A 48,861-nucleotide genomic window follows, 5' to 3' on the forward strand; every position below is an offset into this window, starting at 1 on the left:
CCCTTCCAAAATCAGAATGCAAAGAAAAATGGAAACAGAAGAAGCAGAAAAAATCTACAAATTAAGGTCAAAAACTGCCGAATTACCCTTTGCAAACATAAAAAAAATGAAACTTACATAATTCCGAACAACAGGACTAAAAGAAGTAAACACAGAATTCAAATTATATACAATCGGACACAATCTGAAGAATATACAATGAAATAAATAGAAAAAATACTTAAAATAAGAAAAATATATAAAAAATTAAAAATTTTAATTATTTTTTTTAATGTTGATAAAAATTTATAAAAAATTTTGCGTCCCACTCTCAATTATAAAAAAAAAAGTTAATAGATTAAAAAAATTAATCTATTGGAAATTGTTAGCTTTTTCATGGAAGAAAGCTTGTGGATGAGCACATACTGGACATTTTTCAGGTGCTTCTTCACCAACATATACATGTCCACAGTTAGAACAAACCCATACAATTTCTTTATCTTTCTTAAATATTTTACCTTCTTTTAAGTTTTTAAGTAATGTATTGTATCTTTCTTCATGTTCTTTTTCAATTTCTGCAACTTTTCTAAATAAGAATGCAATTTCATCAAAACCTTCTTCTTCTGCTTCTTCAGCAAAATTTTTATACATCTCAGTCCATTCTTCATGTTCACCAGCAGCAGCTGCAACGAGGTTTTCTTCGGTAGATTTAATATCTCCACCTTCTAAAATTTTAAACCAAATTTTAGCATGTTCTTTTTCATTAAATGCAGTTTCTTCAAAAATCTTAGATATTTGAACATAACCATCTTTTTTAGCTTTACTTGCGAAATATGTGTATTTATTTCTAGCTTGAGATTCACCAGCGAATGCATAAGCTAAATTTTTTTCAGTTTTACTACCTTTTAAATCAGCCATAATTACATCTCCTAAAAAATTATATAAAGTTAGTTTATAATTTCAACTATAAATATTTATATAAAAAATTTAAAAAGATTGAAAAAATAATAAAATCGTGGAAAATAAATATAAAGAAAACCTATGTATTTTAAATAATAAAGAAATATTCAAACCTCTTTAAAATAAAAATAAATATTAAAATTCATTAATCCAAAAATTATAATAAAAAATGAATTAATAAAAGAACAAGTATAAATAAAATTAGATATTTAAATCTATTTAAGTTTTATAAACTTTTAAATTAGTTTATAGAATTTAACTTTAATTATTAAATTAATAGACAACAATTATTGATTTACTAATTATGTCTATAAATTAATGAATTTTTTATCTAAATTAAAACTTTTATTAATCATTAATTTTATTAAAAATTTCATCTATATGTGAATGTGCTTGAAATGTTGCATCAGCAAATTGAATAATATAAACCGTTAAAACAAAAAAATTACCATAGTTTATTTCAAAATAAAAAGCAGTTAATGCTATAATAAATAGGATTAAATAAATTATGCCTTTATATTTTTTCCCCATATAAATTAAACCAGATCCTGGAATAATTAAACTAATTAATTCTACATTTCTTGTATAAAAGTTTGGATTACTTATAATTTTCTTTTCCTTTTCACTGAGAACATTATCCCTGCTTTTATGATTACCTTTCTTATCCTTTTTTGAAATATTAACACCTACTTAAATAGAATAATATTGGTTAATTTAATTTTTATATTTTTTCATTAGAATTTTTGCAGATTGTAAATTTAAGATTGAAATTGTTTTAAGGAAAATTTATCTTAAATTAGTTATATAATTAATGATTTATTTAAATAATATTTAATGAAAAAAATGATTTAACATTAAAAAAAAAATTATCTAAAAATTCTGACATTCCAACTGTTTATTAATACTCTTTAATATAGTTTTAAAAAAAGAAATAGACTTTTTATAAAGTATAATAAATATTAAAATACATTCTACAATTTTTAAAAAATAAAATTTTTAAACACAAAAATGAAAGCATAGTTTGAAAAAAAATTATTTACTGAAAATAATAACATGTAAAACTATCCCAAAGATAATCAGTAGAGTGTAAATATTTAGAAAGATAAAAAAAATAACAATAAATTAATAAGAATTATTAAGTTAAACTAAAATTAGATTAATTATAAACATTAATTTACTTAAAAAAAAATAAAATTTATAAACTAAAACAACATAATAAATTATTAGGGAAAGATGTTTTTTTCTATTAATGAAAAACACGGTTCTTAATCTACAATTTTAAGAAAATGTTTCATTAATTTTAAGGGCATGACAGAAGAACATAGCTATTACTTAATGTTATTAGCTTAAAATTAGAAACTAACGGTGTTATGTCCTTCACCCTAAAAAATACTATTTTTAAAGATTTTTATTCAATACTTATAAATTATTAAAAAATACAATTAAAAATTTAATTAAATATAAAGTCAAAATAGACTAGAAAATAAAAATTTTAATAAAAAACTTAGTTTATTTTAAAAAAAGTGTCTAAACCTTAAATAATAGAATTTTTTATTTTTCTAAAAGTATAAATAAAAATTAAAGGAACTGTGAGTATATACAATCATTTAACACTCATCTAAAATACTTTTATCTGCACCTGCAACATATACAAGATATTCAGCTTCAACTATATGTAATTTAGATGGAATGACAATTGAATGAAGAGGACTTCCAAAGTCATAGTCTATTAAATCACTGATTTTACCTGCCTTAACTATATTATCATTAGATCCTACACGTGCTATACCAATAGCCAAGGTATCTTCTGTAATTAATTGATATTCTTTATCCATACTGTTTTTAACATTAATTAAATATTCAAGTCCCTGATTTACTGTCATATATCTGTCATTATGTGCTTGTATGTCAAGAAGGACTAAAGTATGCATATCTTTAGTTAAGTTTTCTACAATAGCTTCATATGGGGATTTTGGAAAGAAATTATGATCTGGAAATGGAATAGTTGTAACTTTTCCAAACTTATATCCTTGAAGACCACTAATTGCCGGTGCTGAAGATAGAATTGAAGAACCATGTATAATTTTATATTCTATACATTTCTTCTTACATTGAACTATAAATTCTGAATGAGTTGTTGCAATTAAAGGATCACCACCTGTAATTAATGCAACATCTTTATCTTTAGCCTCCTCTATAAATGATGAATCTTCTTCAACTTCACTTCTATTTAAAATATTAATTTTAGAATTGATCCTATTTTCAATTGCCTCCAATGTAGAACCAATTAATTTTGAAGTGAAAAATTCTGCATAAATTACATCAACTTCCCTTAAAGCATTTAATGCTTTAATTGACATATCATCAATATCAAATAATCCAAGCCCAATTAAATAAAACATAATTTAACCTTTTTAACATGTAAAAATTAAAATTTGAAAAAATAATATTTATTAATCAATATTAATATTATATTTGAATAAATATATATTTTAAGAATTAGAATTAAATCTATTGAATAAGAGTTATTTTAAAAAAAATTAATATTATTATTTTATAACAATGGAAATTATAATTTGGATAAATATATTTTTAAAGAAAGAATTTTGTTAAGCTTGTAAAATATAAAGATATAATTTTTAAACTTATAAAATAAGATATATAATAAATTTATATAAAAAAATTAAAAAAGTATGGAAAAATACATGTAATTTAATTAATTATAGATATAATTATTTTAAATCCAAAAACTAAAAATCAATAATTTTAACTATAAAATCAATTCAATAAATGATACTATGGAATGTCTTAAAATTAGTTTGCCTGCTGTAGATGAAGTGCGAAAAATTATAATGGATATGGAAGTAATGGATATGGACCATAGAATAAAACCTGAAAAGGCCTATGGATATATTGGAATTTGCTCCCCTATCTCTGATGAGACTATTGAAGATATGAAAAAAGAAGTTCTAAAAGTAGAAAAAGTAGTTAAATTACTAGATGGAAAAGAACTTGAAATTGAAGTAGTGGAAAAAGACTTGGAATTAATACCAAGATATCCTCATAGTGTCCGTGAAATGTTAGAAGGTAAATTAACAGAAGAAGAATTTACAACTCTAAGAAACGCATTTGATATAATTGGCAGAGTTGTAATTGTTGAAATACCTGAAAAACTCTTAAAACATAAACAATTAATAGGCGAAACTACACTCGAATTTACTAAACGTGACTCTGTTTATATGAAAAAAAGTGCCATTAAAGGAGTAACCAGAGTTCGAGAAATAGAATTTTTATGTGGAAAAGACAATCCTATAACTATTCATAAAGAGCAGAAAATACGTCTTAAATTAGATGTTAGTAAAGTATACTTCTCACCAAGACTTACAAGTGAGCGAAAAAGAATAAGAGAAATATGTAATGATGGTGAAAATATATTAGATATGTTTTGTGGAGTAGGACCATTTCCAATAGTTATTGGAAGTAAAAATAAAGTAGACATTACAGCTGTAGACATTAATGAAATTGCAATAAAATACCTTAAAGAAAACATTAAACTAAATAAATTAGAATCAAAGATTAATCCCATATGTGGTGACATAAATAAAGTTGCAGATAATCAGTTAGCTGGAGAAAAATTTGATAGAATCATTATGAACCTTCCAGGAACCTCATATAATTTTTTAGATACTGCATTTAATCTTATTAAAGATAAAGGCATAATTCATTATTATGAATTTGCACATAGTTGTGATGAAGGTAAGGAAAAACTAGAGAAAAAAGCAGCATTTCACAATATGCATGTAAAAATAGAAGACTGTCGTAAAGTTCGTTCCACCAGCCCCGGAATGTGGCAAATAGCTTTTGATTGTAGAGTTTTCTATGATTAATACCCTACTTAATCGCATAATTAATATCCAATACTTAATCAATAAGTAATCTTATTAAAATATAATTTAATTAAAAAAAAATTAGATACAAATAAAAAAAAAGTTTGAAGAGATAACTATTAACTATAAAGGATCAATTACTCCTTTTTCTGTAATAATTGCTGTTATTAAATCATTTGGAACTATATCAAATGCTGGATTAATAACTTCAGTGCCTTCTGGACAAATCCTACAATTTCCATAATGAGTTACTTCTTCAGGGTCACGCTCTTCAATAAGAGTATCATTAATATCTATTTCCATATCAAAGGTAGAATAGGGAGCTGCTACATAAAATGGAAGATTAAATCTTTTAGCAGCAAGTGCAACCATAAATGAACCTATTTTATTAACAACACCCCCTTTAGCAACCCTATCTGCACCGATAACTACTTTATCCACCATACCCTGACTCATTAAATAACCGCTTGCAACATCACAAATAAGTTTTACAGGAATATTCTCTTGCTGCATCTCCCATACACTTAAACTTGCACCTTGCCCCCGTGGACGAGTCTCATCACAAATAACTTTAATATTTTTATTTTGTTCATTTGCCGCTCTTATTACACCAAGAGCAGTACCATAATCAACAGCACAAAGTGCACCTGCATTACAATGAGTTAAAATAGTATCTCCATCACTGATTAACTCTGCACCATATTTGCCTATGAGTCTGTTAATTTCCATATCCTCAGCATAGATTTTAAGAGCTTCATCAACAGGATTTTCACATTCAAATACTCTATCTACTGCCCAAAAAAGATTTTTAGCTGTTGGTCTTGATTTTTTAATTTCATCTGCTGCTTTTTTTAAATCAACACCTTCAAGATATGCAAGTGCCATTGCAAATCCTGCAGATACCAATAGCTGGTGCTCCCCTTACTGTCATATTTTTTATAGCAACAATTACATCCTTAAAATTATCACAATAAACATATTCCAGTTTATCCGGTAATTTTCTTTGATCAACTAATTTAAGTTTATTATTTTCCCATTCTAAAGTTTTCATAATATTAGTTAATAGTTAGAAATTTAAATAATTTTTGTTAAAATCCAAATAATTACACTTTAAGGAGAAATATTTTTTTACTGTTGTAAAAAATAAAAAAAAGTAAAGTAAAAAAATAATAATAAAATACTTATTAATTACTTTAAAGCCAAAATTTTTAATAAAACATAAAACAAAATATCAAATTTAGTAATGGCTTTGTGGTGTCATACCCATATTGTGGTCATGACTTTTTTTACCTGGAATTCCATATGCATCTGCTCTACATTGAGTACATGCCCTAAATACAGGAATATATTCTTCAACTTCTTCTCTAACCTTTTCAATTAACATACAATCTGGACGAGGATAATCTTTCATTTTATTTAAAGGTATAAGAGGAAGTACATTCATTAATGATGCTCCACGATTAGAAACTTCTTTTGCAATTTCAACAATGTGTTCATCATTTAATCCAGGGATTAAAACACTGTTAACTTTTACAACAATACCTAACTCATCTAATGCTTCAATACCTTCTAATTGATTTTTAATAAGTATTTTAGCTCCTTCTACACCCTTATAAACTTTATCATGATAATGAATAAAACCTACAATATCTTTTAATATTTCAGGATCAACTGCATTAACAGTTACAGTAACTGAATTAAGTTTACATTTTGCAATATTCTCTATTTTATCAGGTAGTAAAAGTCCATTAGTACTCATACATTTTATTATTTCCGGATGAGCTTCATCAATTTTTTTGAAAAATTCAAAAGTATTATCATTATCTAATGAATCACCAGGACCTGCTACTCCAACAACAGATATTGGTTCTTCCTCCATAATTTTATCTACATGTGCAATTGCTTCATCAGGACTTAAAATACATCCTGCAACACCTGGCCTCATATCCTCTTTATTATGTAGAGACCTATCACAGAAATTACAACCTATATTACAACTAGGTGCTATAGGTACATGTGCCCTTCCTACTTTATCGTGTAATTGTTCATTATAACAAGGATGAACTTTAGTAATGTGAGCAAATTTCTCTGCTCTTTTATTACACTTACATAATTTAGCATTAGGTCCAGTTTGATCATGTTTTCCTTCAAATCCACTCATATTATCTGCCTCAAAAAAAGTTTAAAAAAAACTTTAATTAATTTATAACTATTGTTATTGATAATATATAAAGTTTTTGACTTTTAAATAAAGAAATAGTAAAAAGGATAAATTTCTTTAAGAAAATACTGATTAAATTTAATATAAATAAAAAATTAAAAAAATAATTGGAAAATAAAAAAATATTTAATTAATTTTAAAAATTAATAAATAAAAGCTAAATAAATACTCATAAAAAAAATCATTTAATGGATATATAGAAAAAGAAAATTTAAACACAAATAAATAAAAATGAGGAAACTTAAAAATAATTAATTTTGAATAATAAAAAAATTAAAATAAAAATTAAAAAATGAGAAAAATTATAATCTTTAAAAATCAAAGAATAATAATTAAACTCCATTTAATTCATCAATATAATTCTCACACTTTTCAACCCAATCATCTTTAATCAATTCATCAGTTGCAACCACTGCTACAACACCATCACGGGATAAATCCTTAATGACTTTAAACCCTTCAGGAATGATTCTATAAATACCATCATATATTCTTTTTTGAAGATTGATTTGAGGATTATCAACAATGAAATCTGCAATATGCATTTGATTTCCTTCTAATACTATAGCATATCTATTAGGCTGATGAACATTTTCTCTGCCAAATTCTCTCCATAAAACCCTTAATATATTAGGAAGATAATTTTCATTACCTACAGCTACAATAGTTTGCTCATCATTTTTAGAATATTTGGTTTCTGAAACTTCGTGCATAAAAATATTAGAAGTAGTATCTTTCATTTTAACTGCAAATATAAACATTGCATTTTTAGGATCAACAAATGCTCTTAAATCAACAATAGAAGGGCCTAATTGCAAATCTTGAAAAATTTGCTTAATAATCATATCATATACTGCTGCCCCTTCTTCATCATAAGATTCAACATACATAAAAACCACTTAACTTAAGCTTTTTTATCTTCCTGTCTAGTACCAAGACCTGATACAAGTAATGCTGCACCAACTGCCCCAATATGTTGGGAATAATCAGGTACAATAACATCAATTCCTCCCAAAGTAGTACTTACTGCTTCAACAAGACCGGTAATAAGTGAAGTACCACCTACTTGGATTAATGGTTCTCTAATATCTATTTCTTGAAGTTGTTGTTCATAAACCTGTTGAGCTACAGAGTGACATGCCGCATCAGCAACATCCGCTTTAGACCCACCAGCTGCAAGAGTAGTAACTAAATCTTGAATACCGAATACAATACAATAACTGTTCAAAACAGCATTTCTATAATCTCCTGAAACTGCTAAAGGACCAAGTTCTGTAATATCAACATCTAAACGACGGGAAGTCATATCTAAAAATCTTCCTGATGCACCTGCACAAATACCTCCCATAGTAAAGTTATCTGGAATACCATTATTAACAGTAATAACCTTATTATCCATACCACCAATATCTAAAACAGTTGCCTCACCTCTTTGTTTATCTGCAAGATAAACAGCACCTTTTGCATTTACAGATAATTCCTCCTGAATAAGTTCTGCATTTAATTCTTTACCTATAGTTATACGACCATATCCAGTTGTACCAATTCCATCTAAATCATCCCAACCATAATCAGTTTCAGCAAAAGCCTGTTCTGTTCCTTTATAAACTGATTCCATAATATCTTTAGTAGGATTCCAACCAGTACCTATAACCTTATTGTTCTCCATTAAAATGACTTTTGTAGTTGTAGAACCAGAATCAATACCTAAAGTCAAACCTTCTTGTTTTTCACGTGCCAAAATACTTCTTCTTGCAACTGTAGTAACCAATGCTTCCATACGAATAAATAATTCATCTGCCTTTGTTTTTTCTGTAAATGAATATGTAACAACAGGAATACGTGAATTTTCCTGTAAGAATCTTCTAACCTCATTTCTTACAAGGGCTGCTTCAGCACATCTAAAACAACTAGCTACAAATACCGCATCTGCTTTACAACGACCTTCAACAATACTCATTGCACGAGCAATCATCAATTTTAAACTTGAACTTTGAGCTGAAAAACCAAATTTAGTATATGATTCTTCAATATAATCTAAATCAATTTCCGGAAGTATAATTTCTGCACCGAATGTTAAAGCTGCTTTTTCAATCTCTTTTTGAATACCACTATATTCTGTACCACAGGAAACTAAAGCTATCTTTACCATTTTAATTACCTCCCTCTCCATCAAGAGTATCTAAAAATTTATTAATTTTACCTACAAAATCAAATGTTTCATCCCTATTTGTAGGATATTCTAGTTCTAATTTAGGAATATCTTTTTTACGTAAACAGAACATAGTTAATTCATTTGTTCTTGCACAACCAATACATCCAAATCCAATTGGTGCATCATCAACAATAATTGCAGCTTCAGCTTCATCTATAAGAGGACCGATAACAGCCATCCTACCCCTTACACCTGAAGGAACTTCAATTGCCGCATATTTTAATCCTTTTAAAGGATCTTCTTCTGTGATATTCATAGGAGGAGAATCTATTTCAGGATCTCTAACTTTTTTAGACATTGCTTTTTGTAAAGCTAAAACTGTATGACCTTTTCTTTCAATCAAATCCCCTAATACTAATGAATTCGGAGGATAAATAGCTACCTTAACCATATTTTCACCTTTCAATTACCATATTATTTATATTTTCCCAATAACCAATAATCATAAAATTTTAAATTAGTTTAAATTAATCTATTTTTCAGCAGAATCCTCTTTTTCAATAGATTCATTAACAATCTCAACTAATTCATCAACATCAACAGGTTTAGGTTTTTCAATTAAAACATCTTTAGGATTTTTTAAAGCATCCCCAACATCAGCCAAAATCCTATATTCTGATTCCATTTGATGGAAACCTTCTCTTGGACCATACCTGTGACCTCTACAACGTCTTGGATCTCCTGGAGGAAATCCTCTAGATTTAGTGAAAATATTATAAGGGTCTAATTTTCTAATTTCTTTTATTGCCATCATAACATCTTCTTCATTACCACTAACCATTGCACCATAACAAGTCCATTTAACAGTAATAGGCAAATCCAAAAGATGCATTTGACTTACAATTTCATTTTCACTAACATTAGCCTTTGGACCTAATATAATCATTCTAGTTGTAAAATCAGGATCTAATTCTTCTTTTGATAATTCCGGACTAATCGCTAAGTTCGCGGACATATAAAATCTCTCCTTCTTTTAATTTACTAATTAATTCTAAATCAGTTATAACTTTTCCCACAATATTTGTAGCTTCAAATGGTTCTGCAGTAGGACCAAAATCATTATTTGCTTCAAATCTTACACCAATCAAACCAGTATTTTTCTTAGACATATTAGTTACACCAATAATTCCAGGATCAATTGTATCTACATTAGGAATATTTTCAGGAATAAGACCTTTAGCATCATTAGAATTACCCTCAAAAATAGACATATTCATTCCAGGGAATGCAAAATGAACTTTTAACTCCCCAATTGGTTTTTCAATTAAACCTGTAACCTTTTTAAAGTACCAAACAGTCCTTGGTGCTTTGTCTGTAATATCAATAACAGTAATATCTTTTGCAGGATATGCAGTTGTTGTAACTTTTCCTGCTTCAATAATCTCCACAGTAGTAGGAGGTTCTTGATGAACTATAATTGCATCATCATCACAAATACCTTCCCTTATATGTTCAATACCTTGAGAAGATAATAAATCTGCAGCTTCTTTTTGTGAGATAGCAAGAGTCATAATTCTTGGAGGATTAGACCTAACAGTAATTACATCTCCTTTAGATGCTGAATCAATTAATTCCATACCTTTTACAACGTTAGCTACAATAGTATGAGAATTAACTTCAACTCTATCTTCACGATAAATGAAAATATTACCTAAACCAGAACCATCATTTCTCATAGTAACAGTTCCTCTTTTTCTAGGACCAACTTCTTCTTTTTGTCTGGATATACCTTGAAGTTGATAGAAACCTAAAAGTGAATTTGCATCATAACTAACTTCAAATGTTCCATTTTCTATTAAAGAAAATAAATGTTCAACAGAATCTGGAGAATTAAAATTAGGTTCTAATTCTACATAAGTAAATAAATCATTACCTTCTTCTAAAACAGTATCCAAATTAGATACAGATGCACTGTCAACAGTAGTTGTTCTTTCAATAATTGGTTCAATATCTAAAATATTATCTTCTTCAGTTAAAAGAGATAAAGTTTTTTTACCACCAATTACATTAGCAAACACTCCCCTATTGTGTTCAGGGCAGCCATATATACTAAAATGTTTATCAATAGAAAATATTAAGTGTGTTGATTCATTACTAAAACCAGATAAACTTAAAACTACTTCCAAATCATTGTATTTATATTCATTACGAGAAGGTTCCAAATCAGTGACAATAGGACCTGCTGCAATTTCAGTAGATGAAGTCCATCTAATAGAACAACCTATAAATTCTTTATATTTTTCTTTCCAAACCTCGATTATAGGTTTAGCAGCCAACTCCTCAACCATCTCAAGAATAATACTGCCTTTAGGAGTTTTAATTTTAAATTTGTTAATATTCTTTTCAATTTCCTTTTCTCCTTTAATTAAGCACAAAATACTTCCAGGAGTATAAGGAGCATTTGAAATCTGGATAGCATCTTCGATAGTAGAACCATCAGCAATTTCTATTTCTTCTCCATTAATTGTTATTAACATAAAATCTCCCTAAATCATTATATTAATTAATTTTAATAATTAAATTTGAAAATTATTAAAAAACTATGACTATGAATTGTTTTTTTACAAAAATAATTACAATAAAAATATAATTAATTTTCAAATATTAAAACAGGATTTTCATCTTGCCTAAATACTTCTACTTTTTCATTTTCATTTTCTAAATAAAGTACTTTTTCATTTATTATTTCCCCAACAACTTTTGTTGTTAGAGAATATTTTTCAAGATTTTCAATTATTCTATTACAATTTTCTTCAGGAGCAGTTAAAACAAATCCTGCACCAGGATAAACTTTAAGCCATACATCCCAAGGAACATTTTCATTTTTAGGTATTTTATCTAAATTTACACAAGCACCTACACCAGATGCTTCAAGTAACATTTCAAGTGTTCCTAAAATTCCAGGATTACTAATATCTTTCCCAGCAGTTGGTAATCCTTCCATTGCAATTTGATTTATAGCATTAATTTGGTCTTGAACAAGTTTATCATCTTTAAAATAAGTAGTATCCCAATTTAATTTAGTTTCTTTATCATAGAATCTTCCATCTAAATCAATTGAAACAATTACTTTATCACCAATATTTGCACCTGATGATGGAATCATTTTATCTTTATCTGCAATACCTATGATTGCAACTCCAATAGAATTAAACTCTGCATCAGGATGAAAGTGTCCCCCCACCATAGGAACTTTGAACTTTTCACAAGCAAATTTAATACCATCCATAATCTCTTTACATGCATCATCATTATTAACAGATAAAATATTTACCATAGCAATAGGTTTTCCACCCATTGCTGCAATATCGTTAACATTCACCAAAACAGCACAATATCCTGCCCAATAAGCATCCAAGTCTATTAATTGGCCCCATATACCATCTGCTGCAAATAATACCACTTGATTATTACCAATATCTATTGCAGATGCATCATCACCAAAATCAAGAAGAACATCACCAGAAATATTATAAACTGATTTTAAAATATTTGTAACTTCAGATATAGAATTTTTACGAGTAACTCCTTTAAATTCCTGTATTGAATTTACTAAACTAGTTAAATCCAAAAATACACCATCCCAATAATTAATTTAAAAATTTAGTTTTATTTAATAATATATTTAATATTCATATCTTTTATAATTTCTATTATCTCCTCTTTCAACTCATCAATTATTTGATTTAAATCATTAGAATCTGAATTTAAAGTGAAATAATTTTTTTCATTAAAAATTTCCTTATAAATTTTAGAACCTAAAATATCATCATTACCTTCCTCAAGACAGAATATAATAGAATCATTAGATTGATATCCCTTCTCTACTAATTTATCCAAGTCTCCATCGGTAATTCCAATAATAGGTATTTCAAATCTAAATAAAATATCTGATGCAAGTAGAGTTGTATCATCACCAACAGTTACAATTAAATCCATATTCTTAAGTGCATATACATCTTCTGCTGCATGATTAAGAAAAGCAATATTCAATTGATTATCTTTATATTTATGTTTAATAACTCTTGGTTCTATTTCACTACGCCTAAGTAATCCTGTTTTAACTATTGCTTTATTTAAATCTACTTTCCCTAATTTATCAACACCATGTTTTTTAATATCTCCACCCATAATTTCCACTATAGTGCCATCAACAGAAACTAAAGAAAGTTGTGAAGACTTTGATTTACCTATAACCGTACCGTTTACAAGTATATTTTCACCAGGACTTACGCCATGAATTTTCCTTATAATCTTTTGATTATTATTATGAAGCTTATCTGATTTTAAATCAGTACTTTCTTCAGTATCATTTATATTGAAGTGTTTTTCTTTAATTAGAGTAGTACTTACCTCCATTATATCAAATTCTTCTTTAATTTTATTAATAATTACATCAATATCTTTTGATTTAAAAGGTAAATTCCAAATAACAATACTTCCATCTACTTCCCCCGGTCTTTCAATTTGTATTAATGGAATATCCTCATGAAAATTTTTATCCATATAATGATGAAAAACCTTATATCCAAATACATGACCTGTAGTAGAAGACTTTCCATAGTTAAGCAAAACTATTGCATCTACCCCCTCATCTGCAAAAATTGAAAGGGAATCACTAGGAACCAGTTTTTTAGAAATATCAATTGTATCTTCTAAAGCTGCATCAATAACTGCAGTCCTACCCATAGTTCCTCCTAATCTACATGAAACATTAGCAAATTCTGAGAAAAAATTTATTATTTTAAGTGCATAACCAGAATCAATAATATTCGGCCCATGCACAACAATTCCTATATTCATCCTATCAACATATATCAATTAAATAAATAAAAAAAATTAATTTTTAATTCTTCTTTTAAAAATTTTAGACCCGCATATTTCACAAAGCTCATCTTCATAATCAGATGGATACTCTTTCTTACACCCATTACAAGTTTTAACCCAATTATAAACCCCCTTTATTCCATCAGTAAGGATAGATTTGTATGGAATATTTAACAATTTTAAGACATTTTGAATAGAATAATCATCTGTTAAAAAAAGAATATTCTTATATTCTTCATTTATCTCTAAGGCTAAAGCAAGTAATTGTCTATCCGGATATGACAATCGCAAATCATCACCTGAATTTTTAATCACAGTATTTAATTTATTTATATAATAGTCATCTGGTGATTTAATAATTAAATTACCCTCACTTATAATTTCATCTAAAAGGATTTTACTTTTTAAATCCTTAACTTCATAAGTTATTTCTGGAACAGTGAAATTTAAATTATCTTTTGGCCGGTACCCTCCAATAAATGCAGAAGCATCTAAAATTTTGTATACATTATCCATAATTATACTTTAGTTTTAAAATTAATAAATATTATTAAATAAATATTATATTAATAAAATTATCTATAGAAAAATTAATTAGATTAAATTAATTTAGAAAAAATCAGAATAAATAAATTAAAAAAATGATAAAAAATTATTTTGAAATAGTAGGTTGATAATATGAAAAGCGAAACAATGGATTTACATAAAAAACATACACCCCCAGATATTAAATGCGGAATCATTACATTAAGTGATAGTAGATCTAATAGTAAAGAAGGTGAAAACTTAGACACATCTGGAAAATATATTATCAATCTTTTAAAAGAAAAAAACTGCAAAATAGTTCAATACAATATTATACCTGATAAAAAGGAAGAATTAATAAGTACGATTAAAGAAATGAATGAAAAAACTTGTGATGTAATATTTACAAATGGAGGTACCGGACTAGAATCTAAAGACATTACTATTGAAACTGTAAAAACATTATATGAAAAAGAAATAAACGGTTTTGGAGAAATATTTAGAGCAAAATCTTATGAAGAATTAGGTAGTGGAGCGCTTCTTTCAAGAGCATCTGCAGGAGTTTATAATAAAACAATTATCTTTTCAATGCCTGGATCACCTAATGCTGTTAAAACTGCTATGAGCATAATTATAGATGAAATAGGTCATTTAGTAAAACATACACAAAAATAAATATGTTTTAAAGAAAGATAAGAATATTTACTAAAATTATACCCCTTAAATTTTTATGTTTAATTTAGATATTTTTTTAAGTTTACAAGAATTTTTTAAATGAAATTTATATAAACAATTGATTTAATTAAAATATATCATTGTTTTTTCCACAATGAATATTAATTATCTACTCAGATTAAAAATAAACTAGTATAACCTTTCATTCTATCCTAATTTTTAATATTGCCCTTCTACTTAGTGAAAGAATATAATTTTTATAAGAAAAAATATGGTTGATTTTAAAAAAATTTATAAAGAAAAAAATTCTTAATTAAAATTTAATTTTTGATAATTAAAGAATAAAATAAAAATTGGTTAAATTAATTAATACTATTTAAAATTAAATTATACTCTTTAGAGATAAATAATTTTAATATAGATAATTATTTAGTGATAATATGAAATTTTTAGAATTCGACAAAACAAGAGATTTTCCTTTCTATAGACATAATCCTCATTTATCAAATGAAAGTTGGTTAATTTTACTTCTTTCCGTTCCACTTGCATTTTTAGTTTATGTTTTTTTATCATCATTTACATCTGAATTGGTCGGTAGTGTCTATTTCATGCTAATAATGTTAATTCCATTATTATACTTTTCAAATTGGAATTATAAGTTGTTTATTCAAAAACCAACTAAAAATGAGATTATTTTAGGAGTATTAATGTTTATTGGTTATATGATATACTCAATAATTATAGAAAATCTTTTAGTAAATTTAGGAATAGTTTACCCTGCTGGTGCAAATCCATTAAATATTGATTATATTAGTTTAATCTCATTGATTTTTTCAATGATGGGTGAGGAATTAATAAAATTCATACCTTTAATGTTCTTTTTAAGATTATTTTATAAAGTTACTGAAAATCGTAACCTATCCTTTGCATTATCATCAATTATTATAATGATAGGATTTGGATTACTCCACTACGATTTTACCAGTTCAGTTATTTCAGTTTTGCTTTTACAAGGATTAGGAACTTCTTTTGAGTTATATGGTTACTTTAAAACTAAAAATATCTTTGTATCATATTTATCCCATATATTGACTGATGCAACAGTATTTATATTAATACTTTCAGGACTTTAATCTAATAATTTGATTTAAAAATACCTTAAATCATCTTATTTTTTATGTGCAGTTATAATTGTAAAACTACTTGAATTAATAGTGATTAATACACCATCAACATCAACATAATAGTTTTTACCTTTTTTTCTAACAATTGAATTTTTATCTTTAAGTTTTAAAATACAATAGTTAACTGGATTATCTTTTATTTGCAAATTTTTTTGTATTCTTCCAATACCCATTTCAGTAGTATGAATCTTATCGATATTTTCTAACAGTACCTTTTTATACATATTAACCCTCTTATTTTCATCTTACATAATTATAATACTAATTTATTTATATTAAATAAACCTATTAATATTATGTCATTTTTAAAATTTATTATAAAAAATCCATTTAGGCGAAAAACCAGTGCAACGTTAGCCATAGTAGGTATTGCAATAGGCATTATTGTAATTGTAGCCCTTGGCGGAATTACAGATGGTTTAATAAACACTTTCGAAGATACCATTCATGCAGGAGGTGCTGATTTTTCAATTTCAGGTAAAGAAACTGGGGATTCAGCTTATGGAACCAATACCATAGATGCTTCTTGGACTGATAAAATTGCAAATGTAACTGGTGTAGACGAAGCTTACCCAATATATGTTGTCCTAACATCAGTTGGCGATAAGTATATGAAAAGTTTAATTGGTGTAGAACCAAAAGGAATAACATTAGCAGATATTTCTATAAAAGAAGGTAGAATATTTAAAGATAATGCTAATGAATTAGTTATAGGAGATATTTATGCTGAAGATAATGATTATAAAATAGGAGATACAATTGAAGTTGATGGAGAAGACTTTGAAGTTGTAGGAATAATTGAAACTGGAGATCAAAGTATGGCCAGCGGAGTATTTACCTCAATTTCTAAAGTTGGAGAGTTAATGGATGATGAAGATTCTATTTCTAACATATACGTTAAAGTAGACAAAGGTGCTGATGCACAAGAAGTAGCAGATAGAATTGATGAGAAATATGGAGATGACCTTAAAACAATCACTTCTATTATGGAAATGGAACAAATGGCAAAAATGTTAAATATGCTTCAAGGGTCAACTTGGGCAATATCTCTTCTAGCTATATTCGTTGGAGGATTAGGTATTATTAACACTATGTTAATGTCAGTATTTGAAAGAACTAGAGAAATAGGAGTTTTAAAAGCTGTAGGTTGGTCAAATACGAAAATACTTACGATGATTGTTGGAGAATCATTGGTTATTACAATTATTTCTGCTATCATTGGTTCAATAATAGGATATTTGGCTTGTATATTATTAGGTCCTCAAATAGGAATAAGTCCTTTGTTTACCCCTAAAATATTTATACAAGCATTTATAATTGCAATTATTGTTGGTGTAATTGGAGGATTATATCCTGCAATTAAAGCTATTAAATTACCTCCAACAGAGGCATTGAGATATGAGTGAGGTGATAATATGAATGCCGTAGAAATTAAAGATTTATATAAATCATATGAAAATGGAAAAATAAAAGCATTAAATGGTATTGACCTCACAATTAAAGAGGGAGAATTTGTCTCCATTATTGGTCCCTCAGGTTCTGGTAAATCAACATTACTAAATATGCTCGGAGCTTTAGATAGCCCAGATTCTGGAGTTATTAAAGTTGCGGGTAAAGATTTAACATCTGATAAAAAATTAAACCAATTCAGAGCAGAAAAAATAGGATTTATCTTCCAATTACATAATTTAATTCCAAATGTTTCTGCTCGTGAAAATATTGAAATTCCCATGTATACTCAAAAAATTTCATCAAGTGATATGAAAGAACGTGCATTAAAATTATTAGAAGATGTTGGCCTTCCAGATAAAGCTGATATTTTACCCAATAAATTATCCGGTGGTGAACGTCAAAGAGTTGCAATTGCTCGTGCACTTGCTAACAGCCCCTCAATTATATTAGCAGATGAACCAACAGGATCACTAGATTCTAAAACAAGTAGTAAAATTCTTAAGCAATTAATTGATTTGCATGAAGATAAGAACGTAACACTTATAATTGTAACTCATGATATGAATGTAGCTAAACTATCAGATAAAGTTATTGAAGTTTTAGATGGAGAAATCATTAGCCCATATGAGAATAATTCTCTAATAAACAATAAAATAAATGTATAATTTTTTAAAATTTAATTCCAAAAACAAATATTACAACAATAAAGCAAAAATGTGAAAATAAATGTAAACCCCTAAACTAATTTCATTAAGAGATACAATAACTCTTAATACTTTTTTTCTTTTTTTAAAATATAATATATAAAAAATAATCTTATTTTACTTAAATATTGGTAAATCATTAAAGTAAATTTAAAACCAGATACAGATCATATGAAAAATAAAATAATATAAAATAAAAAAATAAAAATATTGAAATTAATCATCAAAGAACTCGCTAACAGAAATCAAAGGTTCTAATTTAATTTGTTCTTTTTCAAATTTATCAATTGCACCTTCTTCTCTATCAACACACACAAAAGCCCTTTTAACAATTCCCCCATTTTCTTCAATGACTTTAATAGCTTTTAAAAGAGAGCCTCCAGTAGTTGTAACATCTTCAACAACAATTACATTATCTCCACTATTAAGTTCACCTTCAATTTGTTTACTAGTTCCATAACCCTTTTTTTCTTTTCTAATCATTAAAAGAGGAATATCACTTAAAATTGAAGATGCAGTTGCAATAGGGACTGCACCTAATGCAGGACCAGCAATCTTATCAATATCATCATCTTTAATACCATCAGTTATCATTTCACCAATGGTTTTTAGAATTAATGGATTAGTGATTGCTTTTTTCATATTAACATAATAATCACTTTCTTTTCCTGAAGCTAATACAAAATGACCTTTTTCAAAAACCTTATTTTCTTTTAAAATTTCAATTAAATATTCTTTTGAAGCCATATTATAACCCTAATAAAAAAATAATAGTGAACTCTACTTAAATATCAAATTCACCTTTAAGGATAATTTTCTCCCCAATAGTTTTAATTAAATCAAATGGTACAACTTCTTCACTATTAGAAGAGTTAAAAGCTGAAAATCCTTTTTGCTTTAGGATTATAGATAATAATTCTTTTGTATCTTCATCGAATTCTAAATCACTTACAACACCCATATGAATTGCATTAACATCTAATACTTCTTTACCGATAATATCTGCAACGATTTTCATAATATTTCCTCCATCATAATTTTAAATAAAAATATTACTTAAACTATATTTAATTTTTAATTATTTATAAATTTAGTATAATAATATATTAAATATTTGATTATATATTTATAAAATTTTTTTAAAGTATAGAAAATTTAAAACCCTATAAATTTTATATTTAATAATTATTTTAAATTATAAGTATTTTAAAACTTCTAAGAAATTATAAAAATAAAAAAAGTCTATAAAAATGATATAATAAATAAGTCAAGTTTAAGTGAAATCACAAAAAACTAAACAATACCTTAAAAATAAGATTACAAATAGTTTTCAAGTGGAAAATAACACTTGAAACTCTTTAGAATATTTAATAATATAAACATTTAAAAAAAAAATCGAAATTGAATAAATGGAGAAATATTTAACTATTCTCCACTTTATTCCAATTTATAATACCATAAACAACACATATTATTGTAAAAAGTATTATAAGTATATAACATCCCCATATCATTGGATCTTCAATTCCTAAAACAGTCATAATATCACCATTAATGTTTAATTTAAATTAATCTATTTTTTAAAAGATTTTTCAAGTAAATCTGCATCTAATGGTTTTGTAAGTAAACTTACAACTATTACGAATATTGCAGATATTGGAACACCGAAAATTAAAGGGTCAATTGATGGCCATGGCATTGTTTGTATTAAAACAGGTGTACCAAAGATAAAATTACAAATACCTAATGTGTCTGCAGTTTTTTCATATAGAAATAATAAACAGAACAAACTAGTTAATAAACCAGATATTACTCCTGCAATTGCACCTTCTCTTGTTGTCCTTTCCAGTAAATAGATGCAATGAATAATGGCAAAAAGGCAGCTGCACAAATACCCATAAATAAGGAAGTTCCAAGAGCAATTACACTTGCAGGTAATATATAACCTAATACAAGTGAAATTACAACAGCAATTAAAATACCTATTTTAGTTGGAGTTACTAAGTTTTCAGCTATTTGATTTTTTATAGTACCTACAATATCACTACCAAATGAAGTTCCCTGAATGTGATAAAGAGAAGATAAAGTACTCATTGCTGCTGCAAGTAAGGTTAATAAAAATACATAAACAAACCATTCTGGAAGTGCCATATTAATAAATATTGAAATAATCTTATCAACATTTCCACCTACAACCTCAACAGCAGTTTTTCCAAGTTTTTGATAAAAATATACATTAGAAAGTGAACCGGCAATATATGCAGTTACAGGCATAACTGCAATGAATATTCCTCCAATTAAAACAGCTCTGTTCAATTCTCTATCAGATTTAACAGTCATAAAACGTACAATTAATTGTGGCTGAGCAATAGTACCAATACCTACACCCATAATCAATGTTGATACTAAGTACCACCAAAAGGGACTACCTATTTTTGGAAAGCTTGTAAATCCTGTTCCTCCCTGAGATAATGCTTCATGAGGATATAATGATACCATATTAGTTAATACAGTATTTGCCTGAATAACTCCTCCAAGTTTCCAATAAATAAATATTAATAAAAATATCATTCCACAGAACATAATTGTTCCTTGTAAAGCATCAGTATACATAACTCCTTTAATTCCACCGTAAAATACATATACTGCAATAATTATTGAAAATAAAAGTAATACCACCTGGAAATTAATAGAAAGTGATGTTTCGATAAATCTTGCAGCACCTATTAAAACTACAGAAGAATACAAAGGCATACCTAAAAATATAATAAGGCCAGAAAATATTTTTAAAAACTTACTATCAAATCTACGTGCTAAAAAATCAGGAAATGTGACAGACTTTAAATTTACACCAATCCTACGGGTTCTTTTACCTAAAAATACAAATGCAATAAAAATTCCAACTGATAAATTTAAAAATGCCAGCATAAAATACTCATACCATACTTACCAACAATGCCTCCAAAACCAACAATAGCTGCCGTAGAAATAAAAGTTGCACCATAACTTAAGGCCATAATATATGGATGACTATCTCTTCCCGCAACTAAATAATCTTCAGAGAAATCAGTTCTTTTATAAGCAATATAACCTACATATACAACTAAAAAAAAAAGATAGATTATAAAAACTACACTTAAAATTAAAAGATTCATATTTAACCTCTCAAAAAAAAAATACAAATTTATAGCAAACTTATAAAAACTTAAAAAATATTTATTAAATAGTATAAATTCAAAAAAAATGAACATAATAATAAAATTTAATCAAAATCAGAACAAGAATAAAAGAGATTTTAAAATTAAAAAAATATAAAATCTATTCAAAAATTCTATAATTAAAATAAAGTTTTAAAATATATAAATATTTACATTTGTTTAAAAAAAAAAATAAAATATAAAATTAAAATCATTAAAAAAAGTAAAAAATAGTTCTTTTAAGATTAAACTGAACCATATCATACTAAATTTTCTTAAAAAACTTAGAGTCTATAATGAAAATAAACAAAATAATTAAAAATAATAAAAAAAATGTGTAATTCTATAAAAATTATGTGAATTTAGAAAAAATAATATTAAAACCTCTAATTAAAGATATAAATAATATTTATAATAAAGATATATTGTAAAATTTTATTTTAAAATTAATAACTTAAGTGATATAATGATATGGAATGAAGAAATGGAATGTATGGATCCTGAAAAAAGGAAAGAATTGCAACTTGAAAGACTGAAAAAGGTAGTAAAATTAGCATACGATAAAGTACCATTCTATCACAGAAAATTTGATGAAATAGGTCTTAAAGTTGAAGATATACAAAGTTTAGAAGATATTCAAAAAATTCCATTTACAACTAAAGATGATTTAAGGGCAGCATATCCATTTGAAATGGTGGCAGTGCCACCTGAGGAGATTGAAGAAATTCACGCATCATCAGGTACAACTGGAACTGCAACTGTTACCTGTTATACAAAAGAGGATATTGACATTTGGGCAGAAATATCTGCAAGAGCAATAGGAATGGCAGAAGGTGAAAAAAGAGATAAAATCCAAAACTGTTATGGATATGGTTTATTCACTGGAGGTTTTGGTATAGACCATGGTGCTAGAAAATTTGGAGCTGCAGTTATTCCCATGTCATCAGGTAATACTAAAAGACAACTTGAAATTATGAGAGATTTCAAACCTGCAATCTTAACATGTACTCCATCATATGCTATGTATCTTGGAGAAGCACTTGAAGAAGAAGGATATGGGCCAGGAGACATTCATCTTAAAACTGGTATCTTCGGTGCTGAAATGTGGACTGAAGAGATGAGAAAAAGAATAGAAAATAAATTAGGGATTAAAGCATTAAATATCTACGGTCTTACTGAAATCATCGGCCCTGGAGTCTCTAATGAATGTTTAGAGAGAAATGGAATGCATATTCAAGAAGATCACTTTTATCCTGAAATTATTAATCCTAATACATTAGAAGTTTTAGAAGATGGTCAAGATGGTGAACTTGTTTTAACATGTCTTACAAAAACAGGAATGCCAATTTTAAGATTTAGAACTAGGGACATAACTTCTCTTGTCCATGGAAAATGTAAATGTGGAAGAACTACTGTAAGAATGACTAGAATTACAGGAAGAACAGATGATATGATGAAAATCAGAGGAGTTATGGTTTTCCCATCACAAATTGAAAGAGGATTACTTAAAGTCAGTAAAGCAAGTCCGAACTACCAAATACATGTTACAAGGCCTGACACATTAGATGAAGTTGAAATAAAAGTAGAAATAACTCCCGAAATGTTTTCAGATGAAATGAAAGCTTTAGATGAAATAAGATATAAAATAGCTAAAAGTATATCAAAAGAAATAGCTCTTAGAGTAAATGTAACTCTTGTTGAACCAGGGTCCTTACCAAGAAGCGAAGGTAAAGCAGTAAGAGTAATTGATGAGAGGAACTTCAAATAGGTGATAATATGGTAGTAAAACAAATATCAGTGTTTATTGAAAATACTGAAGGAAGCTTAAAAAAGGCAATAAATGCAATATCTAATGAAAAAATAAACATACGTGCATTATCCATTGCAGATGGTGCAGAATTTGGGATTTTAAGATTAATTGTAACAGATAATGAAAAAACTAAAAAAATCCTTAAAAACAATGGATTTATTTTAAGAGAAAACGAAGTTATTGTTATTGGAATTCCCGATGAACCAAATGGATTAAACACACTTTTAGATATTTTAGAAGGGGAAAAAATTAACCTTGAATATGTTTATGCATTTGCTAATAACAAAACTGATGAAGCAGTAGTTGTAATTAAAGTAGAAGATTACAAAAAAGCTAAAAAACTCTTAAAATCACATAATGCTAATTTATTTGATGAAAATGATATTGCTAATTTGTAAATCGACTAAATTAAAGAATATTTCTTTAATTTACTTCTTTTTTTTGATTAATTATTTATTTAATATTTATTTTTAATTAAATCTATTTATAACCCACCAATAATATTTTATTCTAATTAAATCTATTTTTATTTAAGCATAATATTTTATTTTGAATTTAAACTATTTTATTTAAATTAAAAACTATTTTACATATTTAAATCATTAAATACATTTTTTATAAGAATAATAATATAATAGTAACAGTAAAACTGTGAAACTTCTAAAATAATTAAAAAAAGCTAAAATACTAAATTTTAAAAAAATAAAATAAAAAAAAGTAATAATTAAAAAGTAAAAATTAAAATGAAAAAATTAAAAGTAAATAATAAACTAAAAAAAAGTAAAAAAATATAGAAAATACTTAATCTAATATAAAAAAGAATAAAAAAATTATTAATAAATTAATCTTCTTCAGTTAAAACTATTTTTATTCCTTCATCATCAAAAGTATAAGAATCATCTCTTTCTTTAAGGTCTTTTAATTCCTCAATTAATTCCCCATTTTCAAGCAAATACATAAAACCATTAAAGAAATTATTCCAATCTTCCTGTTCGTCTTCATCACAAATAAAGGTCGTGTTTTCTCTTAAATCTGCAGGATTATCAGACCAATCAGATCCTGTATAAAATTCCTGGTTTTCCACCTGATTATCATCATCAAAATCAACAGCCATAATGATTTCACAATCAGTGAAACTATCAATATTAGTCAATTTAAATTCAGGCATATTACCACCAAAATTCTAAAATTTTTTAAATAATACTAAGTCAAACAGTATTATCATATAAATTATTAATACATAATTATTACATATAAAATTATCTATAAATTTTTTAATATGGAACTTTATAAACTTTTTAATAATTTAATTAAATCTTCTTTTGAATAACCTAATTTAATAAATAAATTTTTAATACTTTCATTTTCACCAAATTGATTTATTTCATTCCAATTTTTAAAATCATTTTCAATAATTCCATTAATCAATAATTGTATAGTGATTAAATCATCACTATCAATAGCAACTAAAACTTCTTTATTATCAAAAATTCCATCTGGATCAACTAAATCAAATTGATTGGAACCATCATTTTTTCTTTTGATTATAGCGTTATTAATTTTATATGACATTGCTTCACCTTAATATAAAATTGAAAAATATAATTAACTAATAATAATTTTAAATACAATTATTTAAATGTTTTATCTTTTAGTTTAAAATTAAGATAAATGGATAAATTATTTAATAGCATTGTACCCATATTCAAATGCTTTAAGATTCATTTTATGGAATTTTTCATTTAAATTATTCTTCATAGCTTTAATAATATTTTCTTTATCTAATGGAAAATTAAAAACAGCTACTGCAGAGCCAAGAAGAACCATATTTAATGATAAAATACTGCCTGATTCTTCAGCATAATGATTACCAGAAACGGGATATACATTATTATAATTTTCCTTTAGAGAACTAATAATTGAATCAACACTAGGATAAGAATTAGTTCCTGCAATTTGTGCCGGGACAATGGGATGTGTATTGAAAACCAAGTAAGTGTCTTTATTTGCTTTAGATAATCCTCTTACTACTTCCGAAGGTTCAAAAGCAAGAATCATACTTGCAGTATTTTTTTCAATAATTGAACTTTTATATTCACCTATTTTAATTTCAGTTGATACAGAACCTCCTCTTTGACTCATTCCATGAATTTCACTCATAACAACATTTAAACCCTCGTTCATTGCTGCTTCACCAATTATTGTAGAAGTTTTAATAATACCTTGACCACCTACCCCACATATATAAATTGAATAATTATCTTTAACCATAATTATAACCTCTTAATTCAATAATATTTATTAAATAGTTTCAAATGCATTATAATCACATATTTGACTACATATAGAACAACCATTACACATTGATGTGTCAACCACGACTTTACCTTTAATTTTACTTATAGCAGGACATGCTAAATTATTAATACATGAATCACAATTTTTACATTTATCATAGTTTACTTTAATAGGAGGTTTCTTATTAAATCCTTTAATTAAAGTACATGGAGATTTTGCGATGATTACTGAAACTCCCTCATTTTCTAAAGCTTTTTTATATGTGTCAACGGTTTGTTTTAAGTTTAATGGATTAATTACACGTACAAAACTAGCACCAGATGCTAGGGCAAGTTCCCTTATTGAAATTTCAGGTGATTCATCCCCCATACCATCTACAGGCATACCTGGATTAGGTTGACCGCCAGTCATTGCAGTTATACGATTATCCAAAATAGTGACAATAAAATTCTGTTTATTATGCACTCCATTAATTAATGGTGAAATTCCACTATGGAAAAATGTTGAATCTCCAATAAAACTTATAACTTTTTGATCTGTTGCCACTGCAAATCCACAACCATCACCTATACTTGAACCCATACTTAAAAGATAATCAGCCGCATTATAAGGAGGATTGATTCCAAGAGTATAACATCCAATATCAGATGCAAAAATCACTTCATCTTCACTTATGTTAGATTCTTTTAATGCTTGTTTAACGCCATAATAGGTTGCTCTATGAGAACATCCTGCACATAATGTTGCTGCTCTTGTTGGTAAGTCCCCAATAACTTTTTCTAATGATTGAGTATGTGAAAGTGAAAAATTTTCATCTGTATAATTTAATATTTTGATAAAACCCTCTCTTACAATATCACAGTTAAATTCCTCAACCATTGGGAATGTTTTATCTAATTTACCATGAACTGGGATATTTAATCCATTCATTCCAACTGTAAGAAGAACATCCCTTTCACAAATAGGGTCAACTTCTTCAATAACAAATACCCTATCTAAATCTTTAATAAACTCATAAATTAAATCATAAGGTGTCGGATAGGAAAGCGTTAATTTTAAAATTTTCATATCTAAATTATCCAAAGATGCAACATCATAAGCATAATTATAAGCACTACTTGAAGAAATTACCCCGATTTTAGCATTGTCTTTAATTTCAACGACTTCATTAATATTAAGTGAAGATATATTATTTTGAAATTTTTCAATTTTTTCACTTAATATTTTATGCATTACTATCACATTTACAGGAACCGGAATATAAGATTTAGGGTCCTTATTAAAATAACCCCTATTATAATGTTTTCCTTCAACAGTTTTACCCTTTTGAGATTTAATATCTCCAAATTCAACAATTCCCCTCATATGAGATACACGAGTAGTGGTTCTAATTATGACCGGAATTTCCAATTCTTCAGATAATTCAAATCCATAAACCATCATGTCTTTTACCTCTTGAGGATTAGAAGGTTCAAGTATTGGCATATTTGCAAGGCGAGCATAATTTCTTGTATCTTGTTCATTTTGAGATGAAAAAACAGACGGATCATCAGCAACAAGAATAACCATACCTCCCTTAACACCAGAATATGCAGTAGTAACAAATGAATCAGATGCAACATTCAAACCTACATGCTTCATAAATGTAAATGATCTAAGACCACTTACAGCTGATGTAGCTGCAATCTCCATAGCAACTTTTTCATTAGTTGAAAATTCAAAATATACACCTGCATCCTTTGCAATAAATGATAATGTATTTCCAATTTCAGATGAAGGAGTTCCAGGATAAGTAGCTGCAACAGATATTCCAGCTTCAATTGCACCTCTTACAGCAGCTTCATTACCTAGTAGAAAATGTTTTTCTCCTTTTTTACCATTAACTAATTGATTATAAGCCATAATATACCTCTAAATTTCTAAATAAAAGTAATAATTAAATTTTAAATATTAGACTGATAATAAAATTTTTAAAAAATCATAATCTATTTATTAAACTATATTATTTATCTTCCTTTGAATATATAAAGTAATATATTCTATTAAAGAGTGTTGGCCAAAAATATATTTTTTAAATAAATTCTTTCTTTATTTCTAAAATAAAGCCATTAAGATGTTTTAAAAAAAAGTTTTAGACTTTATGCAGACACCATAAAAAATAAATAATATTATTACTGAGAAAAACAATTTTAAACTCATTTTTAAATATTTCTTAAGTTTTAAAATTTAAAAAAAACTAATCCTCAATAAAAACATAGATATAAAAAAGATATTCAAGTAATTTTAAATTTAAAATAAATAAATAGCCTTAAAACATGAGATAAAAATAGTTAAAAATTGTTTATATTTTTGAACCTTTATAATTCTATAAAATTACGTAATGCATTTTCAAAAAATAAAAAAATTTAAAAAAATTTAAAAAATACTAATAAAAATTATATTATTTAAAATATAAAATAATAATAACTGATTTAATTTAAATTACAAACAATCTTATTTAAAAAAAAAATATTTAAAAATTATCTCTTTTTATTCATTCATAAATTAGAAGGTAGGTTTATTATGATAACTGTAAAAGTATTAAGGTTTAATCCAACTAAAGATGAGAAACCTCATTTTGAAAGTTATGAAATTGAAAAAACGGAACAAATGAAAATTTTAGATGGATTAACTGTAATTAATAAAAAATATAATGAAGACATTAGTTTTAGAAGTTCCTGTAGAGCAGGCCAATGTGGTTCATGTAGTCTAAAAGTTAATGGGTGTGGTGCTCTTGCATGTAAAGAAGAAATTAATGATAATGACATTATCGAACCTTTAGACTTACCTGTAATTAAAGATTTAATTGTTGATAGAAGCCAGTGGGAGAAAAAAACTAAAGATTTAAATCTTCAATTAAATAACGATGAACCCCATGAGTTAAATCTTGATTTAAGTCCTGAAGATACTGAAGATACACGAAAACTTAGAACATGTATTGAATGTTATTCATGTCTTTCAACATGTCCTGTTGTAAAGGATTTTAAAGATGACTATGCAGGACCTTATTTTATGAGATATTTGTCTAAATTTGAATATGACCCTCGTAATGAGTCTGACCGTTTAGTTCAACTACTTGATGAAGGAGTATATGATTGTACTAGTTGTAGAAAATGTGAAGAAGTATGTCCTAAAAACATTTGCATTTATGGAAAAGCTATTGAAAAATTAAGATCAAAACTTGTTAAAGGAGATTTAGGGCCTTTAGATGCACATAAAGCCATAAAGAAAAGTATTAGTGAAACTAATCGTTCTGTTAATTATGATGAAAAAATTGGTAGTTTTGTTAAAGATATTAATAAAGAAAAAAATGATAAAAAGTCTAAAGTTGCATTATTTACCGGCTGTATGGTTGATTATAGACTTCCTCATGTTGGATATGCATTAATTGATGTTTGTAAAGCTAATAACATTGATATTGATGTTCCAAAAGGTCAGGTTTGTTGTGGTTCACCACTTCTAAGAACTGGACAAACTGACATAATAAAGAAATTAGTAGATATAAACAAGGAAGTCTTTAAGGATTATGATACAATTATTACAATCTGTGCAGGATGTGGAGCTACACTTAAAAATGATTATCCTAATTATGGATTTAATAGTAATATAATGGATGTAAGTGAATTCTTAGTCGATAAACTTGATACAAGCAAAATGAAAAAACTTAATAAAACAGTTACTTGGCATGACCCATGTCACTTAATTAGAGGACAAGGAGTGGTCAATCAACCTCGAAAAATCATAGAAATGATTCCAGGTGTTGAATTTAACGAACTTGAACATCCAGCACAATGCTGTGGAGCTGGAGGTGGAGTAAAATCTGGAAAACCTGAAATCGCTATGGCACTCTCAAAAGATAGAGTAAATGAAATAAAGAAAACCAGTGCAGAAACTGTTTTAAGTATTTGTCCATTTTGTCAACGTAATATCCAAGATGGCCTAGATGCAGAAGGGCTTACGAATATTAATGTTATAAACTTAATTGAACTACTCAAAGAAGCATACAGTTAATTAATTAAATGATTTATTTTCTTTAAAATAGGTGGTAAATATGACAGACACAGCAACTGAAGAAGAAGTAATAATTGAAACCAACCCTATTGTTGAAAGTGACGAAGAGAATAAAGATAAAGAAAAGAAAACTGATGAAACATGCCCTAAAACTAAAACAAAATCCATTTCAACAAAGAGAGGAATAGTTAAAAATGATAATAACTATTCAGAAGCTGCAAAAGAACTTAGAGAAAACCTTTATGTTGTTTTTGTAGAATGTGAAACCTCAGGAAATGTAGGATTTCTAGCTAGAACCATGGCTAATTTTGGACTTAAAAATCTTATTTTAATTAATCCTTGTAAACTTAAAGAAGATGCATATTACCAGTCAATGCATGCAAAAGAGATTGTTGAAACAGCCGAAATATATGACACCCTAGAACATTTCCTTGAAAGTAAAGGAATAGATTTTATTATAGGAAGTACAGGTACTCCTGGAGGAAGTTATAATCTTTCAAGAATACCAATTAAACCTGAAGAATTATCTGTTAAAATGAACCCTAACAATAAAATTGCAATATTATTTGGAAGAGAAGGAGATGGACTTAATAACGATGAAATAGACAAATGCGACATTATTGTCTCTATTCCAACAGACCCTACTTATCCGGTTATGAACATTACCCATGCAGCTGCAATTATTTTTTATGAAATATTTAAAAATAGAAATAGCTTTCCAAAAGAAGGTTTAGATGAAAGTACACATATTGAAAAAGAATACCTTCTTAAAAGTATGAATGATTTAATTGATAATTTAGATATTCCAGAACACAAAAAAAGAAATGGAAATAAAACTTTTAAAAATATTATTAACCGCGCATTTATAACAGGACGTGAAGCTCATACATTTATGGGGATTTTAAGACATATTAAAGAAGATTTAATTAATAAAAAATAATATTCTATTTATACAAAACTGTATTAGAGCTAAAATAATTATTTAAAAAATATAATCATATTAATTAAATTTTTAAATTATGAAATTGATAAATTAATATTAATATAAAATTTTATAATAATTCAAAATTTTTTAAAAAAAGTGAATTAGAGGAATGTGCATGGGCATATTAAGTGATAAAGACCTTAAAAAATATTTAAACGAAGGAAAAATTGTTATAGACCCAATAATTGATGAAGAACAAATACAACCCTCTTCCATCGATATGAGACTTGGAGATGAATTTAAAGTATTTAAAGTTATTAGTAAACCATATATTGATCCTAAAGACCCTGAAGAAATTGCATCATATATGGAATCTATGGTTGTAGAAGAGAATGATGCATTTATTATACATCCAAACGAATTTGCACTTGCAACAACATACGAATATGTTAAAGTTCCAGAGGATTTAGTTGCTCGTGTTGAAGGTCGTTCCTCAATGGGTAGACTTGGAGTTACTATGCATGTAACTGCAGGATTTATTGATCCTGGTTTTGAAGGTAAAATCACATTAGAAATATCCAATATTGGTGCAATGTCAGTAGCATTATATCCTGGTCAAAGAGTATGTCAAATTGTTTTTGAAACAATGACTAGTCCTTCTAAAAGACCATATGGCCATCCAGATAGAAAAAGTAAATATATGGGCCAAAAAAGTCCTGAAAGTAGTCGTATAAAACAGGACTATGAATTAAAATAAATAAATAATTTATTTATAGTTTAAGATTAAAAATTTTTTATTTAAAATCAAATTAAATTTGAATTTAATTAATTTAATTAATTATAAATTTATTAACTAATTAATCAAAAATTTCTAATTCTTTAAATTATTTCTGAGATAAAATGAAAATTTTATCTAAAAATAAATAAACATAACCTAATTATAATTAATGAAAATTTTTTATATAAAAATTAAAACTATTATTTTGGAGCTATTATATGAATCATGAAAAAATGACAAATGTAAGTAGAAAAAGAGGATTCCTTTGGCCTTCATATGAGATATATTCTGGGGTTTCTGGATTTACCGATTATGGACCTCTAGGTGCAAGTTTAAAAAATAATATTATGCAAAAATGGAGAAAACAATATATTGTAGGCGAAGGATTTAGAGAAATAGAAGGGCCTACAGTTATGCCTAAAGAAGTGTTAAAAGCGTCAGGACATGTTGATAATTTTACAGACCCCATGTGTAAATGTGAAGACTGTGGAGAAGTCTTTAGAGCAGATCATATTATTGAAGAAGCAATCGGTAAAGATGTTGAAAGTTTTCCAAATGAAAAATTAGATGAAATTGTCTTAGAAAATAATATTAGCTGTAGTGAATGTGGAGGGAAACTTTCTAAAATATGGGATTACAACTTAATGTTTAAAACCCAAATTGGTGCAAAAGGAAATAAAATTGGATATATGAGACCTGAAACTGCACAAGGAATATTCATTTTATTTAAAAGATTATCCAGATATTTTGGTGGAAGATTACCTTTTGGAGTAGTACAACTTGGAAAAGCATACCGAAATGAAATTTCTCCAAGACAAGGAGTCATAAGACTAAGAGAATTTACACAGGCGGAAGCAGAAATATTCTTAAACCCTCAAGATAAAACTCATCCCAAATTTGAGAATATAAAAGATGAAAAATTCAGATTATCCTCCCAAGATGTTCAAAAAAATGAAAAAGAAGAGATTGTTGTTACAGGACAAGTCGCATTAGATGAAGGCATTATATCAAGCGAGATGCTTATTTACCAATTATATCTTGCAAGAAAATTCTTATATGATATAGGAATTCCAGATGAAGCTTTAAGATTTAGACAACATCTTCCAGGAGAAATGGCACATTATGCACTTGACTGTTGGGATGTTGAATGTAAAACCGACCAATATGGATGGGTTGAGATTATTGGTATAGCAGATAGAGGAGATTATGATTTAAGCTCCCATACAAAAGAAAGTAATGAAGATTTAAATGTTTACATTCCTTACGATGAACCTAAACTAGTTAAAAAAACAGTTATAAAACCAAATATGGCTAAATTTGGGCCGTCATTTAAACAGGACAGTCCTAAAGTGAAAACCTTCCTTGAAAATTTAAATGATGAGGAAATTAAAGACCTTAAAGCTGCAATTGACAAGGAAGGTAAATATATTATAAAATTAGATAAAGATTTAGAACTATTAGCTGAACATTTAAGTTTTGAGGAAATAGAAGAAGAAGTTAAAGGAGAAAAAATCACACCGCATGTTATTGAACCATCTTTTGGCATAGACCGTATATTATACTGTACCCTTCTCCATTCATTTACTGAAACTGATGAAAAAGATTATTTCAAATTTGAAAAAACCATTGCACCTATTGAAATAAGTGTATTTCCTCTTTTAAATAAAACACCACTTACAAAAATAGGATTTGAAATAACTGAAAATTTAAGAAAAGAAGGTTTCAATGTAGATTACAGTACAGCAGGTTCTATTGGTAAAAGATATGCTAAATCTGATGAAATTGGTGTGCCTCTTGCCATTACAGTAGATTTTGACTCTAATGAAACTGATGATGTAACTGTTAGATATAGAGATAGTGAAAAACAAAAGAGAATAAAAATAGATGAGTTAAATAATTTTGTTGAAAACTATTTTAACAAAAAAGACTAAAATTTATTTAATTCATTTTTTTATCTTTTTATCCATTGACCGTGTAAAATAAATATTAGTGCATATATTCAATTAAAGTTAAGAATTCTAACGTTTCATATTTTTATTCAATAATCCCCTATAAATATGAACATAAGCCCATCTGACAATAACTCTTTTAACAATCCACATATGAATATTAAGTCTTACTCCATTGACTTTAAGTTCACATTCCTTAACTTTCAGATTTTGCCTATCCATCCACACATCAAAAAGACGTTCAGTTAAAAACCCATAAATTCTTTTTTTGATAATCATTATAACCAGTCATATCTACTCTTTTTTCTACTTCAGCAAGTATTGGAAATACCCTTAAGTTTAGTTAATCTTGTAAATAAGTTTAGCTACCCATAATTAATGAGAAATCATAATTATTCTTTATATTATGAGTCTAATGTTAAAGTTAAGTCTTTATAATATAACTTTCAAAGTCATAATCTTAATACTGCAATAATTTTTAATTTAAGTTAAAATATTACAAAAATAAGAAAATATAATAAAAAAATAATAAAATAAAGAAAATTACTTATATTCATTATTCTTCAATATCTAAAAAATCATTATTTTCTAAAAATTGAGATTGGTCTAAACAATATTCGAATAATTTTAAACCCCATTTTATACCTCCCCTAGATTTATCATAAAATATTACATCATTATCATAATTTCCATCAATGTATGAAAGATTTAAACTCATAAAATTATCACCAACATTTAAGAAAATATCAAAATTTACATCAGCAATATAAATAGCTGTTTTACTTGAGGATCTGATTGTTTCAAATTCATTTTTATAATTTTGACAAAGTTCTAAATATATATCCTGATTTAAAATTAAATTCAGATTATAAAAAGGATTTCTATTTATAAACTCATTTAAAATTTCTACATGTTTTGAAGAACAAACAGATAAAACTATATTAAGGATTTTACTATCTTTAACCAATCCTTCATATATTTCAAATGATTTTTCAGGATAAGTATTATCATATTCATTTAAAGTACCATTTTCAAGAAGATTTAAATCATAAAATAAGAAATTTGGAATATCTTTTATAGAATGATTAGACCAAAAAGTAACCATATCTCCAACAGGTAGAGAATCTAAAAAATTTAGATAATTTACTGAAATAATTTTACCTTCAGAACTTAGACAGTATTTATCATCATCATTTAATTCAAATATATTATTATATTCAAAAAAATTAATCACATTAGAAACTGTTGATTGGCAACTCCACCTTTTCAAGTCTTTAAAAGTTTTAGGACTTTCAATAACATCCAAAAATATTAAAGATTTAATTTTAGAATTTAATATTGCTTTCATTTTCTTATTTAAACCAGTACTATCCATCGTATCACCCAATTAATAAATCAAAGAATTTTAAAATAAAAACATAATATTAGAAGCAGTTATAAAACTTATAAACATCATAATGAAAATTAAAATCTATTCTATTTAATTTAAAAATACATGCTGAAACAAATTAAAATTTAAAATAATAACTTAAATTAAAATAAATTAAAATTTAAAATAATAACTTAAATTAAAATAAATTAAAATTTAAAATAATAACTTAAATTAAATTCAATTTAAATTAAATAAATAAAAAAATATTAAAGTATAATTAAAAAATAACTGTATTAGCACCAAATTTAGAATCTGCACTATCAAAACACTCTTCAAAAATAGATTTAGCCCACAATCTAGAATTTTCATCCTTTGAAATTAAAACATTATTTTTATCTAGATTACCATTTTCAAAAAACAAATTTAATCCCATTACAAAATCTGTTAAAAAAAGATTGAATTCGATTTTATCAGATGTTGTAATCAATCTAAAGATCTTTTCATTAAATGCATTTTGCAAGATTTCTCCATCCATAGAATTCATAAATTTATATCTTAACTCTTCAGGAATTATAAGAGTAACAGGAATATGTCTTTGAAGCATTGAAGAAATAGAATTAATGTAAATTTTATTAATCTCTGAAATAATAAAATGTAGGTATGAACTTTTATCCATAATATCTGATACCATTTTCTCTAAAGCGAAAATATCAGTTCTTGGAAGTTCATATATAGATGCCTCTTTTAAACTTGAAATATGTACTAAACTTTCTTTAGGAATATGGTTAATATTATGATTGATTAAGAAATATTCATAATTTTCTGTAACATCAATTGCTTCTTTTAATTGAAGAAGATTTAAAAAAAGTATTTTACCTAAATTTGAAATTGCATAATCTGAACCAATTTTATAAATTAATCCATTATTTCTCAAATACTTAATATTATAATTCAAACTAGGATAATTTAAACCAGTATCTATATGCAGAACTTTTAATGAAGCATTATGTTCATTTAATGATTTTAAAATTAGAAATTTATAATCTGCACTTGCTTTAGATATAACATTAAAAACTTTTTCTGATTTTCTAACATATTTACTTGTAAAATTATTTTTATAATCCTTATTTCGATTATTTTTCATTAAAATCCCTTTTATATTAAATTTGAATAAAAACCAATAATTAAAAGGAAATAAAAACTTATAAAACAGAATGTCTTAAAAATAAATATAAATAAATATTATATCTTATTTTAAGTGTGAAAAAGATTTTTAATATTTAAAAAATTACAAAATTAAAGTAATTTAATTATTTAAAAAAAATTATTAAATAATTAAAGAAAGTATTTTTTAAAAAAATAAAAATAATTTTCAATATATAATACTTGTTAGAATAAGTATATAAAGATTATGGAGCTTTAATTATAATTTAATTGTTTGTTATATTTCGAACAGTTTGTATATATACAATCAAATAATAGATTTTTATTAAAATTAAAAATTAATAAATATTTGTAGATATACGAACATATAATTAAATTTAAAAAATATTTAAATAAAATTTATTAAACTTTAATTATAAATGAAAATATGAATATTAATAAAATTAAACTCGTGATGAAAAGATGATTGATTGCCATACACATTGTGATTCAAGAAGTAGTGAGGATTTTGAACTGATGTATACCTCAGGAATAGATACAGTAATTAGCTGTGCATATTACCCATATCACTTAATGAATGAAATAGTTTATTTAAATCATTTAGAGAGAATATTAAACTATGATACAAAAAGAGCTAAAAAATATGGTCTTGATTTGAAAGTAGCCTTAGGAATACATCCTACAAATACTGAAATTAATCCTGAATTAATCTATGAAAATCTATATAAATATATTGAAAATGATGAGATTATTGCTATTGGAGAGATAGGCCTAGAAAATTTAACAGATACAGAATATGAAATATTCAAACAACAGTTAATAATTGCAGATGAGACTAATACAAAAGTTATTATACATACACCACGTAAAAACAAAAGAGCAGTATTATCTGAAATTAAAAAAGTGGTTAATAATAATATTGACCCTAAACTAGTTGTAATAGACCATATTAACAAAAATGTGATTGGAGATGTGATTGATGATGGATATACTTTAGGCCTTACAGTTCAACCACAAAAAATGAATGTAGATGAAGCAATAGATATTCTAGATAATTATGGCTTTGATAAATTTTTATTAAATAGTGATATGAGCAATAAACCCTCAGACCCTTTATCAGTTGTTAAAACAATTAGAGAACTTGATAAATTAAATTATAAAAAAAGTGAAATAAATAAAATATCCCATGAAAATGCTATTAAATTCTTTAATCTTTAATCTAAGTCATAATATGAAATATATAGTAAAATAAAGATTAATAGTATATATAAATAAAAACTAATTAAAACAAAATAAAACAAAGAAAAATAAATTATTAATTAAAAAAGTATAAAAAAATTGAAAAGTTAAAAAAATTATTTTCTAACTATATTAACTGACTCAGGAGCAATGAGAATTAAAGATTTATCATTACTATTATTAAGTAAAATTGCATGAGCCTTATGTTCTGTTCTAAGCGCAGTTAACATTTCCCCAGCTATCCTATAGTCACCACTTTGAGTTCTTTTTAACTCAGATAAATCAATAATTACAGGATTACCTGCTTGAACCACTTGATCAAATACATAATCCATATCATCAGTATCTCTTGGCCTAATTAAAATTATACCATATAAATTTTCTTGTGGAGTAATAGGGTCTAAATCATATGCATTCATAGAATAAGCATAAGCACTATTTAAATCCGGAGATGGAGTATGGGAAAGATCGCTATAATTAATAGGTTCCTCATTTCCCGGATTATTCATATCTCCTTCAAATCCTAAACTCCTTTTTACATTTCCCAAAAAACTCATTTTTTATTCTCCCCAAAATAATCCAAAATAACATCTAATAATCTAGAAGCTCCTCCATTACGCATATCAACTGCAGGTAACTCATATTTATTTTCAAAATCATCCAATTTTAAGTCACCAGCATTGAAAAGGTTTATGGAAAGAGCTATAACCTTAGTAGGTTCAATAGCTTCAATAGCTCTAATTTCAGTCTCAATATCTCTTGGTTCACGGTATGGATGATTTGGCCTATGACCAACAATTACTGCATCAGGATGAGCACCAACTAAAATTGAAGCAGATAAACCTCTAGGGTGAGGATTTCCATCTTCAGTTAAACTTGATTGTCCTTCAACAAAAATAAATTCAGGTTCTTCAGTTTCATCACAGTACTTAATAGAACCTAAAACTGCAGAAGGAACATCCATAACAGATAAACTTCCAGCTCTAAAATTAAAATCAGTAGGTGGTTCTAAACCCATTTCATCAGTAGAAATAATGCTTATCTTCATTCCTCTTTTTCTTGCTTCTTCACCTAAAAGCCTAGTAGTAGTTCTTTTACCACATTCTTGTGATGTTCCACCGATAAAAATAACTTTTGCCTTAGGAGTGTATGAAATTTTTGGTAAAACTTCAGTACATTTTTCTGGAGCTACACCCATAATTTTTTTGACAACATCTAACCTTGAATTAATCTCTTTAATTAGAACATTTTTTTTACTAGCAAATTTAGATAAAGCAAGGTTATCTTCGATGGATAATGATCTGAATGAACATATAACATTTTTTCCATGATCTATAGCTTGAACTGCATATTTAAGTGCTGAACCTTCAGCCCCAATTGGCAACATAATAGCTACACTATTTGCAGAGCTGTCTTGTTTAAGTGCAGTTTCCAAAGAGTCAGCAACAGTAAAACCCATAAATGGCTTGCCCTGTTTATTAACATCATCATCAATGAAACCTACAGTTTCAACACCTTCAAGATTGGAGAATTTTTCTCCTCCTCCTCCACATCCAACTACTATAAATGGATTTAAATCTTGAATTTCTTTAACAGAAGTAATTGAATACAATATACCACTCCTATAAAAATAATTAAAAATTTTGATAATAATTATATAATGAAAAATAAAATTATACACTTATTTATAAAAAATTAGCTTATAATTTTTTCTAAATAAATTTATTATTTTTATTATTATTAAATATTGTTAATTATTAATATATATATTAAATATATTAATAAAATAAATATTTTAATAAAATTTAATAAAAATTATTTTAATAGATTTTAAAAAAAATGTTAAAAAAATCTATAATTAATTTGACTAAAATAATATATAAAAATTATTAAAAAAAAAATCAAAAAAAAGATTTTGATATAAGTATAATTAATACATTATTTAAATAATTTTAAAAAAAAAGTGATAAAATGGCAGAGATGAGAGTGGATTGTCCAGTATGTGGTGCAAAAGCAGGTGCAATATCAAAAATTGATACATCCAATATTCCCTATTTTGGAGAGGTAGTTGAAAATTCAATTATATGCGAACATTGCGGATTTAAACATAGTGATGTAATGAGTGTTGAGAAAAATGATCCTGCAAAACATACATTAAAAATTACAGAAGAAAATCTTGATTCAAGAGTGGTCCGCTCACAAACATCCACTGTCTCAATTCCAGAAGCTGGTATTAAAGTAGAACCTGGTCCAAAATCACAGGGATATGTATCCAATGTAGAAGGAGTTATAACAAGATTCATTAGTGCAACTAATAGAGCTAAAGTCTTATACACAGATGAAGAATCTCAAAAAAATATTGAAGAAACCTTAAACTTTTTAGAAGATATTTTAGAAGGTAGGGCTGAAGCTACATTAATTATAGAAGATCCTTATGGGCAAAGTAAAATAGCAGATTTAAAAGCTAGCAGTGTCCCTCTTACAGAAGAAGAACTGTCACAACTTCAAACAGGTTTTACCATAATTGAAAAAGATGAACTTGAAAAAAGAGAATAGTCTTTTAAGCTTAATTTGATAAACTAAATTTTTAATAAATTAAATAAAACTTATTTAAAACTTATATTGCAACCAAGGATGTTGATATTTATTTAATTCGTCCTTATATTAGAAAAATAGTTTTAAATAGCATTTATGAAAATATTTTTATAAAATTCAAACAAGACATTATTGATTTTTAGGAGAGTTTTATGGTTAATTTAAATTTTGATGAAGATAGATTAAAAAGTACCCCGTTTTTTTATTTTATTAATTATATCAATGTACTTCATGATAATTTTTTAAAGGAAAATTTCAAAAATATCACTCCAAGGGATTTTACATATCTGTCCAATATATTCTATCATGAAAACATTTCACAAAAAGAATTAGCAAATTTACTATATGTTTCAGAAGCAAATGTAGCTCAAATTATTAAAAGACTGGAAAAAAACGGTTATATAAAACGTGAATTTTTAAAAAATGATAAAGGCAAAAAATCTCTTCGCTTAACAGATGAAGGTGAACAGATTTTTAAGAAACTGCTAAATATTATTTATGATGGAGAATCTGAAATTTTTAAAGATTATTCTAATGAAGATAAAATAAAATTTAAAGAAATGTTATATGTCTTTTGTGAAGGTGCAGCTGAATATTAGTAAAACTTAAATATGAATGAAAAATAAAAAAGACAATTGTACTTAAGATTATTAATTAAAATTCAATATAAAGGTGAAAATTATGACTGATAAAGAAAAAACTATAGAAGCATTACAAATGATTGTAACCGGTTTATCTGCAAATTCCTTTGGACACCGAATCCAATCTAAAATATTTGCGGGATTAGGATTTGAAGCACTAGGGGAAAAGTATGCAGCTCATGCAACTGAAGAAATGGATTTCGTAGAACAGTTTATGGATAGAATTCTTGATTTAGGTGGAGAAATTAAACAAGAAGCACAGGAAGCACAACCAATTTTCACAGACATTATTGAATTTATTGAGCATGATTACAATGTATCCGTTGAAGGTATTGCATATTTAAACCAGATAATGGATTCTGGAATTTTTGATGCAACAACCTATGACTTGATGAAAGTATATCTCAAAGATGAAGAAGAAGATATGTACTGGAGTGAACAGCAACTTGACCTATGTAAAATGATTGGAAAAGAAAACTACCTAACCCAATTATTAATCAATGACCCAGCTGCTGAATAAAATAATTTTTTTAAATATTTCAAATTTATTTTTATTTAATTTTTATTTTATTTAATTTCACTTATTCTCATTAATTCTCATTTATTTTACTTATTCTTATCATAATTTTAGATTATTATCTATTTTGCCCATATTTACAATATCAAAAGTTTAAACAAATAAATTAAATAGAATTACATTATCATTATAGTTAAAAAAGAACTTGATTTATAAAAAATAATATAAAAATTAATAATAATGATAATTAAAATTTGATAGATAAAAAAATAGTATTGGAAATTAAAAAGTATAGAAGGGAAAATTTATAAATCTTCCTCTTCTTCTTCCTCACCAAAGAGAGTGAAATCTTCTTCCTCAGCAGTATCTTTTAATTTAAGAGTCTTTTTGACATCCATGGATAATGCATCACAGTCAGCTTTAATCGCTTCAAGATGTAATAAAATTCTTTCTTTTTCTTGATTGATTCTTTCAATATTAGTATAAGGATAAGTTGACTCTTTTAACATTTCATATTCAATGGTTGTGTATGGATATTCATTTAATTGTTTACATACATTTTTAAGGATGTCGCCTAAGAATTTATTCATTTCTACTTTTACTCTTTCCCTAATCATTTTGTCGTCATCAAGATTATCTTTCATTAAACGAACAACTTCTGCTTTAGCGAAAGGTAATGATTCCTCATCTTCATCTAAGACTTCTTCATCCTCCATTTCTATTTCTTCCCCTTGGACTAATTCTTCATTTTCAAATTCATCAGCCATAATATAGACTCCTTTATATTTTTTAAATAAAAAATACTGTATTGAATTTAAGAAAACTTATTAGAATAATTACAATAAAAAGTTAACATCATCAATACCTACTAATAAATTTGAATTAAATAATATATAAATATATCGTTAATTTCAAATAATAATCAATTATTTTTATAGAAATATACGCAACTATTAAAATAATTACATCTGGAATCCATATAATGAAAAGTTAATAAAAATTGAAAAAGAGTTTTTATAAAAAAAATTGAAAGAATTTAAAAATGTTTAAAATTTAAAAAAACTATGAAGATAATGTTCATTTGCTAAAGAAAGTCATTATTTATTAACTAAGGCTTAATTATAATAATACTCTTAAAATTAAAAATAAATAGTTTAAACAGCGGTATAAATCCATATTATATCTCTAAAAATCTAAAACAAAATTTTAGATTAAAAAAGAAATAAAAAAAAACTTTTTTAGAAATATTGAAAAAAAAATTAAAAAAAATGAAAGATAAAATTTAAAAAAAAAATGAACAAAACACCAAATATATATTATATATACCCCTTCTTGAAAAAAGACACTTATTTTTTAAGATAATTAATATAATTCCATCATTATAAATTAATATAAATTAAATAAATTAATATTAGGGGTCTGAATTTTTCAGTTCTCAGATAATTGTTGTATGGCTGTTTTTGAGTTAAATTCTAGTGATATGAATAATGCTCCTAAAAATACATTTAGATATGGGGGAAAAAATCAATACAAAATTTGATGCATTATGTGTAGAAATAGAGGGTGCAGCTATTTCACAAGTATGTCATTTATGTAATGTGCCATTTTTAGTAATTAGAGCAATATCCGATTCATCATATGAAAAAGATAATCAACTTAGTTTTGAAGAATTTTTAGAAATTAGTTCACAAATGGCTGCAAAATTTATTGATGAATTTTTAAATAAACTATGAATTAATCAATTAAAAATTTGTAGAAATTTTCTATATATAAAAATTTTTAAGCCCTGAAATATGAGTCTTAGAAATTTAGTTAAATGTTTTATACTGAATAAAATTATAGCATAATAAAAATTGATAAAATAGTTAAAATTTAACCTTATCAATTCTTAAGCTAAAATCTAAACTTCTTGATGAATGAGTTAAAGCTCCAAGAGAAATTATATCAATATTTAACCCTGCATAATCTAAAATATTATTTTCATTAATGCCACCTGAAACTTCAATTAAGACTTTATCCCTAAGATTAAGTTCTGTTAATTTATCAATACTATTAGATACCTTTTCAGGAGTGAAATTATCAAGCATTACAATATCAGCACCCATTTGAGCCACTAATACTGCATCATCAATATTTTCAACTTCAATTTCTATTTTTTTCGTGAAACTAGTATTTTTAATGGCTCTTTTAAGAGCTTGCTCAAGAGACCCAACAGCAGCAATATGATTATCTTTAATTAAAACCATATCATCAAGTGCAAATCTATGAGTATCTCCACCACCAATTAAAATAGCTTCCTTATCAAATTTTGCAAAAGCAGGAGAAGTTTTACGTGTGCCTGCAATACTAATATTTGGATTGATATTATGTACTTTTTTAGTAATATTATAGGTACTTGTTGCAACACCAGACATTCTCATAGATATGTTTAGTGCAGTTCTCTCTAAAAGTAAAATATCACGAGCATTGCCTAATAGTTCTAATAATACATCGCCTTTATTTATCAATGAACCATCTTCAACTAATTTAGTAACCTCAACACCTTTTTTATCAAATAAATCATAAACAATATCCATTCCTGCTACAATACCCTGATCTTTTGAGATAATCTTTCCACTGACAATAAGGTCTTTATCAATTAAAGCGTTTGAAGTAATATCCGAAAATCCTTCATCTTCTTCTAATATATAATTTATTATATTCTTCATGAAACCACACGATTAATTAATTTTAATAAAATCCTTAAATAAAAATTATAATAATTTAATAACACTTATAATACATTAGATAATGATTATTTATATAATTAAAAAAATTATTGTAGTAAAATTATAATAGTTATAATAGTATATTAATTATAATTACTAATAAATTAATATAATTTATTTATTTTAATAATTTAATACTTTTTAGATAATTTATTTATTATAGATGATTTATTATTTTAGATAAAATATTAATAAAGAATAAATTTATTAGATAATATAGGTGATTTATTTTAGATAAAATATTAATAAAGAATAAATTTATTAGATAATATAGATGATTTATTATTTTTACTTCAATATAATAATTAAATATAATTTAAAAATATAATAAATTCAAAAAGGGATATAATGGAAATAACATTTCTTGGAACTGCATCTGCAATACCATCTAAAAATAGAAATCACACATCAATTGCTGTTAAGGCATTTGGAGAAATATTTTTATTTGACTGTGGTGAATCAACCCAAAGACAATTAAATTTCACAAATATATCCCCCATGAAAATCAGCAAAATATTTATAAGTCATTTGCATGGTGATCATATTTTAGGTCTTCCAGGTCTTATACAGTCTATGGGTTTTAGAGGAAGAGAAAAACCACTTACAATATATGGGCCAAAGGGACTTTTAAAAATTAAAGACTGTATATTTAATAATGGGTTTAATCCTGTAAATTTTGAAGTTAATATAATAGAAATCCAAGAAGGAACTGTGATTGAAAATGAAGATTATATTGTTAAAACAGCTAAAACCGAGCATAATCTTTTAAACTATTCATATACCATTGAAGAAAAGAAAATGCCTAGATTTATAAGGGAAAAAGCTATCGCTTTAGGTGTAAAAGTCGGTCCCGATTTTGGAAAACTTCACAGTGGCCAGTCAGTAGAAGTTGATGGTAAAACCATTAATCCGGAAGTTTTAGGCCCTGCAAGAGAGGGTATGAAACTTTGTTACTCTGGAGATAGTAAACCATGTGAGGCTATGATTCAACTTGCAAAAAACAGTACGCTACTTATTCATGAGGCAACATTTCTTGAAGAGGATATGGACAAGGCATATGAAAATGGCCACTCAACGGCAATTCAAGCCGCATCAATTGGACGAGACGCATCTGTGGAAAATCTAATATTAACCCATTTTAGTAATAGATATACTGATTTAAATCCTTTTAAAAAAGAAGCATCTGAAGTTTTTGATAATGTAGAAATAGCTTATGATTTTATGAATGTTGAAATAGTTAAAGATGAAAAAGCTAAAGGTGACGATAAATATAAACTTATTATTAGTAAAAACTTTATTGGATAAATATAAATATAGAATTCTTTTAAATAAAAAAATTAATATGAAAAAATAAAAAGCATGAAATTATGGACATTATAAATTTTATTACAAAACCACATAATACTTTTGAAATGGTTGTATATATTTTAGTGATTATTATATTAACTACAATTCTTCTAAGGTTAATTACTTTTATAATGAAACATCTGAATAAGAAAGAAGATTTAGATATGACAACACCCTACATTATAAGAGATTTATTACAATATACAATTTATTTCATTGCGCTACTGCTTATTTTAGACATTGTTGGAATAGACATTAGAGGAATTCTTCTAAGTGTTGGAATCATAAGTATTATTATAGGTTTTGCAGCAAAAGACATAATTTCCAACTTTATGAGTGGACTATTTGTAGTGACCGATAAGAGTATTAAAGTTGGAGATGAGATTGTAGTGGATAATATACAGGGAACAGTGACAAATATTACATTTCGAAAAATTACCCTTCAAAGCTCAGATAATGTTATTGTAACAATACCAAATTCTATTTTAAGTACAAAAGTTTATAAAAACAATACTAATGAACTACCAGTTGTTCTTACATTAATAATATATTTAAAACTTAATATTGATATTGAAAAATATGAAAAACGAATTATAGAAGAATGTGAAAAACTAGATTTTGTAAATACTAAACATAAAAATAAAATGAATATTATTGAAATTAATGATTTAGGTATAAAATCCAAACTATATATTGGAGTAAAAAATCAGAAAAATATTGAAAGAAATAGAGTAATTATTGGAAATATTTCTCGTAAAATTTTAAATGAGATGGATACATAGTTTATTTATTTAAAAAAAAATTTAATTAAGTTTATTAATTAAAATAGTTTATTTTTTTTAAAAAAAGCCCTCTTAAGTTTTTTATTAATAATTTTTTAAAAAATATTTGAAAATTTTTCCTAAAATATTTGTAAAATATAATATTGGTTTTTTAAAATAAAATTTTCAAAAAATCAAAATATTTAAAAAAATGCTCTAAATTAAAAATAAAGAAAATCAACTAATTTTTAAAAATTTTCAAAATGGCAGATATGATTATTTTAAAAATATAAGTCAATTAATTTATAAATAATGATTAATATAATAAAATTAAATTTATTTACCCAAATTATTTACAAAATTATTTGAGTGAGAAAATGTTAAGCAAATTGCAAAAAGAAATTATTGAACTTAAAGATAAAAAAAATGCAATAATACTTGCACATAATTATCAAAGAAAAGAGATAATGGAAATAGCTGATTTTATTGGAGATTCTCTAGAATTATGTATTAAAGCTAGCGAAATTAAAGATAAAGACATTTTAGTATTTTGTGGTGTAGATTTCATGGCTGAAACTGCATATATTTTAAATCCTGATAAAAAAATATTAATGCCTGATCGTGATGCAGATTGTCCAATGGCAAATATGTTATCTAAAAGTGAAATAGAAGAGGCGAAAGAAAAATATCCTAATGCTGCAGTAGTATTATATGTTAATAGTACTGCTGATGCAAAAGCTGAAAGTGACTTATTAGTTACAAGTGGAAATGTGAAAAGGATTATTAATGTACTTGATGAAGATACTGTTCTTTTTGGACCTGATGCTAATCTTGCAAAATATACAGAAGAATTTACAGATAAAAAACTTATTCCAATACCTATAGACGGACACTGTTGTGTGCATAAAATGTTGACAATTGAAGATATTGTATCTGCAAGAAAAAAATATCCTAATGCTCAAATACTAGTTCATCCAGAAACAGACAAAGAAGTACAACTTACTGCTGATTTCGTTTTAAGTACTGGGGGAATAATGACACATATTAAAGAATCTTCTCACGATGAATTTGTCCTTGGAACAGAAATAGATATTATCTCAAGACTTGAGCTTGAAGTTCCAGATAAAACCTATTATCCTTTAAGAGAAGATGCTATCTGTGAAACTATGAAATATCATACACTTGAAAAACTTAAAGCATGCCTTGAAGAGGAGTCTCCAGAGATTGTATTAAGTGAAGAATTAGTTGAAAAATGTAAAAAACCAGTTAATAGAATGTTAGAAGCTTCTAAATAGCTTCTACTTTTACTTTTTATTTATTTATTTTAATTTTATATATTTCTATAATATCTTTTTTTAATCTGGTGATTTTTTTGGTTTTATTAAAATGGAATGAAATTCCTGTTTCTGTTCGTAGAAGCAGAAAGCGTCTTTATAATTATATCAAAAGTGAAATTGAATGTGATACTGCAGAAAAAATAAGGATATTGTTTTAAGGGATTTAAGTTTCAGTGTTGAAACTGGTGATCCTTGTTAACCTGTAGAAGGTGATGTTGTATCTTTACAGATAAAACTGCTACTACAGATGATAGTAGTGTTACTACTATAACTGATGTTTTGGATATACTTATGAAGTTGTTGTAAATATGAAGGGTTGAGACATCTACTTCACGTATAACTGTTGATAAACACATACTAGTTTCACAATTTTATTAGAAGAAACATCTGAACAGGAAGAAACTTAAAATATATAGATTTAATTTTATTTTATTATTTTTATAATATTTTTTTAAAAAAGTGTATTTTTTTGATGGTTGATAGATGAGGTAAAACAATTTCAAGGTTTGGAGCCTAAACATCTAAAATTTAATAATAATGAAGTAAGTAAATTAAATGATTTGATTATTAATTGTATTTCCCAGACGGAAAATCTCATTATTAATTATACAAATGATACTACTTTATCTACCAATACTCCACCAGAGTGAAAAATCTATGTCTTCGGCTTGTAAGTAATATGATCACATTAAAGATAGCAAGAAGAGACACTCTATCATAAAAGTGAATAACTGGAAAATATCAACGGTTAGTAGTGATATTTTTACAGAAGATTTAAAAGGAGATTTAAAACCTTATAAAAAAGATATTTCTAATAAAGGTGATAAAATTGATTTTTTTTTGCGATAACTGGAGATTAGAATTTTATAGTGAAAGTAACAATAAAAGTAACCTTGGAAGTTTACAAATTTTAGTGGGAAAATTGAACAAAACAAAAACAAAGAAAAAGGATTAAATTATGCTACTAAAAGTTGTTTCGTAAAATAAGAGTTTAAAGAATCAAATTTATATTGTATTAAAGTTCTATATTCTATTATAACTTAGTATATTGGTAAGTCATAATAGGCTGTTCTTGTTTTTTAGGTCATTATTATGGTAGGGATTAATATAATAATGATATAATATTAACAATTTTGGTATTTTTTGAAATTTAATTTTAACTTGATATATGTTTTCTAACTTCTCACTTTTATTTAATGGTGATAATTATGAAGTTTCAGAAACTAAAATTTTTATTCAAACAATTATTTCCTTTAAAATATCAAACAAAATATAAAAATTATAATTATGAGGAAATGTATTGTGTTTCGTAAAATGGGTTTAAAGAATTAAATTAAACATAAAAATTTAAATTTAAATTTTAATTAAATTAAAAAAATAAAAAGAAATAGAGTTAAATTAAATATTATCTAATTGATGTGATTGTTCATCTAATTTTTTAAGCTCCTGCATGTGATGATTAAGTGTAAATTGATTTGCAGGTT

The 48,861-nt window shown here is 26.0% G+C and carries 47 protein-coding genes and 2 pseudogenes; 21 read left to right on the top strand and 28 right to left on the bottom strand.

Annotated elements, in window-relative coordinates:
• Positions 1-351: 351 nt before the first annotated feature.
• Both rbr and dph5 read right to left on the bottom strand, forming a co-directional pair.
• Positions 352-897: a rubrerythrin gene (gene rbr, locus QZ146_RS00845; RefSeq protein ID WP_295721530.1), complete on the bottom strand. Its 546-nt coding sequence runs from the start codon at positions 895-897 to the stop codon at positions 352-354.
• A 1,649-nt stretch (positions 898-2,546) separates the two neighbouring features.
• Positions 2,547-3,341 (bottom strand): diphthine synthase, encoded by a 795-nt coding sequence (dph5, locus tag QZ146_RS00850; protein ID WP_295721533.1) that lies wholly within the window; start codon positions 3,339-3,341, stop codon positions 2,547-2,549.
• Between the two features lie 396 nt (positions 3,342-3,737).
• On the opposite strand from dph5, the gene QZ146_RS00855 reads away from it, so the two are divergent.
• Entirely contained in the window at positions 3,738-4,826 is a 1,089-nt protein-coding gene (locus tag QZ146_RS00855) for a class I SAM-dependent methyltransferase family protein (RefSeq protein ID WP_295721535.1), read from the top strand.
• A 123-nt stretch (positions 4,827-4,949) separates the two neighbouring features.
• On the opposite strand, the pseudogene mtnA reads toward QZ146_RS00855, so the two are convergent.
• From mtnA to QZ146_RS00905, 10 genes and pseudogenes are all read right to left on the bottom strand, one after another.
• Positions 4,950-5,877, bottom strand: a pseudogene (gene mtnA, locus QZ146_RS00860) (S-methyl-5-thioribose-1-phosphate isomerase).
• A 186-nt stretch (positions 5,878-6,063) separates the two neighbouring features.
• Positions 6,064-6,987 (bottom strand): radical SAM protein, encoded by a 924-nt coding sequence (locus tag QZ146_RS00865; protein WP_295721537.1) that lies wholly within the window; start codon positions 6,985-6,987, stop codon positions 6,064-6,066.
• Between the two features lie 392 nt (positions 6,988-7,379).
• Positions 7,380-7,937, bottom strand: a complete 558-nt coding sequence (locus QZ146_RS00870; protein ID WP_295721540.1) for a methanogenesis marker 17 protein — start codon at positions 7,935-7,937, stop codon at positions 7,380-7,382.
• Between the two features lie 14 nt (positions 7,938-7,951).
• On the bottom strand, positions 7,952-9,199 hold the full coding sequence (locus QZ146_RS00875) for a methanogenesis marker 15 protein (protein ID WP_295721542.1): 1,248 nt from the start codon (positions 9,197-9,199) through the stop codon (positions 7,952-7,954).
• Position 9,200: 1 nt separating this feature from the next.
• A complete protein-coding gene (locus QZ146_RS00880) occupies positions 9,201-9,653 on the bottom strand; it encodes a methanogenesis marker 5 protein (RefSeq protein ID WP_295721544.1) in 453 nt (150 codons plus the stop codon).
• 81 nt (positions 9,654-9,734) lie between these two features.
• On the bottom strand, positions 9,735-10,217 hold the full coding sequence (locus QZ146_RS00885; protein WP_295721546.1) for a methanogenesis marker 6 protein: 483 nt from the start codon (positions 10,215-10,217) through the stop codon (positions 9,735-9,737).
• Positions 10,195-11,739: a methanogenesis marker 3 protein gene (locus QZ146_RS00890; RefSeq protein WP_295721548.1), complete on the bottom strand. Its 1,545-nt coding sequence runs from the start codon at positions 11,737-11,739 to the stop codon at positions 10,195-10,197. The genes QZ146_RS00885 and QZ146_RS00890 overlap by 23 nt, the downstream gene beginning before the upstream one ends.
• A 113-nt stretch (positions 11,740-11,852) precedes the next feature.
• Positions 11,853-12,833 carry a methanogenesis marker 2 protein gene (locus QZ146_RS00895; protein WP_295721550.1) on the bottom strand — a complete coding sequence of 327 codons (981 nt, stop codon included), beginning with the start codon at positions 12,831-12,833 and terminating at the stop codon, positions 11,853-11,855.
• Between the two features lie 38 nt (positions 12,834-12,871).
• Complete coding sequence (locus QZ146_RS00900; RefSeq protein ID WP_295721552.1) at positions 12,872-14,065, bottom strand: DUF2117 domain-containing protein; 1,194 nt, start codon at positions 14,063-14,065, stop codon at positions 12,872-12,874.
• A gap of 36 nt (positions 14,066-14,101) precedes the next feature.
• A complete protein-coding gene (locus QZ146_RS00905; protein WP_295721554.1) occupies positions 14,102-14,605 on the bottom strand; it encodes a ribonuclease VapC in 504 nt (167 codons plus the stop codon).
• Between the two features lie 162 nt (positions 14,606-14,767).
• On the opposite strand from QZ146_RS00905, the gene QZ146_RS00910 reads away from it, so the two are divergent.
• Together QZ146_RS00910 and QZ146_RS00915 are read left to right on the top strand one after the other, a co-directional pair.
• Positions 14,768-15,289 (top strand): molybdenum cofactor biosynthesis protein B, encoded by a 522-nt coding sequence (locus tag QZ146_RS00910; RefSeq protein WP_295721556.1) that lies wholly within the window; start codon positions 14,768-14,770, stop codon positions 15,287-15,289.
• A 440-nt stretch (positions 15,290-15,729) separates the two neighbouring features.
• Complete coding sequence (locus QZ146_RS00915) at positions 15,730-16,422, top strand: hypothetical protein (protein WP_295721558.1); 693 nt, start codon at positions 15,730-15,732, stop codon at positions 16,420-16,422.
• A 35-nt stretch (positions 16,423-16,457) separates the two neighbouring features.
• On the opposite strand, the gene QZ146_RS00920 is transcribed toward QZ146_RS00915, so the two are convergent.
• A complete protein-coding gene (locus tag QZ146_RS00920) occupies positions 16,458-16,697 on the bottom strand; it encodes a DUF3781 domain-containing protein (RefSeq protein WP_295721560.1) in 240 nt (79 codons plus the stop codon).
• A gap of 72 nt (positions 16,698-16,769) precedes the next feature.
• Here QZ146_RS00920 and QZ146_RS00925 point away from each other — a divergent pair, with 72 nt between their 5' ends.
• Both QZ146_RS00925 and QZ146_RS00930 read left to right on the top strand, forming a co-directional pair.
• Positions 16,770-17,879 carry an ABC transporter permease gene (locus QZ146_RS00925; RefSeq protein ID WP_295721562.1) on the top strand — a complete coding sequence of 370 codons (1,110 nt, stop codon included), beginning with the start codon at positions 16,770-16,772 and terminating at the stop codon, positions 17,877-17,879.
• A 9-nt stretch (positions 17,880-17,888) separates the two neighbouring features.
• A complete protein-coding gene (locus QZ146_RS00930; RefSeq protein WP_295721564.1) occupies positions 17,889-18,590 on the top strand; it encodes an ABC transporter ATP-binding protein in 702 nt (233 codons plus the stop codon).
• A 255-nt stretch (positions 18,591-18,845) separates the two neighbouring features.
• On the opposite strand, the gene pyrE is transcribed toward QZ146_RS00930, so the two are convergent.
• The 4 genes and pseudogenes from pyrE to QZ146_RS00945 form a co-directional block, all read right to left on the bottom strand.
• Positions 18,846-19,376 (bottom strand): orotate phosphoribosyltransferase, encoded by a 531-nt coding sequence (pyrE, locus tag QZ146_RS00935; RefSeq protein ID WP_295721566.1) that lies wholly within the window; start codon positions 19,374-19,376, stop codon positions 18,846-18,848.
• Between the two features lie 37 nt (positions 19,377-19,413).
• On the bottom strand, positions 19,414-19,647 hold the full coding sequence (locus tag QZ146_RS00940; RefSeq protein ID WP_295721568.1) for a PRC-barrel domain-containing protein: 234 nt from the start codon (positions 19,645-19,647) through the stop codon (positions 19,414-19,416).
• 403 nt (positions 19,648-20,050) lie between these two features.
• Positions 20,051-20,170, bottom strand: coding sequence for a symporter small accessory protein (locus QZ146_RS08805; RefSeq protein ID WP_365316188.1), 120 nt, complete (start codon positions 20,168-20,170; stop codon positions 20,051-20,053).
• 32 nt (positions 20,171-20,202) lie between these two features.
• Positions 20,203-21,784: pseudogene (locus QZ146_RS00945) on the bottom strand (sodium:solute symporter family protein).
• Positions 21,785-22,292: 508 nt separating this feature from the next.
• Between QZ146_RS00945 and QZ146_RS00950 the strand changes: the two are divergent.
• Positions 22,293-23,594, top strand: a complete 1,302-nt coding sequence (locus QZ146_RS00950) for a phenylacetate--CoA ligase family protein (protein ID WP_295721570.1) — start codon at positions 22,293-22,295, stop codon at positions 23,592-23,594.
• A gap of 8 nt (positions 23,595-23,602) precedes the next feature.
• Positions 23,603-24,034, top strand: a complete 432-nt coding sequence (locus QZ146_RS00955; RefSeq protein WP_295721572.1) for an acetolactate synthase — start codon at positions 23,603-23,605, stop codon at positions 24,032-24,034.
• A 443-nt stretch (positions 24,035-24,477) separates the two neighbouring features.
• Here the strand turns inward: QZ146_RS00955 and QZ146_RS00960 are convergent, their stop codons facing one another.
• The 4 genes from QZ146_RS00960 to iorA form a co-directional block, all read right to left on the bottom strand.
• Positions 24,478-24,804, bottom strand: a complete 327-nt coding sequence (locus tag QZ146_RS00960; protein WP_295721574.1) for a hypothetical protein — start codon at positions 24,802-24,804, stop codon at positions 24,478-24,480.
• 119 nt (positions 24,805-24,923) lie between these two features.
• Positions 24,924-25,208 carry a hypothetical protein gene (locus QZ146_RS00965; RefSeq protein ID WP_295721576.1) on the bottom strand — a complete coding sequence of 95 codons (285 nt, stop codon included), beginning with the start codon at positions 25,206-25,208 and terminating at the stop codon, positions 24,924-24,926.
• Between the two features lie 108 nt (positions 25,209-25,316).
• On the bottom strand, positions 25,317-25,907 hold the full coding sequence (locus QZ146_RS00970; RefSeq protein WP_295721578.1) for an indolepyruvate oxidoreductase subunit beta: 591 nt from the start codon (positions 25,905-25,907) through the stop codon (positions 25,317-25,319).
• Between the two features lie 30 nt (positions 25,908-25,937).
• On the bottom strand, positions 25,938-27,836 hold the full coding sequence (gene iorA, locus QZ146_RS00975; protein WP_295721580.1) for an indolepyruvate ferredoxin oxidoreductase subunit alpha: 1,899 nt from the start codon (positions 27,834-27,836) through the stop codon (positions 25,938-25,940).
• 660 nt (positions 27,837-28,496) lie between these two features.
• Here iorA and tfrB point away from each other — a divergent pair.
• The 4 genes from tfrB (at position 28,497) to glyS (ending at position 33,618) form a co-directional block, all read left to right on the top strand.
• Positions 28,497-29,984, top strand: a complete 1,488-nt coding sequence (gene tfrB, locus QZ146_RS00980; RefSeq protein ID WP_295721583.1) for a fumarate reductase (CoM/CoB) subunit TfrB — start codon at positions 28,497-28,499, stop codon at positions 29,982-29,984.
• A gap of 31 nt (positions 29,985-30,015) precedes the next feature.
• Positions 30,016-30,924, top strand: coding sequence for an RNA methyltransferase (locus QZ146_RS00985; RefSeq protein ID WP_295721585.1), 909 nt, complete (start codon positions 30,016-30,018; stop codon positions 30,922-30,924).
• A gap of 160 nt (positions 30,925-31,084) precedes the next feature.
• Positions 31,085-31,666 carry a dCTP deaminase gene (dcd, locus tag QZ146_RS00990; RefSeq protein WP_295721587.1) on the top strand — a complete coding sequence of 194 codons (582 nt, stop codon included), beginning with the start codon at positions 31,085-31,087 and terminating at the stop codon, positions 31,664-31,666.
• Positions 31,667-31,905: 239 nt separating this feature from the next.
• Positions 31,906-33,618, top strand: coding sequence for a glycine--tRNA ligase (glyS, locus tag QZ146_RS00995; protein WP_295721589.1), 1,713 nt, complete (start codon positions 31,906-31,908; stop codon positions 33,616-33,618).
• Between the two features lie 87 nt (positions 33,619-33,705).
• Here the strand turns inward: glyS and QZ146_RS01000 are convergent, their stop codons facing one another.
• From QZ146_RS01000 to QZ146_RS01010, 3 genes are all read right to left on the bottom strand, one after another.
• A complete protein-coding gene (locus QZ146_RS01000) occupies positions 33,706-33,915 on the bottom strand; it encodes a hypothetical protein (RefSeq protein ID WP_295721591.1) in 210 nt (69 codons plus the stop codon).
• A 277-nt stretch (positions 33,916-34,192) separates the two neighbouring features.
• Positions 34,193-35,011: a winged helix-turn-helix domain-containing protein gene (locus QZ146_RS01005; protein ID WP_295721593.1), complete on the bottom strand. Its 819-nt coding sequence runs from the start codon at positions 35,009-35,011 to the stop codon at positions 34,193-34,195.
• 274 nt (positions 35,012-35,285) lie between these two features.
• Positions 35,286-36,152 carry a winged helix-turn-helix domain-containing protein gene (locus QZ146_RS01010; protein ID WP_295721595.1) on the bottom strand — a complete coding sequence of 289 codons (867 nt, stop codon included), beginning with the start codon at positions 36,150-36,152 and terminating at the stop codon, positions 35,286-35,288.
• A 482-nt stretch (positions 36,153-36,634) separates the two neighbouring features.
• Here QZ146_RS01010 and QZ146_RS01015 point away from each other — a divergent pair, with 482 nt between their 5' ends.
• Positions 36,635-37,390 (top strand): TatD family hydrolase, encoded by a 756-nt coding sequence (locus tag QZ146_RS01015; protein ID WP_295721596.1) that lies wholly within the window; start codon positions 36,635-36,637, stop codon positions 37,388-37,390.
• 137 nt (positions 37,391-37,527) lie between these two features.
• Here the strand turns inward: QZ146_RS01015 and QZ146_RS01020 are convergent, their stop codons facing one another.
• Positions 37,528-37,968 (bottom strand): cell division protein SepF, encoded by a 441-nt coding sequence (locus QZ146_RS01020; RefSeq protein ID WP_295721598.1) that lies wholly within the window; start codon positions 37,966-37,968, stop codon positions 37,528-37,530.
• Entirely contained in the window at positions 37,965-39,023 is a 1,059-nt protein-coding gene (locus QZ146_RS01025) for a DUF1611 domain-containing protein (RefSeq protein WP_295721600.1), read from the bottom strand. The genes QZ146_RS01020 and QZ146_RS01025 overlap by 4 nt, the downstream gene beginning before the upstream one ends.
• A gap of 359 nt (positions 39,024-39,382) precedes the next feature.
• On the opposite strand from QZ146_RS01025, the gene QZ146_RS01030 reads away from it, so the two are divergent.
• The 3 genes from QZ146_RS01030 to QZ146_RS01040 all read left to right on the top strand — a co-directional run bounded on the left by QZ146_RS01030 (position 39,383) and on the right by QZ146_RS01040 (position 41,167).
• Positions 39,383-39,967 (top strand): ZPR1 zinc finger domain-containing protein, encoded by a 585-nt coding sequence (locus tag QZ146_RS01030; protein ID WP_295721602.1) that lies wholly within the window; start codon positions 39,383-39,385, stop codon positions 39,965-39,967.
• 191 nt (positions 39,968-40,158) lie between these two features.
• Positions 40,159-40,605 carry a MarR family transcriptional regulator gene (locus QZ146_RS01035; RefSeq protein WP_295721604.1) on the top strand — a complete coding sequence of 149 codons (447 nt, stop codon included), beginning with the start codon at positions 40,159-40,161 and terminating at the stop codon, positions 40,603-40,605.
• 82 nt (positions 40,606-40,687) lie between these two features.
• On the top strand, positions 40,688-41,167 hold the full coding sequence (locus QZ146_RS01040; protein WP_295721606.1) for a bacterioferritin: 480 nt from the start codon (positions 40,688-40,690) through the stop codon (positions 41,165-41,167).
• A 302-nt stretch (positions 41,168-41,469) separates the two neighbouring features.
• Here QZ146_RS01040 and QZ146_RS01045 read toward each other — a convergent pair whose 3' ends face one another.
• A complete protein-coding gene (locus QZ146_RS01045; protein ID WP_295721607.1) occupies positions 41,470-41,931 on the bottom strand; it encodes a hypothetical protein in 462 nt (153 codons plus the stop codon).
• A 744-nt stretch (positions 41,932-42,675) separates the two neighbouring features.
• Between QZ146_RS01045 and QZ146_RS01050 the strand changes: the two genes are divergently transcribed.
• Positions 42,676-42,897 carry a hypothetical protein gene (locus tag QZ146_RS01050; protein ID WP_295721620.1) on the top strand — a complete coding sequence of 74 codons (222 nt, stop codon included), beginning with the start codon at positions 42,676-42,678 and terminating at the stop codon, positions 42,895-42,897.
• 132 nt (positions 42,898-43,029) lie between these two features.
• On the opposite strand, the gene nadC is transcribed toward QZ146_RS01050, so the two are convergent.
• On the bottom strand, positions 43,030-43,872 hold the full coding sequence (gene nadC, locus QZ146_RS01055; RefSeq protein ID WP_295721609.1) for a carboxylating nicotinate-nucleotide diphosphorylase: 843 nt from the start codon (positions 43,870-43,872) through the stop codon (positions 43,030-43,032).
• Positions 43,873-44,280: 408 nt separating this feature from the next.
• Here nadC and rnz point away from each other — a divergent pair, with 408 nt between their 5' ends.
• The 5 genes from rnz to QZ146_RS01080 all read left to right on the top strand — a co-directional run bounded on the left by rnz (position 44,281) and on the right by QZ146_RS01080 (position 48,332).
• Positions 44,281-45,237, top strand: a complete 957-nt coding sequence (gene rnz, locus QZ146_RS01060) for a ribonuclease Z (RefSeq protein ID WP_295721611.1) — start codon at positions 44,281-44,283, stop codon at positions 45,235-45,237.
• Positions 45,238-45,299: 62 nt separating this feature from the next.
• Positions 45,300-46,061, top strand: coding sequence for a mechanosensitive ion channel family protein (locus QZ146_RS01065; RefSeq protein ID WP_295721613.1), 762 nt, complete (start codon positions 45,300-45,302; stop codon positions 46,059-46,061).
• Positions 46,062-46,417: 356 nt separating this feature from the next.
• On the top strand, positions 46,418-47,335 hold the full coding sequence (gene nadA, locus QZ146_RS01070; protein ID WP_295721615.1) for a quinolinate synthase NadA: 918 nt from the start codon (positions 46,418-46,420) through the stop codon (positions 47,333-47,335).
• Between the two features lie 518 nt (positions 47,336-47,853).
• The gene (locus QZ146_RS01075; protein ID WP_295721617.1) at positions 47,854-48,027 is read left to right on the top strand and encodes a hypothetical protein; all 174 of its coding nucleotides are present in this window, start codon (positions 47,854-47,856) and stop codon (positions 48,025-48,027) included.
• 179 nt (positions 48,028-48,206) lie between these two features.
• Positions 48,207-48,332, top strand: a complete 126-nt coding sequence (locus QZ146_RS01080; protein ID WP_295721618.1) for a hypothetical protein — start codon at positions 48,207-48,209, stop codon at positions 48,330-48,332.
• The last annotated feature ends 529 nt before the right edge of the window (positions 48,333-48,861 follow it).

Source organism: uncultured Methanobrevibacter sp. (genome assembly GCF_905235195.1).
In the GTDB taxonomy this organism is placed as follows: Archaea; Methanobacteriota; Methanobacteria; order Methanobacteriales; family Methanobacteriaceae; genus Methanarmilla.

Coding starts and splice junctions, on each gene's coding strand:
- QZ146_RS00900 (WP_295721552.1), bottom strand. CDS start 14,065: ATGAATATAGGAATTGTTGTGCATGGGCCGAATATTATTGATTCTGGT.
- QZ146_RS00870 (WP_295721540.1), bottom strand. CDS start 7,937: ATGTATGTTGAATCTTATGATGAAGAAGGGGCAGCAGTATATGATATG.
- QZ146_RS00905 (WP_295721554.1), bottom strand. CDS start 14,605: ATGGATAATGTATACAAAATTTTAGATGCTTCTGCATTTATTGGAGGG.
- QZ146_RS00915 (WP_295721558.1), top strand. CDS start 15,730: ATGAAATTTTTAGAATTCGACAAAACAAGAGATTTTCCTTTCTATAGA.
- QZ146_RS01065 (WP_295721613.1), top strand. CDS start 45,300: ATGGACATTATAAATTTTATTACAAAACCACATAATACTTTTGAAATG.
- QZ146_RS00950 (WP_295721570.1), top strand. CDS start 22,293: ATGATATGGAATGAAGAAATGGAATGTATGGATCCTGAAAAAAGGAAA.
- QZ146_RS01005 (WP_295721593.1), bottom strand. CDS start 35,011: ATGGATAGTACTGGTTTAAATAAGAAAATGAAAGCAATATTAAATTCT.
- QZ146_RS00910 (WP_295721556.1), top strand. CDS start 14,768: ATGAAAAGCGAAACAATGGATTTACATAAAAAACATACACCCCCAGAT.
- QZ146_RS00875 (WP_295721542.1), bottom strand. CDS start 9,199: ATGGTAAAGATAGCTTTAGTTTCCTGTGGTACAGAATATAGTGGTATT.
- tfrB (WP_295721583.1), top strand. CDS start 28,497: ATGATAACTGTAAAAGTATTAAGGTTTAATCCAACTAAAGATGAGAAA.
- QZ146_RS00960 (WP_295721574.1), bottom strand. CDS start 24,804: ATGCCTGAATTTAAATTGACTAATATTGATAGTTTCACTGATTGTGAA.
- nadC (WP_295721609.1), bottom strand. CDS start 43,872: ATGAAGAATATAATAAATTATATATTAGAAGAAGATGAAGGATTTTCG.
- nadA (WP_295721615.1), top strand. CDS start 46,418: ATGTTAAGCAAATTGCAAAAAGAAATTATTGAACTTAAAGATAAAAAA.
- dcd (WP_295721587.1), top strand. CDS start 31,085: ATGGGCATATTAAGTGATAAAGACCTTAAAAAATATTTAAACGAAGGA.
- QZ146_RS00970 (WP_295721578.1), bottom strand. CDS start 25,907: ATGGTTAAAGATAATTATTCAATTTATATATGTGGGGTAGGTGGTCAA.
- QZ146_RS08805 (WP_365316188.1), bottom strand. CDS start 20,170: ATGACTGTTTTAGGAATTGAAGATCCAATGATATGGGGATGTTATATA.
- QZ146_RS01035 (WP_295721604.1), top strand. CDS start 40,159: ATGGTTAATTTAAATTTTGATGAAGATAGATTAAAAAGTACCCCGTTT.
- QZ146_RS00885 (WP_295721546.1), bottom strand. CDS start 10,217: ATGTCCGCGAACTTAGCGATTAGTCCGGAATTATCAAAAGAAGAATTA.
- QZ146_RS01020 (WP_295721598.1), bottom strand. CDS start 37,968: ATGAGTTTTTTGGGAAATGTAAAAAGGAGTTTAGGATTTGAAGGAGAT.
- QZ146_RS00965 (WP_295721576.1), bottom strand. CDS start 25,208: ATGTCATATAAAATTAATAACGCTATAATCAAAAGAAAAAATGATGGT.
- QZ146_RS00855 (WP_295721535.1), top strand. CDS start 3,738: ATGGAATGTCTTAAAATTAGTTTGCCTGCTGTAGATGAAGTGCGAAAA.
- QZ146_RS01010 (WP_295721595.1), bottom strand. CDS start 36,152: ATGAAAAATAATCGAAATAAGGATTATAAAAATAATTTTACAAGTAAA.
- dph5 (WP_295721533.1), bottom strand. CDS start 3,341: ATGTTTTATTTAATTGGGCTTGGATTATTTGATATTGATGATATGTCA.
- rbr (WP_295721530.1), bottom strand. CDS start 897: ATGGCTGATTTAAAAGGTAGTAAAACTGAAAAAAATTTAGCTTATGCA.
- glyS (WP_295721589.1), top strand. CDS start 31,906: ATGAATCATGAAAAAATGACAAATGTAAGTAGAAAAAGAGGATTCCTT.
- QZ146_RS01040 (WP_295721606.1), top strand. CDS start 40,688: ATGACTGATAAAGAAAAAACTATAGAAGCATTACAAATGATTGTAACC.
- QZ146_RS00925 (WP_295721562.1), top strand. CDS start 16,770: ATGTCATTTTTAAAATTTATTATAAAAAATCCATTTAGGCGAAAAACC.
- QZ146_RS00865 (WP_295721537.1), bottom strand. CDS start 6,987: ATGAGTGGATTTGAAGGAAAACATGATCAAACTGGACCTAATGCTAAA.
- QZ146_RS01015 (WP_295721596.1), top strand. CDS start 36,635: ATGATTGATTGCCATACACATTGTGATTCAAGAAGTAGTGAGGATTTT.
- QZ146_RS01030 (WP_295721602.1), top strand. CDS start 39,383: ATGGCAGAGATGAGAGTGGATTGTCCAGTATGTGGTGCAAAAGCAGGT.
- rnz (WP_295721611.1), top strand. CDS start 44,281: ATGGAAATAACATTTCTTGGAACTGCATCTGCAATACCATCTAAAAAT.
- QZ146_RS00955 (WP_295721572.1), top strand. CDS start 23,603: ATGGTAGTAAAACAAATATCAGTGTTTATTGAAAATACTGAAGGAAGC.
- QZ146_RS00880 (WP_295721544.1), bottom strand. CDS start 9,653: ATGGTTAAGGTAGCTATTTATCCTCCGAATTCATTAGTATTAGGGGAT.
- QZ146_RS00890 (WP_295721548.1), bottom strand. CDS start 11,739: ATGTTAATAACAATTAATGGAGAAGAAATAGAAATTGCTGATGGTTCT.
- QZ146_RS00940 (WP_295721568.1), bottom strand. CDS start 19,647: ATGAAAATCGTTGCAGATATTATCGGTAAAGAAGTATTAGATGTTAAT.
- pyrE (WP_295721566.1), bottom strand. CDS start 19,376: ATGGCTTCAAAAGAATATTTAATTGAAATTTTAAAAGAAAATAAGGTT.
- QZ146_RS00920 (WP_295721560.1), bottom strand. CDS start 16,697: ATGTATAAAAAGGTACTGTTAGAAAATATCGATAAGATTCATACTACT.
- QZ146_RS00930 (WP_295721564.1), top strand. CDS start 17,889: ATGAATGCCGTAGAAATTAAAGATTTATATAAATCATATGAAAATGGA.
- QZ146_RS01050 (WP_295721620.1), top strand. CDS start 42,676: ATGGGGGAAAAAATCAATACAAAATTTGATGCATTATGTGTAGAAATA.
- QZ146_RS01045 (WP_295721607.1), bottom strand. CDS start 41,931: ATGGCTGATGAATTTGAAAATGAAGAATTAGTCCAAGGGGAAGAAATA.
- QZ146_RS01000 (WP_295721591.1), bottom strand. CDS start 33,915: ATGATTATCAAAAAAAGAATTTATGGGTTTTTAACTGAACGTCTTTTT.
- iorA (WP_295721580.1), bottom strand. CDS start 27,836: ATGGCTTATAATCAATTAGTTAATGGTAAAAAAGGAGAAAAACATTTT.